Source organism: Amycolatopsis sp. CA-128772 (assembly GCF_002904295.1).
GTDB lineage: Bacteria > Actinomycetota > Actinomycetes > Mycobacteriales > Pseudonocardiaceae > Amycolatopsis.
Genome location: NZ_PPHG01000047.1, coordinates 1 through 43,952, shown reverse-complemented (window position 1 = coordinate 43,952; position 43,952 = coordinate 1). Strand labels below are relative to the sequence as shown.

The following is a 43,952-nucleotide window of genomic DNA, read 5'->3' as shown; positions in this document are numbered from 1 at the left end:
TCCGGACGTTCCGTGACCCGGCGAAAGGGACACCTCGTCCGTGATCCGGCGGATCGGGCCGGTTTCGTCGTCGTCGGGGTCGGGGCGGTCCACCTGCACATCCTGACAGCGGGTTTCCGCCCCCCGCGCGAGGGGCCGCCGACGGCCCGGTTCGTCCCGCCTTCGCCGTGTCGGCCGCTCCGGGCCGCCGATCCCGCCCGGCCGGACCCGGATCTCGCGTGATCAGAACCGCAACTTGCGTGATTGGAGCCGGAACTCGCGTGATTGGAGCCGGAACTCGTGTGATTGGAGCCGGAACTTGCGTGATTGGCGGGGCGACACCGGGTCAGCCGTAGGCCTGGCGGACGTGGACCCGGCGGTAGGCCGACGGCGGGGTGTCGAAGTGGTCGAGGAAGGCCTGGCGCAGCGTTTCCGTCGAGCCGAAGCCGCAGCGGCGGGCGATCGTGGCCAGCGGGAGGTCCGTTCCGGACAGCAGGCGCGCGGCCTGCTCGGTGCGGATCGTGCGGACGTAGCGGCCCGGGGTGGTGCCCAGGTGGGCGTCGAACAGGCGGGTCAGCTGGCGGGTGCTCAGGCCCGCCCGGGCCGCCAGGGCCGGGGTGCCGAGGTCGGCGTCGAGGTGTTCGGCGATGTACGCGGTGAGGTCGCGGACCTCGCGGTGCTCCGGCGGCGGCCCGGCCAGGAACAGGCTCACCTGGGCCTGGTTGCCCGGCCGCTGCAGGTAGGTGACCAGGGCGCGGGCCGCCTCGCGGGCCAGCGACGGCCCGTGGTCGGCCTCCACCAGGGACAGCGTCAGGTCCAGGCCGCTCGTCACGCCCGCCGCCGTGTACACGTTGCCGTGCCGGACGTACAGCGGCACCGGGTCCACCGTCACCGACGGGTAGTCCCGCGCCAGGCGGGCCGCGTACCGCCAGTGCGTGGTCGCCCGGCGGCCGTTGAGCAGCCCGGCCGCCGCGAGAACCTCCGCGCCCGTGCACACCGACGCGACCCGGCGGCTGGTCCGGGCGAGCCGCCGGACGTGGGCCAGGACGCGCTCGTCGGCCGCCGCGGCCGTGCTGCCCCAGCCGCCCGCGACGACCAGCGTGTCGAGGTCGCCGGCGACCTGGTCGAGCCGCAGGTGCGGCTGCAGCGTCAGGCCGGAGCCGGTGCGGATGCCGTGGCCGTCGACCGAGGCCAGCTGCAGCTCGTACGGCGGGCGCGCGCCGAGCCGGTTGGCGGCGTCGAACACATCGGCGGGGCAGGCGATGTCCAGCAGCTCCGCGTCGGCGTATCCGACGATCGCAACCCGTCTGGGTGAGCCTGGCATGATCGCACGCTAGCAGCCGGGACCGGCGCTCGGACGTGGTTCGCAGGAATCCGGACATCCGCGCCGCTCGCGTCCCGCGCAAGCGCCACCGTCGACGGCATGACCGATGACCGCAAGACCATCGCCTTCGTCGTGTACCCCGGCCTCACGCCGCTGGACCTCGTGGGCCCGCTGCAGGTGCTGAGCGTCCTCGGGCAGCTGGACCCGCGCTACCGGACCGTCGTCGTCGGCGCCTCGAAGGACACCGTCGGCACGGACACGCCGCTGCGGATCGCGCCCGGCCACACGTTCGACGAGGTGCCGTCCCCGTTCGCGGTGCTGGTGCCCGGCGGCACCGTGCCGACGCTGCGCGCGATGGCGGACGAGCGCCTCCTCGCCTGGCTGCGCGCCGCGGCCCGCAGTGCCGAGCTGATGACGTCGGTGTGCACCGGATCGCTCGTCCTGGGCGCGGCCGGGCTGCTGGACGGCCGGCAGGCGACGACGCACTGGATGTTCCGCGACCTGCTGCCCGGCCTCGGCGCGACACCGGTCGCGCGGCGGTGGGTGGAGGACGGCCCGGTGATCACCGCGGCGGGCGTCTCGGCGGGCATCGACCTCGCGCTGCACCTGGCCGAACGGCTGGCCGGCCGGCAGGTCGCGACGAACATCCAGTTCGCCATCGAATACGACCCCGAGCCGCCGCAGGGGGCCCTGGACTGGGCGAACCAGCCGTACGGCGACCTGAAACCGTTGCGCGAGCACACCTTGCGCAACGGGCTGGCCGAGCACCCGGACCTGCTGGCGAAACTGCTTGCGCACGCGTGAGGACGAACGTCGTCGGCCATCCGGGTGAGCGGGGTTCCGCCGGCGCGCCGGAAGGTTAGATTCAGCTCGCTCGATCAGGTGATCTCGCGGGTGGGGTGTTGTAGCCGTGCGGTTCCAGGTCCTCGGCCCGTTGACGGCCACCGTCGCGCTGCCGTCGGCGGCCCAGCCGCGGCGGCTGCTCGCCGTCCTGCTCGCCCGCGCCGGCCAGTACGTCGGCCGCGACACCCTGGTCGACGAGCTGTGGCCGGACGGCGCGCCGTCGAGCGCCGCGGCGGTCGTGCAGGTCACCGTGTCGAAGCTGCGCAAGACTCTGTCGCCCGGCCTCGGAGCCGCCGAGGCCGGGCAGCGGTTGCGGTCCGGGCCGCGCGGCTACGCGCTGGCCGTCGAGCCGGGGGAGCTCGACGCCGACGACTTCCTGACGCTGCTGTCCTCGGGCGCCGACGACCGCGCGCAGCGCCGCCGGGCGCTCGAACGGGCCCTCGCGTGCTGGCGGGGTGACGCGTTCGCCGACGTCGCGGGCGGTCCGCTGCTGGAGGCGCACAAGCTGTGGCTGGACGACCGGCGCTCGGCCGCGCTGCTGCAGCTGGTCGAGCTGGAGCTCGCCGACGGCGACGGCCGGGCCGTCGTCGAGCGGCTCGACCCGGTGGTCGCGGCCCGGCCCGCCGACGAAGTGTTCGCCGCCCGGCTCGCCGCCGCGCTCGGGGCCGTCGGCCGCCGCGAATCGGCCCTGGAGGTGCTGCGCCGGACCCGGCGGGCGCTGTGGGACGAAGCGGGCGTGTGGCCGGGCGCCGACCTCGTCGCCGTCTACCGCCGGATCGCCGGCACCGAGTGGACGACGCCGGGGCCGCCCGCCCAGCTCCCGCCCGCGGTGCCCGACTTCACCGGCCGCGCGGCCGAACTCGCCGACGTCGCCCGCGGGCTGCGGGGCCCGGCTCCGGTCGTGCTGCACGGCGCCGCCGGGGCCGGCAAGTCCGCGCTGGCGGTGCAGGCCGCCTGGCGGGCCCGCCGCCGGTTCCCCGACGGCCAGCTGACCGCGTCGCTGCGCGCCGGAGACGGCACCCCGGCCGAGCCGGCGGCCGTGCTGACCGGGTTCCTGCGCCGGCTGGGCGCGACCCCGGCGGAACTGGCCGACCGCGCCGGGCTGCCCGGCCTCTGGCGTGGCTACACCGCGGACCGGCGGCTGCTGGTGCTGCTCGAAGACGCCGCGTCCGAGGCCCAGGTGCGGGCCCTGCTGCCCAGCGGCCCCGGCTGCGCCACGCTCGTCACCGCCCGCCGGGAGCTGCCCGGGCTGTGCGGCGCCCGGGCGGTCCCGGTGCCCGGACTGTCCACGGAGGACGCCTGGGCGTTGCTCGCGGCGATCGCCGGAGAGCCGCGGCTGCAGGCGGAACCCGAAGCGGCGCACCGGCTTCTCGGGTCCTGCGCCGGGCTCCCGCTCGCCGTCCGGATCACCGGGGTGAAGCTCGCGGCGCGGCCGGGCCGGCCGGTCGCCGACCTCGCCGCGCGCCTGGCCGACGACCGCCGCCGGCTCGACGAGCTGACCGCCGGCGACCTCAGCGTCCGTGCCGCGGTCACGTCGGCGCTGCGCGGCGCCGAGGTGCCGCTGCTGAGGCTGCTCGCCGCGTTCGGCACCGCCGTCCCGGACTGGTGCGCGGCGGCGCTGCTCGACCGGCCCCTCGACGCCGCCCGCGACCGGCTCGACGACCTGGCCGCCGCCCACCTGCTGGAGCCCGCCGGGCCGCGGTGGGCGGTGCCCCCGTTCGTGCGGCTGGTGCTGGCCGAGGCGCCGGGAGAGGTCGATCCGGCCGCGCTGCGCCGCGCCTGCGAGGCCGCGCTCGCGCACGCCGAACACGCCCGCGGCCGTCCGGCGCCCGGCCTGCCCAAGCCGGATCCGGCGGTCGCCCAGCGGATCGCGGCCGACCCGGCGGGGGAGACCGCCCACCTGGCCGCCGCGGCCCGGCTGGCGGCCGCGCACGGCTGGCACGACCTCACCGAGCGGCTCGCCGACGCCTGCACCGCGCTGGCGGGCACCCCGTGGCTCGGCCACGCCGCCCGCGCCGTCTCGGTGCTGGGGCTGGCCGCGGCCCGCCGCCGCCGTGACCCGCGCGCCGAGGCCGAGAAGCTCTACAACCTCGGTGCGGTGCATTCGCAGCACGGCCACTGGCGCCGGGCGCAGAACTACTTCGTCATGGCCGAACACCGCTACCGCGCGCTGGACGACCCGCGGGGCACCGGCGCGGTGCTGGCCGCGCTCGCCGACGTCCACCTCGACGGCGGCGACCCGCGGGCCGCCGAGGCCGAGCTGCGGGAAGCCATCGGCCTGCTGCGCGCGTGCGGGGACCGCCGCGGCCAGGCGGCCGCGGCGGCCCAGCTGGGGTCGCTGGCCGAAGACGTCGGCGACGTGCGGCGCGCGGTCGAGAGCTTCGAAGTGAGCATGCTGCTCGCCCGGGACTGCGACGACGGCCGCGGGCACGACCAAGCCGCGAAGCGCTACGCCGACGTCCTGCGCCGGCACGGCGGCCACGACCGGGCGGCCGTCCTGCTCACCGGCGCGCTCGGCGGCGCCGTCCGCAACCGCGAGCGGCACTGGGAGGCGCACGTCCTGCGCAGCCTCGGCGACCTGCACACCGACGCCGGTGAACCCACCGAGGGCCAGCACTTCCTGGCGCGGTCGCTGACGCTGTTCGAGCAGATCGGGCACCGGCACGCGGCCGCCTACACCCACCGCAGCCTCGCCGAGGCCCGCCGCCGCGCGGGCGACCCGGCGGGCGCGCGGTGGCACCTGCTCGTCGCGCTGAACGTGTTCCGCGAGCTGCGCGACCGCCGCGGCGCCGGGTACGCCCTGCTCAGCCTCGGGCGGGCGGAGGCGGCCGACGGCGCCGGCGCCGAAGCGGAACGGCTGCTGCGCACCGCGGCCGGGCTGTTCCGGGAGCTCGGGTTCCCGCTGTGGGAGCTGCGGGCCCTGCGCGAACTCAACGCCGTCACCGGCGGTTCCCCGGACCGTGACCGGACTCGTGAAGTCTTGACGAAGATCAGGACCTGACGGCGTCCCCGCCCGGGCCGCGGCGTCCGGAGTTTGGCGAAGTTATGGGCCGCCGGATTTGGCTCACCGCCGTTCGGATCGGCGCAGGAGAGGAAGCAACGCATGCGGGGACAACGGATGCCGGCGCGGGTGGCACTGGGGCTGGCCGCGGCCGCCGCGACGGCGGTGTTCGCCACCATCGGCACCGCGTCGGCGACCGTCGAGGTCACCAAGCTCACCCAGGCGCAGGCCGCGTCGCAGCTGTCCGCGGCCGGGGTGACGCACTCCTCGAGCGGCGGCTGCACCAGCCGCACCAACTCGACGTGCACGTCCTACGAGCAGATCAACCAGAGCACGGTCAGCGGGGTCATCACGCTGAAGCGGGCCAGCGGCTGCGCGATCAACATCACCGGCGGCACCGAGACCGGGCACGCGTCCGGCACCTACAGCCACTGGAACGGCTACAAGGTGGACATCGCGCACAACAGCTGCATCGACGCCTACATCAAGAACAGCTTCGGCTACATCGGCCTGCGCGGCGACGGCTATCCGCAGTGGAAGGCGGGCTCCGGCAACCTCTACTGCGACGAGGGCAACCACTGGGACATCACCTACTACACCTGCGGTTGCTGACCGGCCGGGGCCTGCCGGCACCGAGGGCGGCGGCAGGCCCCGGTTACCGGCCGCGGGGCCTGCCGGCACCGGGGGCGGCGGGCGGGCCCCGGTTACCGGCCGCGACGGCCGGGTACCTCTCCGGGTGGAGGTGGGAACATGACATCCACCGGCACCCCCGCCACCCGGCACCGCACGGCGGTGGCCGGCGCGGCGGCCGGGTTCGTCCTGCTGGCCGGGCTCTACCTCGTGCTGGCCCCGTGGATCACCGGCTTCGGCGGCGCGGGCGTCCTCGCGCTGAGCAACACCCTCGTCGGCCTGGTCCTGGTCGCGCTGGCGATCGCCCGCACGGCGACCCGGCGGCTCGCGCTGATCGGCTGGGTGGTCCCGGTCCTCGGCGCGTGGGCCGCCGTTTCGCCGTGGCTGCTGCGGCACGCCGGGGAGACCGCGCCGTCCACGGGCGCCCTCGTCGGCAACGTCGTGGCCGGCCTGGTGGTCGTCGTGGCCGGCGTGGTGCTGGCCCGCCGGCTCAGTTCCTGATCAGCAGCCAGTCGCCCGGGCCGCCGCCTGGGTGGTACGGGCTGTCGGCCCGTTTCGCGACGACGCCGGGGAGGCCGTGCTGGCGGCTGGCCCCGGCGACGGCCTCGCCGCCGCCGAGGTAGTAGCGCGGCACCTGCCAGTGCCGGTCTTCGACGGCCAGGCCGTCGAGCAGTTCCCGGCGTTTCGTGTACGGCAGGTCCAGCGTCGCCCGGCCGTCGAGGTGCAGGACGTCGGAAGCGAAGTAGAAGACGGGACAGCTGGTCTTGAGCCGCTTGGCGGCCGCGCCGTCGGCCCGGCGGCGTTCTGCGAGGCCGTCCGGGTAGGGCTTGCCGTCCTTCACCACGACGACTTCGCCGTCCAGCAGCACTTCCGTCGACCCGAGCTGTTCGCCCAGCTTGTGCAGCTCGGGGTACCGGCCGGTGACGTCGGCGCCGGTTTCGTCGTGCGCGGTGACGCGGCCGCCGCAGACCAGCAGCATCGTGCGCAGGCCGCCCCAGGCGAATTCGTAGGCCCATTCGTCGTCGTCCGCCGGCAGCTCGCCGGGGACCGCCGTCATCGGCTCGAGGAACTCCGGCGCGTCTTCGTGGCCGGGCGCGGCCGGGTCGAGGCGCCGCAGGGTCCAGTCCCGGTCGTCCTCGTCGTGCCGGTTGGTGAACAGGTACTTGCCGCGCGCGCGTCCGCCGTGGAAGACGACCTCGACCTTGTGGTCGTTCCAGTGCAGGGTTTCGTACTTCCCGGTGTCCCACACGGTCATCCGGCCGCCGCCGTACTCGCCCGCCGGGATTTCGCCGGAGAAGGTGAGGTATTCCATGGGGTGGTCTTCGGTGTGCACCGCCAGCCGCGGCACGCCGGGGGAGAGCGGCAGCCCCTTCGGCACGGCCCACGACACGAGCACGCCGTCGCGTTCCAGCCGGAAGTCCCAGTGCAGCCGGGTGGCGTGGTGTTCCTGGATGACGAAAAGGTCGTTGTCCCCGGGGACGGGCGGACCGTCCGGCCAGGGTTCGGAGGTGCGGTCGCGGGTGCGCTTGCCGCGGTATTCCTCGAGTTTGTCGGCCATGGCCGCCCCAGTACCCCTTCCGCTCGAAGAGCTTCCAGGGTACCGGGGCAATTCCGGCCGGGCCGACCTGCCTCGCGTTCGGGTCCGGGCCGGTCCGCGGAGAAACCGCTGCGGAGCAACGACCTCCCGGTCCAGGTGAGCACTGCGGGAGGAGGACTGCTGCTCGGTAGACGATGGCGAGCTCCTCGTGGTTTGCCCGGGCCCGGCCGATGTCACCAGTGGCCGGCCGTTGCCGTCGACGAGGTGCTCCACCCACCGCAGGAGCAGCCGATCGCATGTCAGGCGGCTCGCTGAGCAGTTCGTGAAGTTCGACCCAGCCCCCTGCGGGGCGGATGACGGCCATCCGGCGATGATTGTCGGACAGGCATGGGTGGCGGGATCGTGCGGGAAACTCGGGCACCGGCCCCTTCCCCGCACGACCCCGAGCCGCCGGGGCAAGGAATCAGTCCGTTTCCGCCATCGCTTCGGCGAACTGCGCCGCGTACAACCGTGCGTACGCACCACCGCTGCGCAACAGCGTCTCGTGGTCGCCCTGCTCGACGATGTGGCCGTTTTCCATCACCAGGATCACGTCCGCGTCGCGGATGGTCGACAGGCGGTGGGCGATGACGAAGCTCGTGCGGCCGCTGCGCAACGAGTTCATCGCGCGCTGGATGAGCACCTCGGTGCGGGTGTCGACCGAGCTGGTCGCCTCGTCCAGGATGAGGATCACCGGCTTGGCCAGGAACGCCCGCGCCACCGTGATCAGCTGCTTCTCGCCCGCGCTGACCGTGCCGCCTTCGTCGTCCAGCACCGTGTCGTAGCCGTCCGGCAGCGTTCGCACGAACCGGTCCACGTACGTTGCCTGAGCGGCCTCGATGATCTCCTCGCGGCTCGGGTCGTCCGCGCCGTAGGCGATGTTCTCCGCGATCGTGCCGCCGAACAGCCACGCGTCCTGCAGCACCATGCCCGTCTGGTCGCGCAGGTCCTCGCGGTTCATCTTCGCGATGTCGACGCCGTCGAGCGTGATCCGCCCGCCGTCGAGCTCGTAGAACCGCATCAGGAGGTTGACCAGCGTCGTCTTCCCCGCGCCGGTCGGGCCGACGATCGCCACCGTCTGACCGGGTTCGACGGTCAGCGACAGGTCGTCGATCAGCGGCTTCTCCGGCAGGTAGCGGAAGGAGACGTCCTGGAACTCGACGCGCCCGCGGATTTCCGCGGGCCGCTCCGGCGAAACCGGCTCCGGGGCCTGCTCCTCGGCGTCGAGCAGCGCGAACACCCGCTCGGCCGAGGCGACGCCGGACTGCAGCAGGTTCGCCATGCTGGCGATCTGCGTGACCGGCTGGCTGAACTGGCGCGAGTACTGGATGAACGCCTGCACCTCACCGAGGGTCAGGCTCCCCGACGCGACGCGCAGCGCGCCGATCACCGCCACCAGCACGTAGCTGAGGTTGCCGATGAACATCATCGCCGGCTGGATCATCCCGGAGATGAACTGCGCCCGGAAGCTCGCCTGGTACAGCGTTTCGTTCTGCTTGTCGAAGATCGCCGCGGACTCGTCGCGGCGGCCGAACACCTTGACCAGCGAGTGGCCGGTGTACATCTCCTCGACGTGCGCGTTGAGCTTCCCGGTCGTCGACCACTGCTTGATGAAGTTCGGCTGCGCCCGCTTCCCGACCTTCGCCGCCACGACCGCCGACAGCGGCACGGTGAGCAGCGCGATCAGCGCCAGCAGCGGCGAGATCAGGAACATCATGATCAGCACGCCGACCACCGTCAGCAGCGACGAGACGATCTGCGACAGCGTCTGCTGCAGCGACTGCGCCAGGTTGTCGATGTCGTTGGTGACGCGGGAGAGCACCTCGCCGCGCGGCTGGCGGTCGAAGTACTTCAGCGGCAGCCGCGCGAACTTGTCCTCGACCTCCTGCCGGAGCCGGTACACCGCCTGCTGCACCAGCGTCGTCGTCAGCCGGGCCTGGATCAGCCCGAAGAACGACGAGATCACGAACAGCGCCAGCACGGTCAGCAGGATCTGGCCGACCTTGTCGAAGTCGATGCCGACGCCGGGCACCAGGTCGACCCGGCTGTAGATGTCGGCGAGCGTGCCGTCGCCGCGGGCCCGCAGGCCGGCGACGATCTGCTCCTTGGTGACCCCCGGCGGCACCTGCTTGCCGAGCACGCCGGCGAGGATGGCGTCGGTGGCCTGGCCGAGGATCTTCGGCCCGATCACGGTCAGCGCGACGCTGGCCGCGCCGAGCACGAGCACGCCGACCAGCGCGGCCTGCTGCGGCCTGAGCAGCCGCAGCAGCCGCTTGAGGGACCCCTTGAAGTCCAGGGCCTTCTCCGGGGGCGCGCCGCCGCCCATGAAACGCGCACCCGGACCGGCGGCCGCGGCCCCGGTGTTGCGGTGCCGCTGGGCGGTCGGCCGTTCCCCGGCGTCGGTGACGGCGGCTTTGGGCGATTCGGTGGTGCTCACGCCGCCTCCTGCTCGGTCAGCTGGGACAGCACGATCTCCCGGTAGGTTTCGTTGCCGTCCATCAGTTCGTGGTGGGTGCCGGTGCCGACGACGCGGCCCTCGTCGAGGACGATGATGCGGTCGGCGCCCCGGATCGTGCTGACCCGCTGCGCCACGATGACCACGGTCGCCTCCGCCGTCTCCGACACGAGCGCGCGGCGCAGGGCCGCGTCCGTCGCGTAGTCGAGCGCCGAGAACGAGTCGTCGAACAGGTAGATCTCCGGTTTGTGCACCAGCATCCGGGCGATCGCGAGCCGCTGCCGCTGCCCGCCCGAGACGTTCGTGCCGCCCTGGGCGATCGGCGAGTCGAGACCGTCCGCCATCGCTTCGACGAAGTCCTTGCCCTGCGCCACTTCCAGCGCGTGCCACAGCTCTTCGTCGGTCGCGTCCGGGTTGCCGTACCGCAGGTTGCTCGCCACCGTGCCGGCGAACAGGTACGGCTTCTGGGGCACCAGCCCGACCGCGCGGGCGAGCACCGCCGGGTCGAGGTCGCGCACGTCCACGCCGTCGACCTTCACCGTGCCGGCGGTGGCGTCCATCAGCCGCGGGATCAGGTTGAGCAGCGTGGTCTTGCCGGTCCCGGTCGAGCCGATCACGGCGGTGGTCTCACCCGGCCGCCCGATCAGCGAAATGTCGCACAGCACGGGTTTTTCCGCGCCGGGGTAGCGGAACTCCACCCCGGACAGCTCCAGGTGCCCGTGCACCGCGCCCGGGCGGATCGGCGTCACCGGCGGGCGCACGCTGGACTCGGTGTCGAGCACCTCGCTGATCCGCTCGGCGCTGACCTCCGCGCGCGGCACCATCATGAACATGAACGTGGCCATCATGACGGCCATCAGGATCTGCAGCAGGTAGGACAGGAACGCCGTCATGGCCCCGATCTGCATGCTGCCGGAGTCGATCCGCTGGCCGCCGAACCACAGCACGGCGACGCTGGAGGTGTTCATCACCAGCATCACGATCGGGAACATCAGCGCCATCAGCCGGCCGACCCGCAGGGACACGGTGAGCAGCTCGTCGTTGGCGACGTCGAAACGCTGCCGTTCGTGCTTGTCGCGCACGAACGCGCGGATGACCCGGATGCCCATGATCTGCTCGCGCAGGATCTGGTTGATCCGGTCGATCCGGACCTGCATCAGCCGGAACGCCGGGCGCATCTTGGCGATGATGAGCCCGACCGAGACCGCCAGCACGGGCACGATCACCAGCAGCAGCGAGGACAGCGGGACGTCGAGGTCGAGCGCCAGGATGATGCCGCCGACGCACATGATCGGCGCGGACACCATCAGCGTCAGCGTCATCAGGACCAGCATCTGAACCTGCTGGACGTCGTTGGTGGTGCGGGTGATCAGCGACGGCGTGCCGAACTGGCCGACCTCGCGGGCCGAGAAGTCCTGCACCCGGTGGAAGACGCCGGCGCGGATGTCGCGGCCGATCGCCATCGCGGTTCGGGCGCCGAAGTACACCGCGCCGACCGAGCCGGCGATCTGGGCCAGCGTGACCGCGAGCATCACCGCGCCGATCCGCAGGATGTAGGGCATATCGCCCTTGATCAGGCCGTTGTCGACGATGTCGGCGTTCAGCGTCGGCAGGTAAAGCATGGCGATCGTCTGCACCAGCTGGAGGGCGACGATCACCCACAGCGTGCCCCGGTACGGGCGCAGGTGGCTGCGCAGGAGCTTGACTAGCACAACGGTTCCCCCAGTGGAGTGGTGGTGTTCGGGTCGGGTTTTCCTTCGGTGCCGCCGGTCAGGGTCGGCATCCCGGCGGCCAGCTCGTCCAGCAACCGCTCCAGGGTCGGCAGGAGCGGTTCGCCTTCGGTGAACCAGTTGACGAAGGCGACGCGGACGGCACTTTCCACCGAGGAGGCCATCAGCCGGCACAGCAGGTGGTCCACACCGCCCACCCGGTTGGCGATCGTTTCGGCCAGGACCTGCTCGATCGTCGCGTGGGCTCTCAGGAACTCCCCACGCAGCGCGAGCTGGCCCATCAGCTCCCGGACACGGGCAACATACGCGCGATCCGGCTCGCCCTCACGCGAATATTGCTCGAGCACGGCGTGCTTGACCGAGGCCCAGAGCGGCTCGCCCGCCGGCCGGGCGAGCAGGGCTTCGCGCATCCCCTCGTGGCGGTCGGCGACCACCGCGCAGACCGCCTGCTCCTTGCTGGAGAAGTAGTTGTTGAATGTGCGGGGGGAGACGCCCACCTCGGTGGCGATGTCCTCCACCCGCACGTTCTCCAGCCCCCGCTCCAGCGTGAGCCGCAACGCGGCCTGCGCGAGGGCCCGGCGGGCCTCGCGCTTCTTCCGCTCCCGCAGGGTCAGCGTGGGTGGTTCGTCCGGCGGCATGTGCAGAGTGTAGCGAAAAACTTGCGTGCCCCGCAAAAAAGTGCGTGGCACGCAAGTTTGGGATGAAACGGACACGACCCGCTTTTCCGCGGCCAGAGCCCGCTTCAGCTGCGGGTTCGACGGCCGTGTGCGCAGTGTTGCGACCCGCAATTTGCAAAATTGAACCGAATGGCCTAATCCACTGCGCTCACCAGCAGCAACGCTCCGAATTCATGATCACGCAGGGCGATCGCACGGGGACCGGCTGTGGACATCCCACGAACCTTTCTGCTTGCATGTCCCGCATCGCCGCCGGGGGTCGGCGCCACCGTCATCCGCAGCACCGTCGTTCGTGCACCTGAGCAAGGAAGAAGTGGGACCACATGGCGAGCCGGGCCCGGGAAATCCTGGATCGATCACGCGTCCTGCTGGACCGCTCCCGCGTGGCCGCCGCGCAGTTCCTCACCGCGCCCCCGAAACACCCGGGGTACGCGCCCGCGGCCGGACCGGCGATCGCGGAGCTGACGCCGCCGCCGGAGCCGGTGGCGGCACCGGACGGCGGAGGCGTGCTGGCCGAGATCTGCGCCAGCGTCGCCCTGCGGGACCTGAACCTGGTCGACCAGCTGCTCGCGCGGCTGGAGGAGCTGGAGGCGGGGGAGGAGGACCACCACCGCCTCGCCGAGCTCTACCAGCTCGACCACCTCGCCACCCGGCTGCGGCGCAACGCCGAGAACCTGCGGGTGCTGGCCGGGCAGGACACCGCCGACGGCGCCGCCCGCGCGACCTCGCTGCTCGACCTGATGCGCGAGGCGATGTCCTCGATCAACCACTACGCCCGGATCACCATCGGCCGGGTGGTCAACCTCGGCGTCGTCGGCTTCGCCGCCGAAGACCTGGGGCGGGTGCTGGCGGAGCTGTTCGACAACGCCGCCAACCAGTCCTCGCCGAGTTCGCCGGTGCACGTCAGCGCGCACCTGACCGAACAGGGCAGCGTGCTCGTCCGGATCGAGGACGAGGGCATCGGCATTCCCGCGGACCGCGTCGGCGACCTGAACGCGCGGCTCGCGGCGGGCGGCGACCTCGACGACGCCTCGGCGCGGCACATGGGCCTCGCCGTGGTCGCCCGCCTCGCCGCCCGGCACGGCGTGACCGTGCGGCTCGACCGGCGCAGCCCGCACGGCACGGTGGCCACCGTGCTGCTGCCGACCGGCGTCGTGACCGAGCTCGCCGAACACGCGTGGTCGGGGACCCGGACCGTCTTCAGTTCGGGGGTTCGGGTGGCGGAGCCCCCGACGCGGGGCGGAGCCCCGGACGGCGCCGTGACCATCGAACCGGCCGCGGCCGCGCGTGGGCCGGCCGCCGCCGGGGGACTGCCGCGCCGCCGCGCGCAGGAAGAGCCGGAACCGGCGCCGCGCCGGCCCAGCCCGCGGCCGCGGCCGGTCGAACGGGCCGTCGGCGGGACCACGGCGAACGGCCTGCCGCGCCGGGTGCCCGGCAGCATCCGCGGCGCCGCCCCGGAACCCGCGCCACCGCCGCTCCCACCGGCCGGGGAGAACCCGGCCGACGGCCACGAGCGGCTGCTCGCCGACCTCGGCGCGTTCGCCGACGGCGAGCAGGCCGCGCTGGCGGAGAACCGCACCCGGCAGGACGAGACGCCCGGAGGAACCACCCGGTGAGCGCGCCCCACCCGGCCACGGCGAACTTCGCCTGGCTGCTCGACGATTTCGTCCGCAAGGTCCACGGCGTCAGCCACGCGCTGATCATGAGCGTGGACGGCTTCCCGCTCACCGCCTCGGATGCGGTCGGGGAGGCCGAGGCCGAACAGCTGGCCGCGATCGCCAGTGGCCTGCTCTCGCTGGCCGGCAACAGCGCGGCGCTGTTCGGGAAGGGGAGCTGCGAGCAGATCATCATCCGGCTCACCCACGGCTACTTCCTGTTCATGGGCATCGGGTCCGGAGCCGGGCTCGCGGTGCTGACCTCGGGCGAGGCGGACATGAAGGTGGTCGCGTACGAGATGACCCAGTTCATCACCAACGCCGGGCACGCGCTCACCCCCGAGGTGCGCGCGGAGCTGCGTCAGGTGCTGACCGCGCGCCGGCCGCGGACGTGATGCCCGTGCCGCACGAGGATGTGATGCCCGTGTCCACAGCGGACACCTCTTTGGACACCACGCTGCCGCGGCGGAGCCGCCGGATCCGCGCGTACGCGCTCACCGGCGGCCGCACCGGCACCCGCTTCCAGCTGCTGGTGGAGACGCTGGTGTCGGTGCCGGAGTACGACCCGGCGCTGAGCGACACGCTCATGCCGGAGTCGCGCTCGCTCTACGAACGCGCGCGGGCGCGGTGCTCGATCGCCGAGCTGTCGGTCGGGCTGGACCTGCCGCTGGGCGTGGTGCGGGTGCTGATCGGCGACCTCGCCGCCCAGGGGGCGGTGTTCGTGCACCCGACCGCGCACGCCTACCACCACGACACCAACGTGCTCGAGAGGATCCTTGATGGGCTCAAGCGGCTCCCCGCCTGAGGGCGATCTGCTGACGATCTCCGCGAAGATCGTCGTCGCCGGGGGCTTCGGTGTCGGCAAGACCACGTTCGTCGGGGCGGTCTCCGAGGTGCCGCCGATGAGCAACGAGGCGTGGATGACCGAGGCCGGGGAAGGCATCGACGAAATCCCGCCCGGCGGCAAGTCGACCACGACCGTCGCGATGGACTTCGGCCGGATCACCCTGCGCCCCGACCTGCTGCTGTACCTGTTCGGCACGCCGGGTCAGGCGCGGTTCTGGTTCCTGTGGGACGACCTGAGCCGTGGTGCGCTCGGCGCCGTCGTGCTGGTCGACACCAGCCGGATCGACGAGTCGTTCGCGGCGATCAACTACTTCGAGAACGACTCGGAGCTGCCGTTCGTGGTGGCGGTCAACCAGTTCGAGGGCATGCCGGTGCACGACCTCGACGAGGTGCGTGACGCGCTCGCGCTCGACCCGGGCGTCCCGCTGGTCACCTGCGACGCCCGCGACCGCGCCTCGACCATCGCCACCCTGACCGAGCTGGTCGGCCACACGCTGTCGCTGGCGGTGCTCTCCGGCCCGGCGGGCCGCGAGCTCGCCGCCAGTACCCCGCACGCCTGAACCCCCGGAAGGTGAAGAGCTCCATGCGCAAGGTCCTGGTCGTCGGTGCCGGGCAGTCCGGCCTGCAGCTGGCCCTCGGGCTGCAGGCGAAGGACTACGACGTCACGGTGATGTCCGCGCGGACCCCGGAGGAGATCCGGCACGGGCGGGTGATGTCGACGCAGTGCATGTTCCACGACGCGCTGCAGCACGAGCGGGAGCTCGGGATCAACCTGTGGGAGGCCGAGACGGTCGACGTCGAGGGCCTCGGCGTCTCGGTGGCCGCGCCCGACGGCGGCCGCGCGCTCGACTGGTTCGCCGAACTGGACCGCCCGGCGCAGTCGGTGGACCAGCGGGTGAAGATGGCCGGCTGGCTGGAGCTGTTCTCCGACCGCGGCGGCAAGCTCGTCATCCACGGCGTGATGACGTCCGAACTGGACGCGCTGTCCCGGCTCTACGACCTGGTGGTCATCTCGGCCGGCAAGGGGGAGCTGGTCCAGCTGTTCGACCGGGTGCCCGAGCGGTCGCCGTACACGAAGCCGATGCGCGCGCTGTCGCTGGTCTACGCGCACGGGGTGGGCCGGCGGCCCGAGCACCCGGACAAGGTGGGGGTGCGGTTCAACATCGTCCCCGGCGTCGGCGAGCTGTTCATGATCCCCGCGTACACGCTGAGCGGGAACTGCGACATCCTCTTCTTCGAAGGCGTGCCCGGCGGGCCGCTGGACTGCTTCGACGACCACCCGGGCCCGGACGAGCACTTCAAGCGCGTGCTCGACCTGATGCGGCGGTTCGTGCCGTGGGAGTACGACCGCTGCCGCGACGCGGAGCTGACCGACGCGAAGGCGACCCTCGCCGGCGGGTACCCGCCGGTGGTGCGCCACCCGGTCGGCACCCTGCCCGGCGGCGCCATCGTGCTGGGCATGGCCGACGTCGTCGTGGCGAACGACCCGATCACCGGGCAGGGCTCGAACAACGCGAGCCACTGCGCGGCGACCTACCTGGACGCGATCGTCGAGCACGGCGACCGGCCGTTCGACGCGGCCTGGATGGAAGCGACGTTCGAACGCTACTGGGAGTACGCCCGGCACGTCACCGAATGGACCAACGCCCTGCTCCTCCCGCCGCCCCCGCACGTGCTCCAGATCCTCGGGGTCGCGGGGCAGAATCCCGCGGTCGCGCGGCGGTTCGCGAACGGGTTCACCGATCCGACGGACTTCCAGCACTGGTTCCTGGACCCCGCACTCTGGGAGAAGTACCTGGCAGAGGTCTAGATCAGACTGTCGCCGCCGGCCGATCCGGGCTACCGTAACTACCGAGCGTGAAGTCGGCGGTGCGGTCTATCGGAGGTACGGGGCATGCGGGCGATGTGGAAGGGCTCGGTGTCGTTCGGGCTGGTCAGCATCCCGATCCAGATGTACGCGGCCACCGAGAACAAGAACGTCTCCCTCCGGCAGGTGCACGAGGCCGACGGCGGCCGCATCCAGTACAAGCGCTTCTGCACGATCGACGGCCAGGAAGTGCCGTACGCCGAGATCGCCAAGGGCTACGAGCTGCCCGACGGCGAGATGGTGGTGATCACCGACGCGGAGATGGCCGAGCTGCCGCTGACCACCCAGCGCACGATCGACGTGCTGGAGTTCGTGCCGCTGGAGTCGATCGACCCGATCCAGTACGACCGGACCTACTACCTCGAGCCGCAGAAGAACGCGGTGAAACCGTACGTCGTGCTGCGGGACGCGCTGCACAAGTCGAGCCAGGTGGCCATCGCGAAGGTGGCGGTCCGGCAGCGGGAGAGCATGGCGGTGCTGCGGGTGCACGCCGACGTGCTGGTGATGACGACCATGCTGTGGCCGGACGAGGTCCGCGAGCCCGACTTCCCGTTCCTGCGCGACGACCCGCCGCAGATCCGGCCGCAGGAGCTGACCATGGCCGGGTCCCTGATCGACTCCCTGGCCGAGCCGGTGTTCGAGCCGGAGAAGTACCACGACCACTACCGCGAAGCCCTCGAGGAGATGATCGAGGCGAAGGTCGCCGGGGACGAGACGACCAAGCCGGCCGCGGTCACCGCCAAGGCGGACGTCGTCGACCTGATGGCCGCCCTGCAGGCCAGTGTGGACGCCGCGAAGAAGTCCCGACAGTCCTCTTCGGAGGCTGCCGAGGCGCCCGCAGCGTCCGATGAGGACGAGAAGCCGGTGACGAAGAAGCCGGCCGCGCGCAAGAAGGCGCCGAAGCCCGCCTGAGCCTCCCGCCGGGATCCGCGAAGGCCTTCCCGGCCTCAGGATCCCGTCAAGCCGTCACACGATCGTGTATGCAGCTGTGTACAGCGGCTTGGCGATGTGCTAACACTAATGAGGTCCTTCGGCTCTCCCTCCCCCTCGGAGCCGGAGGACCCCTTTATGTGGGTGCCCGGCAGTGCACGTGACCGGACCGGCCGTCAGTTTGTTTTTCACCGGCACGGCGGCCGAACTTCACCGGCGGGAATTGTGCTCGTGGCCGTTTTATGGCCGTGAAAAGGCCGAACGGCCTGGCGTGGCCAGCATTGCTGCTGACCGCGCCAGGCCGTCGACGGGGTCTCGGGATCAGTACCAGTGCGCCCGGCCACCGATCCGGCGGCCGGTGCCGCCCAGGATGGCCAGTGCCACGCCGGCCACCGCGAGAATGATACCGATGGTGTACAGCACCGGGATGCCCACGATGAACCCGATGACAAGCAGAATCACACCGAGAATGATCACTTGACACACTCCTTCGCATGAGACCCGGCCCGGCTCCGTGCCGTCCGGGCGGATGCGCTCTCGACCGGAGGATGGCCAGTTTGCGGATAAACCAAACTACGGCGAATGGAGCAATCTTGGATCAGGCCCGGGTTCAGTACCGATAGTGGTCGAGCTTGTACGGACCTTCGACGTCCACGCCGATGTACTCTGCCTGCGCCTTCGTCAGCTGGGTGAGCTTCACGCCGAGCGCGTCGAGGTGCAGGCGGGCCACCTTCTCGTCGAGGTGCTTCGGCAGGCGGTGGACGTCGGTGGCGTACTCGCCGGGCTTGGCGAACAGCTCGATCTGCGCGATGGCCTGGTTGGTGAACGAGTTCGACATCACGAACGACGGGTGGCCGGTCGCGTTGCCCAGGTTCATCAGCCGGCCCTCGGACAGCACGATGATGGCGTGGCCGTCCGGGAACGTCCACTCGTGCACCTGCGGCTTGATCTCCGTCTTGACCACGCCCGGCAGCTTCGCCAGCCCGGCCATGTCGATCTCGTTGTCGAAGTGCCCGACGTTGGCGACGATCGCGTTGTGCTTCATCCGGCCCATCTGCTCCGCCGAGATGATGCCGAAGTTGCCGGTGGTGGTGATGAAGATGTCGGCCGTGGCGACCACGTCGTCGAGCTCGACGACGTCCAGCCCGTCCATCGCCGCCTGCAGCGCGCAGATCGGGTCGATCTCGGTGACCGCGACCCGGGCGCCCTGGCCGCGCAGGGCCTCGACCGCGCCCTTGCCGACGTCGCCGTAGCCGCAGACGACCACGCGCTTGCCGCCGATCATCACGTCGGTGGCCCGGTTCAAGCCGTCCACAAGGGAGTGCCGGATGCCGTACTTGTTGTCGAACTTGGACTTCGTCACCGAGTCGTTGACGTTCATCGCCGGGAAGAGCAGCTCGCCGTCCTTGGCCAGCTTGTAGAGCCGCTTGACGCCGTTGGTGGTCTCCTCGGTGACGCCGCGGATCTCCTTGGCCATCCGGGTGAACCGGTCGCCGTCGGCGGCGAGGCTCGCGCGGAGGGTGTCGAGGATGATCCGGTACTCCTCCGGGTCCTCTTCGGACGGCTGCGGGACGGCGCCGGCCGCTTCGAACTCGACGCCCTTGTGGACGAGCAGGGTGGCGTCGCCGCCGTCGTCGAGGATCATGTTCGGGGCTTGGCCGCCGGGGAAGGCGAAGAGCTGGTCGGTGCACCACCAGTACTCTTCGAGCGTCTCGCCCTTCCACGCGAACACCGGCGTGCCGGCCGGGGCGTCGACCGTGCCCTCCGGGCCGACGACGACCGCGGCGGCGGCCTCGTCCTGGGTGGAGAAGATGTTGCAGGACACCCAGCGCACCTGGGCGCCGAGCGCCACCAGGGTCTCGATGAGCACGGCGGTCTGCACGGTCATGTGCAGCGAGCCGGCGATGCGGGCGCCCTTGAGCGGCTGTGCGGCGGCGTACTCGCGGCGGATCGCCATCAGGCCGGGCATCTCGTGCTCGGCCAGCCGCAGCTGGGTCCGGCCGGCGTCGGCCAGCGCGAGGTCGGCCACGGCGAAGTCGAGGCCGTTTCGGGTCTGCAGTTTGTCACTCATGCTTCGGTGCACTCCGGGGTTCGTCGGCGGACCGCTCGGGAGGCAGCGCGGAAGTCCTTGCGGACAAAGAAAAAGGCACCTCCCTCGCGGGAGGCGCCCTTGGAGTCGTGATCACGGGCCGAGCGTGGCGGAAGGGAGTTCCGTCGCAGCGCCTCTCGGCCCGGAACCAGGATGGCAAAGCCGCGGCGAGGCTGTCAAGCGAGTGCGCGCGCCATGAGAACGTCGTCGACGTACCGCTGATCGATGCGGAATTCGCCGCGCAGCACGCCTTCCACGACGAACCCGCACAGCTCGTAAACCCGCCGGGCGCCGGTGTTGTGACCCAGCACGCGCAGCGTCACCTTGCGGCCACCGCGGCGGCGCGCTTCCTCGACGGCGGCCTCGACGAGCTGCCGCGCGATCCCGAGCCGCCGCCGGTCCGGATCGACGGCGAGCCCGTCGATCACCGCCACGTGCCGGTGGGCGGGGATGTCGAACCCGTCGCCGAGCTGGACGTACCCGGCGACGACACCGTCGTGCTCGGCGACGAGGACGTCCTCGGGGCGCGTGCCGCCGCCGAAGAACGGCGTCCCGGGCGGCGGCGGGGGAGCGGGCGAGACGGCCGGGGTCCAGGTGCGCTCGTCGAGCCGCGCGAGGGCGGCTTCGTCTTCGGGGCGGGCGGTCCTCGTGGTGATCACCGGCGCATTCTGGCCGAACACGGCGCCGGCGGCGACGGGATTACACCAGGTGCGCCCGCCGCCAGATGCCTTCGGAGCGGCCGCCGATCAACCCCGACTCGCGCAGGAACGGGACGATCTTCTCGGCCATCCAGCGGCGGGTTTCGTGGAAGTGCGGGTTCGCCAGAGCCGCGGCGCGGCCTTCGCGCGGGTCGATCCCGACGCTGCGGTAGATCCGCGCGTCGACCATGCTGTCGATCACGCCGAACGCGACCAGGGCCGTGCGCAGGCGGTGCCGCTGGAGTGCCGCCTTAGACAGCTTCGGCGTCTCTCGCAGCACCTCCTCCTTCGCGAACCGGACGTGCCGGGCTTCTTCGACCACGTGGATCCGGTTGACCGAGCGGATCAGCGGCTGGATGCCGTCGTCGTCCATCATCGAGCGCTGCAGCCGGTCGGTGGTCTCCTCCGCGACCAGCACGCTGGCGAACATCGACGGCCCGGCGGCGGTCGCGCCGAACACCTTCGCGGCGCGGTGCACCACCTTCGGGACGCCGTAGCGCGGGACGCCGAGCCGCTCGGCGGTGCGGGCGAACATCACCGAGTGCCGGGTCTCGTCGCCGATCTCGGTCATCGCGTACTGCGCGTGCTCGGTGCGCGCGTCCAGGTCGAAGACGTACCGGGCCAGCAGCTGCATGAGGACGATCTCGAACCACAGTCCGACGCTCATGATGCTGGCGATCTCGTGCTTGGACAGCTCGATCCGCTGCTCCGGCGTCAGCTTCGCCCACAGGTCGGTGCCGTAGAGGGAGACGCGCTCGAGCGGCATGTACGCCTTGCCCTCGGCGAGCGGCGCGGCCCAGTCGATGTCGACGTACGGGTCGTAGGAGTTCTTCGCGGAGCTCTTGAGCAGGCGAGCCGCGGTGACGTCCCGGTCCTGGGCCTCGACGCCCATGGCGGCCTCCGGAAAAGTAGGGGGTACGCGGTGTACTAGTTACTTCGGGGAGCGTACACCGCCCGGCCGGTCCTGAGTAGGCTTCCGCCGTGACCAAGGTCGACGGACGGGCCGCGCGCTGGGCGGGCCAGCAGGAGCGGCGGCGCGCCGAGTTCGTCGACGCCGCCCTGGCCGCGATCGCCGAGCACGGGCCGGACGTCTCGACCGAGCAGATCGCCGAACGCGCCGGCGTCGCCCGCACCCGCCTCTACCGGCACTTCGACGGCGCGGCGGACCTCCAGCGGGCGATCGCCCAGCGCGCGGCCGAGCTGGTCACGGCCGAACTCGCGCCGCTCTGGCACCCCGAGGGCTCCCCGAACGAGATGATCTCCACGGTGATCTCGACGCACCTGCGCTGGCTGACCGAGCACGCCCACCTGCACCGCTACCTCACCCGCACGCTCCCGGGCGGCCCCGAGGACCGCCCGGACGTCCGCGGCGCGATCGCCCGCCACCTCAGTTCCCTGTTCACGGGCTACCTGACGGCGTTCGGCCTGGACCCGACCCCGGCGGACACGATCGCGTTCGGCCTGGTCGGCTACGTCGAATCGGCCACGACCCGCTGGCTCGACCACCCGGGCGCGCTCGGCCTGCCCCAGCTGACGGGCCAGCTCACGGGCACGATCTGGGCGATGCTGGACCACACGCTGCGGGCCGGCGGGGTCACGGTGGACCCGGACCGGCCGCTCCCGCTCCCGGAGGGGCTCTAGTCCGCGCGCGGGAACTCGGCTCGCACGCCCAGCAGCCGGACCGCTCGGGTCAGCTCGAACATGCCCAGCACCTCCTGGGCCGCGCGGTCGATCCCGGCGGCGTCCGACGTCGGCTCCGGCAGGGTGATGCTGTGCGTGTGGGTCAGGAACGGGACGAACCGCACCTTCACCGCCACCCGCGCCGCCGGGCGGCCCTCCTCGAGGACGTCCTGGGCCACGCGCTTCGCCAGCGCCGAGACCTCCGCCGCCATCTCCGCCGGGTCGGACAGGTCGCGCTGGAACGTCGTCTCGCGGCTGCGGGAGCGGGCCACCCACGGGGTTGCGCTCACCTCGGCGTCACTGATGCCGCCGCCGAGCAGGCGCAGCCAGGGGCCGGTCTTCGGGCCGAAGCGGGCCGCCAGCTCCGCCGGGTCCGCGCCGGCCAGGTCGAGGACGGTTTCGATGCCCAGGGAAGCGAGTTTCTTCGCCGTCTTGCCGCCGATGCCCCACAGCGCGTCGGTCGGGCGGGCCGCCATCACCTCCCACCAGTTCTCCTGCGTCAGCCGGAAGATCCCGCCCGGCTTGCCGAACCCGGTGGCGAGCTTGGCCCGCAGCTTGTTGTCCCCGATCCCGACCGCGCACGACAGCCCCGTCTCGCGGGCCACCGCCTCCTTGATCGACGCCGCAAGCGCCTCGGGGTCGGCCGTCTCCGCTCCGACGAACGCCTCGTCCCAGCCCAGCACCTCGACCACCACCGGCAGCTCCCGCACCGCGGCCATCACCCGCGCCGACACCTCGAGGTAGGCGTCCGGGTCACTGGGCAGGAAGACGGCCTCCGGGCAGCGCTTCGCGGCGATCCGCAGCGGCATGCCGGATTGGACGCCGAACTCACGGGCCTCGTACGACGCCGTCGCGACGACGGCGCGTTCGGCCGGGTCGCCGTTGCCGCCGACCACGACCGGCCTGCCGCGCAGCTCCGGGTGGCGGGCGATCTCGACCGCGGCGATGAACTGGTCGAGGTCGACGTGCAGGACCCACTTCACCCCGCCCAGTCTGCCTCAGATCCGGTGCCGCGCCACGTGGGTCCAGACGGTGCCGGTGAGGGCGAGGATCCCGCACAGCGTCACCCCGGGGTCGGGCAACACGAGGCCCAGAACCAGCAGGGTGACGGCGGTGATGTCGAAGAGGACCAGGAGGGTGCCGCGGAGCGCGCGTGACTTCGGGCGGCGGCCGTCGCGCAGCGCGGCGGCCAGGCCGGGGTCGCTGAGCTCGAGGCTGCGCTCGATCTTTTCGAGCTCGGTGCGGTCGTGGTGACTGAGCATCGGGGTACTCCTTCGGCGCCGAACCCGCCGTGTCGCCGTAGCGAATACCCAATCGTCCTCCCCGCGAACCGCCGAACGTCTTCTGAATTCGTGCTTTTTGCTAAGCCGACCGGGTGATCCGCGCTCCGCGACCGGCCTCGGCCACGTTAAGTTGCTGCTTGAACGTGGCCGGTCACGGACCGGACGGCAGGTGGGGGCGGCCGAGCGGCCACGTCCTGCCTCCGCGCCCGTGGCCGGCCGAGCCTTCAAACAGCCGGAGGACCGCATGACTTTGCCCACCGAACCGATCGGCAGCATCCCGCGGCCCGGCTACCTCGTCGAGGGCTTGGGCGAGTTCGCGGCCGGCCGGATCGACGCCGCTGCGCTCGCCGAGCTGGAGAGCCGCGCGCTGGCCGACACGATCCGCCGCTTCGAGGAGACCGGGTCGCCGGTGCTGAGCGACGGGGAGCAGGGCAAGCCGAGCTTCGCGACCTACCCGCTGGCCGGCCTCGACGCCCTGGCGCCGGACGGCGTCGTCATCCCGTTCGCCGACGGGCACACCCGGCAGCTGCCGCGGCTCACCGCGGGCCCGTTCCGCTACGCGATCCACGCCGATGCGTACCTCACGCGGGCGAAAGCGCTTACCACCCGGCCGGTCAAGCAGGCGGTGATCGCCGCATCCGCGCTCTCGCTGATCTACCCGGCCGACGGCATCGAGGGGTACGCCCAGGAGCAGTTCGTCGCCGACCTGGTGAACGAGGCCGAAGCGGACATCCGCGCCAGCCTCGAAGCGGGGGCGGACAGCGTCCAGATCGACTTCACCGAGGGCCGGCTGTCGCTGAAGCTGGACCCGTCGGGCGGGTTGCTGCGGCAGTTCGTCGACCTCAACAACGCGGTGCTCGACCGGTTCACCGCCGAGGAGCGCGCGAAGATCGGCGTCCACACCTGCCCGGGCGGCGACCAGGACTCCGTGCACAGCCTCGACGTCGACTACGCGGGCCTGCTGCCGGCGTTGTTCGACCTGCGGGCCGGCCGGTTCTTCGTCCAGCTGGCCGGCGAAGCCGACCCGGAACGCGCGCTGCGGGTGATCGCCGAGCACCTGAAGGCGGACCAGCGGGTCTTCGTCGGCGTCACGGACCCGATCGACCCGCGGGTGGAGACGGCGGAGGAGGTCCGCGACCGGGTCCTCACCGCGGCGAAGTACGTGCCGGCCGAGCGCCTCGGCACCTGCGACGACTGCGGGTTCTCCCCGTTCGCCGACGACACGTCGACCTCGCGCGACATCGCGTTCGCCAAGATCACGGCGCGGGTCGAGGGCACCCGCCTGGCTTCCGAAGCGCTGGGCTGAGCCGGACGGCGTGAGCCCGGCCCCGGGCTCACGCCGTTTCGGCGGCGACCTTCACCCCGAGCGCGACGAGCACACTGCCCAGCACGGCGTCGAGGCCCCGCCGGACGCGCCCGGCGCTGAAGAACCGCTTCAGCGCCCCGACGACGACGGCGAGGCTGACGAACCAGACGACGGTGCCGGCGGTGGCGATGGCGGCGAGTTCGAGGGTCTGCAGGGTGGAGCCGTCGGCGGGGAGGAACTGGGGCAGCAGGGCGAGGAAGTAGACGGCGACCTTGGGGTTCAGCAGGTTGGTGACCAGGCCCTGCCGGAAGGCGGCGCCGGCTTCGAGCCGTTCGGCCGGGGTCGCCTCCTTGAGGTCGGCGTAGCCGCCGCGGCGCACGGCCAGCCATGCCTTGATCCCGAGGACTACCAGGTAGGCGGCTCCGGCGAGCTTGACAACGGTGAAGGCGACGGCGGAGGCAGTGAGCACGGCGGCGACGCCCAGAGCGATCGCGACAACCCAGGCGAAGACACCGAGCGCAATACCGACACCGGCGGCCATCCCGGCGCGGCGCCCCCCGGCAAGGGCGGAGCGGGTGACGACGACGAAGTCCGGCCCGGGCGACATCGCGCCGAGGATGACGACCAGCAGGAACGATGCGGCGGTGGCCCCGGGGATCATGAGGTGAGGATAGGACCCGGGCGCCAGGGGTTTTCGTCGCTCGGGGCGCCGCCGGCGGCGGCGGGGCGCCGCCGGCGGCGGCGGGGCGAGGGCGGTGGCGGGGTGAGGGCACCGCCGCCGGTGGCGGGGTGAGGGCGGCGAGGGCGGTGGCGGGGCGAGGGTGGCGGGGCCGGTCCGGGGCAGCGGCGTGGTGGCCGTGCTCACCCTCGATGTTCGAATTTGAACTTCGTGTACGCTCGACCATGTGGGTGAGACCAGGGGCGACGGCATGACGGCCGAGGTGCGGACGCGGGTGCGGATTCCGCTGCGGCTCGACGGCGGTATTGCCGTCGATGCCGAGGCCGTGACCTTCCGGGGGCTGGCCGACGGTGGTGAACACCTGGCGTTCGTCCTCGGGACGCCCGGTGACGTGCCGCTGGTGCGGCCGCACTCCGAATGCCTCACCGGGGATGTCTTCGGGTCGGCGCGATGTGACTGCGGGCCGCAGCTTGCCGAGGCTGTTGTGCGGATCTCCGAGACCGGTGGCTACCTGCTGTACCTGCGGCAGGAAGGGCGGGGGATCGGGCTCTACAACAAGCTCGACGCCTACGCCCTGCAGGACGGCGGGCTCGACACCTACGCCGCGAACGCCGCGCTCGGGCTGCCCGAAGATGCCCGTGACTACACCGTTGCCGCGCAGATGCTCGGTGCGCTCGGTGTCGGCCGGGTCGATCTGCTTTCGAACAACCCCGACAAGGCCGCGCAGCTGCGCACCGCCGGCATCGTCGTGCGCGACCGGGTGCCGACCGGGGTGTTCGCCACCGAGACCAATGTCCGGTACCTGCGGGCGAAAGCCGAGCAGACCGGGCACACGCTCCTGCTGCCCGGTCTGGCCAGCTAGGCCAGGCGCTGGGCCGCCGCGGCGGCCGGGCCCGTGGTCAGCTTCTCCAGCAGGCCGATGAGGGTGCCCTGCTCGGCCGGGGTCAGCGACGCCGCCCACGCCTGTTCGCGCGTGTTGTGCTCCTGGTACGCCTCCGCCACCGCCGTGTGGCCTCCCGGCGTCAGGGCCAGCTGCACCGCGCGGCGGTCGTGGGGGACCTGGGTGCGGGTCACCAGGCCGTCCCGCTCCAGGGTCTTGACCAGCGCCGACACCGCCGCGCGGCTCATCCCGGCCAGGCGGGCCACGTGGCGCGACTCCAGCGGCCCCGCCAGCCACAGCACGAACAGCACCCGGAACCCGCCCCAGCTCCAGCCGCGGGGACGGTGGACCGTCGACTCCCAGTCGTAGACCAGCGCGCCCGCCAGGCGGTGCAGCGTCAGGCCGAGACGCATCGCCACCGGGTCGGTCGCGGGCAGCTCGGCCTGCGTCTTCCCGATCGCGTAGTCGACGAACGAGAGGTAGTCGAGGTCGGCCGGTCGGTCCGTCATGCGGCCAGGTTAGGCGAAAGAGGGTTCCCCGCGGGCGCCGGCGGGGCTAGCCTGACCCGAGGTAGTCAATCCTTTGACGATCAACGATCGAGGAGCGCTCGCCGTGACGAAGAAAGCCTTCGCCTCTTCGGCCGACCTGGCGGAGAAAGCGCAGACCCTGGAAGTCCTCGCGGAGGGCGTCTACGCCCTGACCGCCGAAGGTGACCCCAACATCGGCGCCATCGAAGGCGAGGACTTCCTGGTCTGCTTCGAAGCGCTGGCCACCCCCGTCGCGGCCGCCGAATGGCTCGCCAAGCTGCGCGAACACACCGACAAACCGGTGCGTTACCTGGTGCTGAGCCACTACCACGCCGTCCGCGTGCTGGGCGCCTCCGCGTTCGACGCCGACGTGATCGTCGCGCACGAGAACACCCGGGCCCTGGTCGCCGAACGCGGCAAGGAGGACTGGGAGAGCGAGTTCGGCCGGATGCCGCGGCTGGCGAAGGGCGCCGAATCGGTGCCCGGGCTGACCTGGCCGACGCTGACCTTCTCCGACCGGCTCACCATCGACCTCGGCGGCGACCGCGGCGACCTCGTCCTGCAGTACTGCGGCCGCGGCCACACCGAAGGCGACCTCGTCGCCTGGCTGCCGCGCCGGCGGATCCTCTACGCCGGTGACCTCGTGGAAGCCGAAGCCGCGCTGTACACCGGGGACGCGTTCCACCGCGACTGGGCCTCGTCCACCTTGGACCGGGTGGCGGCGTTCGGCGCCGAAACCCTGATCGGCGGGCGGGGCGGAGTCAGCCGCGGCCGGGACGCCGTGGACGCCGCCATCGCCCAGACCCGGCACTTCCTCACCACGATGCTGCGCGAGGTCGGCGCGGTCCGCGACGCCGGCGGCACGCTCAAGGAAGCCTTCGAGCGCACCCACGCGGCCCTGAACGACCAGTACGGGCACTGGCCGATCTTCGAGCACTGCCTGCCCTTCGACGTTTCGCGCGTCTGGGACGAACTGGGCGGCGTCGAACGGCCGGTGGTGTGGACGGCCGAGCGGGACCGCGAAGTCTGGGACCAGCTCCAAGGCTAGGGCGATGACAGTCGCCGTCCTCGGCAGCGGCCCGGTCGGCCAGACGGCCGCGCTGCTGCTCGCGCGCTGGGGCGTGCCGGTCGTGCTCGTCGACGAGCACGAGGCGCGCGATCCCGTCGGGTCCAAGGCCATCTGCCAGCAACGGGATACTTTGGACGTCTGGGCGTCCCTCGGCGCGGGGTGCCTCGCCGAGGAGGGTCTCACCTGGACGACCGCGCGGACGTTCCACCGCGACCGGGAGCTGTTCTCGCTGACGCTGCCGGACGCGGGGTCCGCGCTGCCGCCGTTCGTCAACCTCTCGCAGGCCCGGGTCGAGGAGGTCCTGGACGAGCTCATCGCGCGGCAGCCGCTGATCGACGTCCGCCGCGGCCACCGCGTCACCGGTTTGACGCAGGCGGGCGGCGTCGAAATCCACTGCGAGACGAAGGACGGGCCGCGCCGGATCGAGGCCGCCTACGCGATCGCCTGCGCGGGTTCGCGCGGTGACACCGTGCGGCGGGCGCTCGGCCAGCGCCTGGACGGCGTGTCGTTCCGGGATCTGTTCCTGATCTGCGACATCCGCGCCGACCTGCCCGGCTGGGCGGCCGAGCGGCGGTTCTACTTCGACCCGCCCTGGAACCCCGGCCGCCAGGTGCTCATCCACCCGTGCCCGGGCTCGGAGTTCCGCATCGACTGGCAGGTCCCCGAGGACTACGACCTCACGGCCGAGGAGTCGGGCGGGGCGCTCGACCAGCGGATCCGGGCGATCATCGGCGACCGGCCGTACGAGGTGCGCTGGCGTTCGGTGTACCGCTTCCACACCCGGCTGGTGCCGCGGATGCGCGTCGGCCGGGTGCTGCTCGCCGGGGACTGCGCGCACCTCGTCGCGCCGTTCGGCGCGCGCGGCCTCAACTCCGGGGTCGCCGACGCGGAGAACGCGGCCTGGAAGCTGGCCGCCGTCCTGCGCGGCGACGCGGGGGAGGAGCTGCTGGAGAGCTACCACACCGAGCGGCACGCGGCGGCGGTCGAGAACGCGGCCGTCACCACGGCCACGATGGACTTCCTGGTGCCCCGGGACGAAGCGCAGCGCCGCCGCCGGCTCGACGTCCTCACGCGGGCGGCGCAGGACCCGGCCGTCTGCGCGCAGGTCGACTCGGGCCGGCTGGCGGAACCGTTCTGGTACGCGGACTCCCCGCTGACCACGCCCGATCCGGACCGGCCCAGCGCGGGACGGCCGCCGCGGGGAACGCTGCCGCCGCCGGGACCGGGCGTGCTGCTGCCCGACCTCACCGTCCCGGGTGGACGGTTGCGCGACCTGGCCCGGCAGGGGTTCCTCGTCCTGACGACCCCGGGGGTGCGGGCGCCGGGGCTGCGGTCGGTGGAGATCCCGGTGGGCGGGGTGCTGGGTGCGCGTCCGGGCGAAGCCTGGCTCGTCCGCCCGGACGCGCACGTCGCCGCCGTGCTACGGGTAGGAGACGAGCGGGCTCACCTGGTGCCCGGTGTTCGCGGCGTCACCCGTGTCGTTGATGACGTGGGCGATCGTGCCCACGCCGCCGAGTGACACCGACACGAGGTTGTGGAACCGGACCCCGCTGGTGTTCGGGACTTCGAACGAGTGACTGGCCACAATGGACGGATTCGTGTTGAAGAAGCAGTAGCTGCCCAGGCCCCAGCCTTCGTGGCTGGTCACCGAGTCGGCCACCTTGTACGCCGCCCAGCCCTGCCGGCCGCCGCCGCTGGACCAGGACGCCTGGTCCGGCGGGTCGTAGGGCATTTCGTTCTGGAAGAAGTACGTCCGCCCGCCGTTGCCGTTCCAGAGCACCTCGTACTGCTGGTAGTGCTCGACGAACAGGCCGTACATGGTCACGTTCGCGCCGTTGACGACCAGGCCGTTGGCCGCGGTGTTCACGTTCCAGCCGACGCCGCTGCCGTGGTCGCCGCGCCACAGCCACATGTGGTCGCCGATGACGTTGTTCGAGTTGACGACCAGCGTCTGGGTGGCCTTGCCGACGGCCGCGCCGCCGATCCGGAAGAACACGTCGTGCAGCGACGTCGGGTCGGCCGCATGACCGGCGTTCGACCCCGGCTGGCCGATCTGGACGAGCACCGGCGAGTTCACCGCGCCCGCGTCGACCAGCAGCCCGGCGATCTTCACGCCGTCCACATCGGACGTCGTGATGGCCGCGTTCCCGTTGGTGGGCATCAGTGTCGCCAGGCCCAGGCCGAGCACCACGGTGTCCGGGCGCGTGACGTTCAGCGCCTGGTCGAGGTGGTAGACACCCGGCGTCACCAGGAGGTTCTTCCCGGCGGCCAGTGCGGCGTTGAGCGTCGCGGCCGAGTCGGACGGGTGCGCGACGTAGAACTCGCTGAGCGAGATCGACTGCCCGGCCGGAGCGCCGTGGCCCCAGCTCGTCCCCGACGCGTTCTGCCGCAGGGCCGGGACGAACACGTTGTAGCTGCCCGAGCCGTCGACGTAGAGGAACGGCTTCTCGCGGATCACCGGGGCCTGGCCGACGACCGTTTCCGGCGGGTTCGGGAAGGACGCCGGCGGGGTGCCGGTCGAGCCGACGAACACCATGTTCCAGACCCCGCCCTGCCAGCCGCCGAGCTCGCTGTTGCGGGTCAGGAACTGTTGTTGGGAACCGGAAACGGCGACGCCGTCGATCTTGCTGTCGGCGATCAGGCCGCCGCTGGCCCAGCCGTCGCCGCCGTTCCACAGCTGGATCTGGCTGCCGCGCAGGTGCATCCGGCGGTAGGGCGCGGCCTGCGCGACGGCCCAGCGCTCGACCTGGCCGGCCGGCAGGGTCACCGACAGGTTTTCGGCGGAGCGCCAGAAGTTCTGCGTCGCGTTGCCCTTGTTGTTCGGGTTGTCGCCCTGCTGCAGCCAGTCCGCCTCGACGCGGACGTGGCCGTTGAGGTTGACGTCGTCGGGGGAGAGGCCGAGCCCGGCGACCTGCTCGTAGAAGCCGAGGTTGACGTCGGCGTTGTACGTGCCCGGCTTGAACAGCACGGCGTAGCGCTCGTTGCCGAACTGGTTGGTGTGCTGCTGGTTCGCGAGCTGCGTCAGCCGGTTCTGGATGGTCGCGGCCGGGGTCGAGGGGTCGAACACCGACACGTTCGGCCCGAGGTCCGGGTTGCGCGGGTCGGTCGGCGGGATCGTGCTGCCGCCGGAGCCGTGCACGGCCACCTCCCACAGGGAGTAGCCGTACTGCGTGGCCCGCTGGGTGCCGGTGACCCGCAGGTAGCGCGCGGTGCCGGACAGCGCCACGGTCTGCGTGCCGCCGGTGCCGGTGGTCGTCGAGTACGCCGTGGTCCAGCTGTTCGCGTCACCGGACAGCTGGACGGTGAACGCGCGGGCATACGCGGCTTCCCAGCTGAGCACCACGTCGCAGAGCTGCTGGGCGGACCCGAGGTCGACCTGCAGCCACTGCGGGTCGGTGAACGCGCTGGACCAGCGCGTGCCGGAGTTGCCGTCGACCGCGGCGGACGCGGGGGTCCCGCCGTTCTCGGTCGAGGACGCGGTCGCGGGGTGGCCCTGCGCGAGGTTCGCCGAGCCGCACGCGGCGGCTTGCGCCGGTGCGGCGCCGACCACGGCCGCGGTGGTGACCGCGGTGACGAAGGTGGTGGCGATGACGAGGAGGCGGTGAACGGGGGAGAACGTCAGTGATCTCATCGGCCTGCCTGCTGATCGGGGGAGGACGGAACGGGTCGGGCGAGCCCCACAGCTCGCGCCGGCGTCGGGTGGTGCGGCGGGTTCGCGTCCGGACACCCGCCCGGCACCGTGAGCCGGAGGAGCGGTACCGGGGTGGGTGTGACGGCGCGAACCGGTCAGCCCGAACAGGTGTGTGTTGCGGCGGAGCCGTTCCGGGTGGCGGTCACGGAACCGGTTCCGTCGGTGAGCTCGCAGTTAACAGCGCGGAGATCGGCGAAGTCAAGGATCCGGCGCGGATTCCTTCGCCGGGCCCACCGTCCGGCGCAGTGCCGTTGACATTTTACGGCTCTTTATTTATATCTTGAACTAAGAGCGTGCCGACGGCCGGGACCCACACCCGCGCCGAAGACCACGTGAGCCGTTCCGCGCCGGGGCAAGGCCGCCCCGGCGCCGGTTCGCCGTGGAGGTGCCCATGCAACGCCGCATGCCGAGGACCCGGGTTCTCGCCGTCCTCGCCCTGACCCTGGCCGCCCTGCTCACCGCGCCGGTGGCGCAGGCCGCGCCCGTCCTGCTCTCCCAAGGCCGTCCGGTGACGGCGTCCTCCTCCGAGTCCGCCGCGTTCCCGGCGTCCGCCGCCGTCGACGGCGACCCCGGCACCCGCTGGTCCAGCGGCTTCAGCGACCCCCAGTACCTCCAGGTCGACCTCGGCTCGGCCCAGCAGCTGACCCAGGTCGTGCTGAGCTGGGAAGCCGCCTACGCCAAGGCGTTCACGCTCCAGGCGTCCACCGACGGTGCCACCTGGACGTCGCTCTACTCGACCACCACCGCGACCGGCGGTACCCAGACCCTGAACGTCACCGGCAGCGGCCGGTACGTCCGGCTGACCGGCACCCAGCGGGCCACGCAGTACGGCTACTCGCTGTGGGAGTTCCAGGTCTACGGCGGGGGCGGCACGACCCAGCCCGGTGACGTCCTGCTGTCCTACGGCAAGCCCGGTACGGCGTCCTCGTACCAGGACGACGGCAACTGCCCGGGCTGCCTGCCGGCCAAGGCGTTCGACCACGACCCCGCCACGCGCTGGGCGACGAGCGCGACCACCGGCTGGGTCGACCCCGGCTGGATCGCCGTCGACCTCGGCGCGGCAGCGACCATCCACCAGGTCGTCCTGCAGTGGGATCCGGCCTACGCGGTGGCGTACCAGATCCAGGTGTCGAACGACAACGCGAACTGGACGACGCTCTACTCGACCACGACGGGCAAGGGCTTCAAGGAGACGCTGACCGTCAACGGTTCCGGCCGGTACGTCCGGATGTACGGCACCGCGCGTTCCAACGGCTACGGCTACTCGCTGTGGGGCTTCGACGTCTACGGCACCGGCGGCAACCCGACGCAGCCGCCGCCCGCGCCGCCGGCCCCGCACTTCCCGGGCACGCTGGTCTGGAGCGACGAGTTCAACGGCGCCGCGGGCGCCAACCCGGACGCGAGCAAGTGGACCGCCGAGACCGGCCCGGGCGTCAACAACGAGCTCGAGTACTACACGAACAACAACAACGCGAAGCAGGACGGCCGCGGCAACCTGGTCATCCAGGTTCGCCGCGAAGCCACCCCGGGCAGCGCGTGCCCGGTCGATCCGATCAGCGGCAGCGGCACCTGCCAGTACACCTCCGGCCGGATCAACACCGCCGGCAAGTTCAGCTTCACCTACGGGCACGTCGAGGCGAACATCAAGGTGTCCGGCACGCAGGGCCTGTGGCCCGCGTTCTGGCTGCTGGGCGCCAACTTCTTCAGCGGCACGCCGTGGCCGAACTGCGGCGAGATCGACATCATGGAGCACGTCGGGAAGGCGCCGAACCTCGCCTACTCGACGATCCACGCACCGGCGTACAACGGCGCCGGCGGCATCGGCGCGCCGTTCGACTTCGGTCAGGACGTCTCGGCCGGGTTCCACAAGTTCGGCCTGGACTGGGACGCCTCGCACATGACGTTCTATGTCGACGGCAACGCGTTCGAGACGATCAACCGCGACACCGTCGAGAGCACGCGCGGGCCGTGGGTTTACGACCACCCGTTCTTCCTGATCCTCAACAACGCCATCGGTGGCGACTGGCCCGGGCCGCCGGGGGCCGGGACCGTGCTCCCGCAGGACATGGTGATCGACTACGTTCGGGTCTACCAGTGAGACAGCGGCTCGAGCTCGTCCTGGGCGCGACGGTGACGGCGGGGCTGCTCACGGCCTCGCTGTTCACCGCCCAGGCGGCGCCGACCCTGCTCTCGCAGGGGCACGCCGTGACCGCGTCCTCCACCGAAAACGCCGCCTTCCCGGCCTCGGCGGCGGTCGACGGCGACCCCGGCACCCGCTGGTCGAGCCTGGCCACCGACCCGCAGACGCTGCAGGTCGACCTCGGCGCGTCGCACACCCTCGACCAGGTCGTGCTCCAGTGGGAGTCGGCCTACGCAAAGGCGTTCACGCTCCAGGCCTCGGCCGACGGGTCCCAGTGGTCCACTGTGTACTCGACCACCACGGGCACCGGCGGCAAGCAGACGCTGCCGGTGTCCGGCAGCGGCCGGTACGTCCGCCTGACCACCACCCAGCGCGCGACCCAGTGGGGCGTGTCGCTGTGGGAGTTCCAGGTGTTCGGCGACGGCTCGGTGCAGGCGTGCGGCAGCGCGAACGCGGCGCTGCGGCAGCCGGCGTCGGCCTCGAGCGTCCAGTCCGACGCGTTCCCGGCGTCGGCGGCCTTCGACGGCGACGCCGGGACGCGGTGGTCGAGCCTGGCCGCCGACCCGCAGTGGATCCAGGTCGACCTCGGCAGCTCGCGGCCGGTCTGCGGCGTCGACCTGACGTGGGAGGCGGCGTACGCGAGCGCGTACACGATCCAGCTGTCCACCAACGGCTCGACCTGGACGACGGCGGCGACCGTGACCGGCGCGGGCGGCACCGAGCACCCGGCCGTGTCCGGGACGGCGCGGTACGTCCGGCTGAACGCGACGGCCCGGGCGACGCAGTGGGGCGTCTCGCTGTGGGAGTTCGCGGTGCACACCAGCGACAGCGCACCGCCGACGACCACGCCGACCAACCCGGGTGGCTGCCCGTGGGTGGGGTCCACCGCGCCGGTCGCCGACCGGGTGAACCAGCTCATGGCGGTGATGACCCCGCAGCAGAAGGTGAAGGTGCTGCACGGCAACGGCGCGACCGGGCCGTACATCGGCAACACCGACGCCGTGCCCGAGCTGTGCATCCCGGCGCTCGGCCTGCAGGACGGCCCGGCCGGGGTCGGCGACGGCCTCGACGGCGTCACCCAGTTCCCGGCGCCGGTGACGGCCGCCGCGACCTGGGACACCGCACTGCTGAACCGGTACGGCACCGCGATGGGCGCGGAGTTCGCCGGCAAGGGCGTCGACATCGCCCTCGGCCCGACGATCAACCTCGTCCGCGACCCGCGCTGGGGCCGCAACTTCGAAACCTACGCCGAAGACCCGTACCTGGCCGGGGCGGCCGGAACCGCGACGATCCAGGGCATCCAGAGCCAGGGCGTGATGGCGCAGGCCAAGCACGCGGCGGCGTACAACGTCGAGGCCGGGGCGTCGCGCGGAACGCCGTCGGACAACGTCATCATCGACGACCGGACCCTGCACGAGCTGTACCTGCCGGCCTTCCAGCAGGTGGCGAGCCAGGGCCAGGTCGCGTCCATGATGTGCGCCTACAACCAGATCAACGGCGTCCCGGCCTGCCAGAACGCCGGCGTGCTCACGAGCGCGATCAAGCAGGACGCCGGCTGGGGCGGGTTCGTCGGCTCGGACTGGGGCTCGGCCACCGGCGGCGCGCGGCAGCTGGCCAACGGCGGGCTGGACATGGAGATGCCCGGCGGCGCGTTCTTCGGCCAGGGCCTGCTCGACGCCGTTTCGCGGGGCGAGGTCACGCAGGCGCGCGTCGACGACATGGTCCGGCGGGTGCTGACGCAGATGTTCCGGTTCGGCCTGTTCGACCGGGCGCGGCGGGGGACACCCCAGTCCGTCGTGACGAACGCGGCGAACGTGGCCACCGCCCGGGACGTCGCCGCGGCCGGGTCGGTGCTGCTGAAGAACACCGGCGTGCTGCCGCTGAGCTCGTCGGTCAAGTCGATCGCCCTGTCCGGCGGGGACGCCATCGACCCGCAGAACATCGGCGGCGGCAGCGCCAAGGTCAACCCGTCGCCGGCGTCGGTGAACCCGATCAACGGCATCAAGGCCCGCGCCGGGTCCGGGGTCAGCGTGTCCTATGTGGACGGCGCCGGGGAGCACGTGCAGACGCCGAACATCCCGGCCGCGGTCACGGCGGCGAAGGCGGCGGACGTGGCCATCGTGTTCGCCAGCTACGGCGAGTCCGAAACCCAGGACCTCGACACGATCGACCTGCAGCACCAGCAGAACGAGCTGATCGACGCGGTCGCCTCGGCCAACCCGCGCACGGTCGTCGTGCTCAACACCGGTTCGGCGGTGACCATGCCGTGGCTGGGCAAGGTCGCGGCCGTGCTCGAGGGCTGGTACCCGGGCCAGGAGAACGGCAACGCGATCGCGTCGCTGCTCTACGGCGACGTCAACCCGTCGGGCAAGCTGCCGGTCAGCTTCCCGAAGCAGCTCGCCGACCTGCCGACGGCGAACGTCCAGCAGTTCCCGGGCGCCAACGACCGCATCGAGTACTCGGAGGGACTCAACGTCGGGTACCGCTGGTACGACAGCCGCAATTTAGAGCCGCTGTTCCCGTTCGGCTTCGGGCTGTCGTACACGACGTTCGGGTTCTCGAACCCGGTCGTGACGCCGCAGGGGACGAACGGCACCGCGACCGTGACGGCCACGGTGACCAACACCGGGACCCGGGCGGGCGCGGACGTCGTCCAGCTGTACGTCGGCCAGCCGGCGGGTAACGGTGAGCCGCCGAAACAGCTGAAGGGGTTCAAGAAGGTGCAGCTGAACCCCGGGCAGAGCGCCCAGGTGTCGTTCCCGCTCACCCCGCGGGACCTGGCGCACTGGACGGGCTCGTGGACGACCAACGCGGGCCAGTACCGCGTCTACGTCGGTGATTCCTCGCGCAACGTCCCGCTGTCGGCGACGCTGACGGTCTCCTGAGTCGACTCGCGCACCACCAGCGAGGTCGGGACGATCACCGGGCCTTCCGGTGACGGCGAGCCGGCGAGCCGGTCGAGCAGCTGCCCGGCCGCCGTCTCGCCCATCTGCCGCAGCGGCTGGCGGACGGTGGTGAGCGGCGGCTGGGTGTGCGCGGCCAGGGGGATGTCGTCGAACCCGACCACGGCGACGTCCCCCGGCACCGAGCGGCCGGCCTTGCGGAGGCCGGCCAGCACGCCCGCCGCGGTGAGGTCGTTGTGCGCGAAGACCGCGTCGAACTCCGGGCCGGAGTGCAGCAGCTGGAGGATCGCCGCCTCGCCGCTCTCGCTCGTGAAGTCGCCCTCGATGATCAACCGCGAGTCGAGCGTCAGGCCGGCGTCGCGGACGGCGTCGTTGAAGCCGTTGAGGCGATCGGCGGTGCAGCCGAAGTCGCGTGGCCCGGTGACGGTGGCCAGGCGTGTCCGGCCCGTCTCCAGCAGGTGCCGGGCCGCGGACGCGCCGCCCTGGCGGTTGTCGGTGCCCACCGACGGGAACGCCGGACGGCGGCCGCGGTCGTCGATCACCACCACCGGCAGCCCGGAGTCGTGCAGCACGCGCAGGTGCCGCACCGCGTCCGGCGGCTCCACCAGCAGCAGGCCGTCGAACGCCTTCGCCGACACCTGGCGCGAGAACTCCTCCAGGGAGTCGGGCCCGCGGTTGGCGGTGGACAGCAGCAGGCCGTAGCCCTTCGACTCCACGACGTCGGCGACGCCTTGCAGCACCTCGCCCATCCACGGCCAGGTCAGCCCGGGCACCAGCATGCCGACCGTGCGCGTCACCCCGCGGGCCAGCCCGACCGCGCCGGCGCTGGGGATGTACCCGGTCGCGGCGATCACCTCGCGCACCCGGATCGCGGTCGCGGCGTCCACGTCGGCCTTGTTGTTGAGCACCCGCGACACCGTCGTCTTGCTCACCCGCGCGCGGCGGGCGACCTCGGCGATCGTGACGCGCATCCGTCCTCCCGAGCGGGGGGTGGCAAGCCCTGTGGTGCCAAGGTACCCGCCCGGAGGCCCGGCGCGACCGGTGCGAGATCGATCAAGTCCGGACGGACAACCGCGTGAGGCCCGCGTCGCCGCCGCGCCAGTCCGTGCGGACGGCGACGTACCGCGCCGGTCCGGTGCGGGTGGCCGTATAGGAGACGCCGTCGAGGCTGGTTTCGACGGTCGCCGCCGGCACGCGGCCGCGGGTCCAGGTCAGCTCGACCGCCGAAACCGCTGTCACGGCTCCGAGATCGACCACCATCCGGCCGCCGGACCCGGGCCACCACGCCGTCGCCGGGTCGTCGTCGACGGCCGCGTCCGGGCTCGACATCCCCGGGGGCAGGGGCTCGGCGGGGAACGTGGTCCGCCCGAGCGCCCGGTCGGTCAGCGGGTACGGGCGGAGTTCGCCGAAGACGACCGGCACGGTCCGGCGCGGCGGCAACAGCACCGGCCGGGCGCGCCCGCCGTCCGGGGTCACCGTGACCGGCACCGGCAGCAGCCCGGCCGGCGCGGTGAGGTCGACCCGGCTCGCGTCGCGGACGACCGCTTTCACCCCGGCGGGGCCGGTCAGCGTGAACCGCGGGGGCTCGATGCGGCCCTCCGCCGCGGCCAGCGCGTAGGAGAATTCGGTGCCGGTCCGGGTGACGACCTGCTCGCCGCGGTAGAGCCGGCGGGTGCCGCCCGGGAGGGTCACCGTGCCGTGCACCGCGGCGTCGCCGAGGTTCAGCAGCACGAGGAAGCCGTCGGTGACGGTGGCTTCGACCGCGGCCGCACCGGTGGGGACCCGGCCGGAAGCCTGCGGCGGACCGGGCCGCAGCTCGGCGACGAACGGGGCGGGCGGGCCGTCGGAGAGCGTGACGCGGTCGGCGGTGACGGTGAGCGGGTTCGGGCCCGCGACGGTGATCCCGGCGCGGCCGTCGATGTCGAGCCGGCCCTTCGTGCTGCTGAGGGCGGGTACCGGATAGGTCGCGGCCGGCGTCCAGGTCACGCCGTCGGGCGAGGTCTCGACGCGGTACTTCCGGCCGGCCGCCGCCTCCCAGCTCAGCCGCACGCGGTCGACGCGCCGCGGCGTCCCGAGGTCGACGGCGAGCCAGCTGTCCGCGCGCGACCGGTCCGATGTGGACACCGCCCAGCGCGTGGCCGGGTCGCCGTCGACGGCGTACTTCGCCTCCTTGCCTGCGGACACCGACGACGCCGTCGCCGTCCCGGTTCTCGCCAGGTCGGGGCCGTCGCCGTCGCGGACTTCGATTGCCCAGAGCGAGTAGCCGTACGTCGGGTCGGGCTGCACGCCGAGCATGCGGACGTGCCGCGCGGTGACCGGCGCGAAGGTCAGGTCGTCGGTCCGGGCGCCGGTGGGCGCGGCCGGCGCCTTGATCGTCACGCTGCCTTCGGCGGCGGTGTACGTGCGGTCGCCGTCGAGGCCGGGCATGCCGGGCATGGTCAGGTTGTAGATGTCGAGGACGCCTTCGCCCGCGGTCAGGCCGGTGCTGACGTAGACCGCGGCTCCGGTGGGCAGGGTCGCGAACCCGGCGTACCCGGTGTCGAAACGCAGGACGCCGAACGTGCCGTCGAAGCCGTCGCGGACCTTCGTGTAGGTGGTGGCGTGGCGTTCCCGGACGACGGCGTTCGTCGAGGGCAGCAGCATCGGGTTCGCGCCGCCGAGCACGAACAGCCAGTCGTCGTGGTGCGGCTGCCAGGCGAACTTCACGAAGCCGGGCTTGCTGACCGTCCCGGCCCACGCGGTGGGGGAGCGGTGCGCGAGCAGGCCCGGCCCGGCGCCGAAGTCGGCGATCCCGGCCGCGTGCGCGTCGAACTCGCGGTCGCTCACCGGGACGACCGGGCCGCCGTGGCTCGCGCGCCACTCGTGCAGCAGGTAGCTGATGGCGAGCTCGGCGCGGGCCTCCGGCTCGTACTTCGGTTCGCCGGAGAACTTCGTGATCCGGTCGGCGGGGGCGTACGCCTGGTACGGCTCGAGCCGCGCGGCCAGCTGCGCCTCGGCGTGGGCGGCGTGGCGGTCGCCGAGCACCTGGGCGCGGAAGGCCAGCGGGATGACGTCGCGGCCGTAGAGGTGCTCGCGGTCGGCGACCATCGGCATCAGCGGCTCGCCGGCGTCGCTGGTCATCAGCAGCATCGTGCGCCAGAGCAGTTCGCCGTTCGGCTGCGCGGTGAGCACCTCCGGCAGCGGCGTGCCCGCGGCGAGGAAGTGCATCGCATTGCGGCCGGACGTCCGCCAGAGCTCCTCCTGGTAGTGCGGGCCGAACGAACCGTGGTTCTCGACGAGGAAGGTGTCGTAGAGGTTGGCCGCGGTGTTGGCGCTGACCGGACGGCCGTCGACGAGCCGCGGGTTGGCCAGGTCGGCGGCCGGCAACCCGCCTTCGTTGCGGCTCCACGTCCCGAACGCGGCCCGCCAGCCGTCCGCCCGCGGGTCGGCCGGCGCCCACGCGAGCGCGGGGGCGAGCGACTGGGCGTAGACCCCCATCTCTTCCAGCTTGGTGTCGCCGACGTGGCCGCCGCGCAGGCCGTTGGGTGTCCAGCTGCCCGAGTCGGGGTCGTCGCCGGTGCCGAGGGAGACGGTGTAGGCGGCCTGGCCGGCGGTGATGCGCTCGACGTTCTGCCGGGTCGCGTCGTCGAGGTCCGTCCACAGCAGACGGGCGGCGAGCACGAAGTACGACTGGAACGTCGTGTCGAAGAACAGCTTGCGGCCCCACTCGGTGCCGCCGGCGAGCCGGTTCGACGCGGCGAACCGGCGGATCGTGGCGAGCGTGTGGTCGCGCAGCGTCTCCCGGGTGACGCCGGCGACCGTGGCGTCGTAGCCGTCGCGGGTCAGCAGCACGGCGTTGCCGAGCACCACGGCGAAGGTGAAGTCGCGCAGCGGGTAGGTGCCGGTGGCCGGGTCGAACTGCTGCTCGGCCCAGCGCGTGTGCCGCAGCAGCACGCGCAGGTAGGTCGCCGCGACCGGATCGGGCGGCCCGGCGGCTGCCGCCGCGGTGCCGTCCGCGGCCCGCGCGAGCCCCGGGAGCAGGCCCGAGGCCAGCGCGGCCGCCGCTCCGCCCGCGCCCAGCAACCGCAGTGCCCGCCGCCGGTCCAGCTCGCCCATGCCCCGGTCTCCGTTTCGCTGACAACCTTGTCAGCGCGGATTCTGGGACGCCGCCGCAGCCCCGGGCAACCCCGGCGGCCGATCCCGTCCGGTTTCGGACAAGCTGTTTGTATAACGCCCTATACCCGCCGGTCGTAGTGCGCGATCACGACGCCCTTGGTCGTGGTGACGCAGCTGCCGAGGACGAACTCGGTGAGCGGCGCGTCGCCGAACAGGCGCGCACCGGTCCCGAGGGTCAGCGGGTGGATCAGCAGCGTGTACCGGTCGACCAGCCCGGCGGCGTGCAGCGCCCGCACCAGCGACGCGCTGCCGATGACCGACAGGTCCTCGCCGGGCCCGGCCTTCAGCTCGGCCACGGTGTCCGCCGCGTCGCCGCGCAGCAGGACCGAGTTCTGCCACGCGCCGGCGTCGTCGAGCGTGGTCGAAGCGACGTACTTGGTGGCCGCGTTCAGGTGCGTGGTGAACGGGTTCCCGTCGTCGCGGCGGCTCCACGCGGTGGTGAAGTCCTGCCAGGTGCGGCGGCCGAACAGCATGTCGCCGGGCCGGCTCATGCCCCGGCCCATCTCGCGGGCCATGACGTCGTCCTGGTAGCGGGTGCCCCACCCGCCGTGGGCGAAGCCGCCGCGGGTGTCCTCGTCCGGCCGGCCGAGGCCCTGCACGACGCCGTCGAGGGTGACGCTCATGGTGACGTTGATCGAACGCATCGAGAGGGTGTCCTTCCGCTTCCGCAGTGTGTCACCGCCCATACGAACGGCGGCGGCCCGGATCGACACCCCGGCGGCGTGGTGGGATGCCGGGGTGATCACCGACCCGTGGGTGCTGCTCCTGCTCGTGCTGGCCGGCGTCGGGGCCGGCCTGACCGGGGCGACCGCCGGGCTCGCGTCGCTGGTGTCCTACCCCGCGCTGCTCGCCGCGGGCCTGCCCCCGGTGACCGCGAACATCACCAACACCGTGGCCATGCTGGGCACCACCGCGGGCGCCGCCGCCGGCGCGCGGCCGGAGCTGGCCGGGCAGCGGCGCCGGCTCGTCCCGCTCTGCGCCATCACCACCGTCGGCGGCGCGGTCGGCGGGCTCGTGCTGCTGCTGACGCCGTCCGGCGCGTTCACCGTCATCGTGCCGTGGCTGATCGGCGGTGCGTCGCTGGTGCTGATGGCGGGCCCGCGCCTGCGGCGGCTCGCCGAAGGCGCCGAACACCACGGCCTGAGCCCGGCGACCGCCGTGATCGCCTTCCTCATCGGCAGCTACGGCGGTTACTTCGGTGCCGCCGCGGGCGTGCTCATGCTCGCGCTGCTCGTCACGGTCTGGAACCAGCCGCTCGCCCGGACCAACGCGGCGAAGAACCTGGTCACCGGGTCGGCCAACTTCCTCGCGGCGATCGTCTTCTCGGTCACCGGCAAGGTGGTCTGGCCCGCCGCGCTCGCCGTCTGCCTCGGCTCGCTCGGCGGCTCGTGGCTGGGATCGGTCCTCGTGCGCCGGCTGCCGGCGACGCCGTTGCGCATCGCGATCGGTATCGGCGGACTGGGTCTGGCGGTCGTCCTCGGCCTGCGGGCATGATCGGCGGGGTATCGGCGAGCAGGAGACCAGATGAGCATTGTCGGGACCAGGGTGGTCCGCCAGGAGGATCAGAACCTGATCACCGCGGGCGGCACCTACGTGGACGATCTGCGGGCGGACGCCCTTTCCGGTGCCGCGCACGCGGTTTTCGTACGAAGTCCGATCGCGCACGCGCGGATCGGCGGTATCGACGTGACCGAGGCGAAGGCGGCACCGGGGGTGCTCGGCGTGTTCACCGCCGCCGACCTCGGCCTCGACCCGCACGCGGCCGGACCGGTGAAGGAACCGTGGCTCGCCGACGGCGTGGTGCGCTACGTCGGCGAACCCGTCGCGCTGGTCCTCACCGAAGAGCGCTACCAGCTCGCGGACGCCGCCGAGCTGGTCGACGTCGACTACGAGCCGCTGGACGCGGTCGCGAGCATCGACGCCGCACTGGCCGGCGAGACGCTGCTGTACCCGGACACCGGCAGCAACATCGTGCAGGTCAACGGCGCGGAGAAGTTCGACGACGCGATTTTCGCGGACTGCGATGTCGTGGTCACGCAGACGATCGCCAACCAGCGCGTCGCCCCGGCGCCGCTCGAAGGGCGCGGCGCGTCCGTCGCCTGGGGCGAGGACGGCAGGCTGACCGCCTGGCTGTCCACGCAGAACGCCCAGATCGCCCGGACGCAGCTGGCGGCGAGCCTCGGCGTCGGCGAGGAGTCGGTGCGGGTGATCGCGCCGGACGTCGGCGGCGGGTTCGGCGCGAAGATCGGCGCGGACCCCGAAGCGACCGTGCTCGGCTGGGCCGCCAGGGAACTCGGCCGGCCGGTGCGCTGGGTCGAGTCGCGCAGCGAGAACCTGACGGCGATGACGCACGGCCGCGCGCAGCTGAACACCGTCACCATCGGCGGCCGGCGCGACGGCACGGTCCTCGCCTACCGCCTCGACGTCGTCCAGGACGCGGGCGCCTACCCGCGGACCCTGTTCCTGCCGACGCTGACCGAGCTGATGGCCGTCGGCGTCTACCGGTTCCCGCAGGTGCAGACGCGCAGCCGCGCGGTGGTCACGAACACCACGCCGGTCGCGGCCTACCGCGGCGCGGGCCGCCCGGAGGCGACCGCCGCCGTCGAGCGGGCGATGGACCTGTTCGCCGCCGAGCTCGGGCTGGACCCGGCCGACGTCCGGCGGGTCAACTTCATCCGGCCCGAGGAGTTCCCGTACCGGACGCCGACCGGCGCCTTCTACGACACGGGGGAGTACGCGGCCGCGCTGGACAAGGTCCTGGCCGCCGCCGGCTACCCGGAACTGCGGGCGCAGCAGCAGCGGCGGCGCGAGGCGGGGGACCCGGTCGAGCTCGGTCTCGGCATCGCCGCCTACGTCGAGATCACCGGCGGCGACGGCGGTGGCGAGAGCGGCCGGGTCGACATCCATCCGGACGGCTCGGTCGTCGCGTGGACCGGCAGTTCGCCGCACGGGCAGGGCCTCGGCACGTCCCTGGCCATGCTGCTGTCCGACCGGCTCGGCGTGCCGCTGGAGAAGATCACCGTCCGCCACGGCGACACCGACGAGGTGCCGAAGGCGATCGGCACGTTCGGCTCGCGGTCGCTGCAGCTGGGCGGCTCGGCGATCCGGCAGGCGGCCGACGCGGTGATCGCCCAGGCCCGCGAGCTGGCGGCGGACCTGCTGGAAGCCGCGTCCGACGATCTGGAACTGGACGTCGAGCGCGGGGTCTGGCAGGTGCGCGGCGCGCCGTCGAGCACCGTGCTGAGCTGGGCGCAGGTGGCTGAAGCCGCCTCGGACGGCAAGCTGACCGCCGACGTCTGGTTCGGCGACGGCCAGCCGACGTTCCCGTTCGGCGCGCAC

At 72.4% G+C, this 43,952-nt stretch carries 36 protein-coding genes and 1 riboswitch; of the genes, 19 read left to right on the top strand and 17 right to left on the bottom strand.

What is annotated here, in order from left to right; translation table 11 throughout:
- Window positions 1-325 precede the first annotated feature (325 nt).
- Window positions 326-1,303, bottom strand: a complete 978-nt coding sequence (locus tag C2L59_RS17815; protein ID WP_103350639.1) for a GlxA family transcriptional regulator — start codon at window positions 1,301-1,303, stop codon at window positions 326-328.
- Between the two features lie 99 nt (window positions 1,304-1,402).
- On the opposite strand from C2L59_RS17815, the gene C2L59_RS17810 reads away from it, so the two are divergent.
- From C2L59_RS17810 to C2L59_RS17795, 4 genes are all read left to right on the top strand, one after another.
- A complete protein-coding gene (locus tag C2L59_RS17810) occupies window positions 1,403-2,107 on the top strand; it encodes a DJ-1/PfpI family protein (RefSeq protein WP_103350638.1) in 705 nt (234 codons plus the stop codon).
- Between the two features lie 106 nt (window positions 2,108-2,213).
- Entirely contained in the window at window positions 2,214-5,147 is a 2,934-nt protein-coding gene (locus C2L59_RS17805) for a BTAD domain-containing putative transcriptional regulator (protein WP_103350637.1), read from the top strand.
- Window positions 5,148-5,249: 102 nt separating this feature from the next.
- On the top strand, window positions 5,250-5,759 hold the full coding sequence (locus tag C2L59_RS17800; protein ID WP_103350636.1) for a hypothetical protein: 510 nt from the start codon (window positions 5,250-5,252) through the stop codon (window positions 5,757-5,759).
- A 138-nt stretch (window positions 5,760-5,897) separates the two neighbouring features.
- A complete protein-coding gene (locus C2L59_RS17795) occupies window positions 5,898-6,278 on the top strand; it encodes an SPW repeat protein (protein WP_103350635.1) in 381 nt (126 codons plus the stop codon).
- Here the strand turns inward: C2L59_RS17795 and C2L59_RS17790 are convergent.
- The 4 genes from C2L59_RS17790 to C2L59_RS17775 all read right to left on the bottom strand — a co-directional run bounded on the left by C2L59_RS17790 (window position 6,268) and on the right by C2L59_RS17775 (window position 12,176).
- The gene (locus tag C2L59_RS17790) at window positions 6,268-7,335 is read right to left on the bottom strand and encodes a DNA polymerase ligase N-terminal domain-containing protein (protein WP_103350634.1); all 1,068 of its coding nucleotides are present in this window, start codon (window positions 7,333-7,335) and stop codon (window positions 6,268-6,270) included. The genes C2L59_RS17795 and C2L59_RS17790 overlap by 11 nt on opposite strands.
- A 442-nt stretch (window positions 7,336-7,777) precedes the next feature.
- Window positions 7,778-9,790: an ABC transporter ATP-binding protein gene (locus C2L59_RS17785; RefSeq protein ID WP_103350633.1), complete on the bottom strand. Its 2,013-nt coding sequence runs from the start codon at window positions 9,788-9,790 to the stop codon at window positions 7,778-7,780.
- Window positions 9,787-11,520 carry an ABC transporter ATP-binding protein gene (locus C2L59_RS17780; protein ID WP_103350632.1) on the bottom strand — a complete coding sequence of 578 codons (1,734 nt, stop codon included), beginning with the start codon at window positions 11,518-11,520 and terminating at the stop codon, window positions 9,787-9,789. Before C2L59_RS17780 ends, C2L59_RS17785 begins: the two co-directional genes overlap by 4 nt.
- Window positions 11,514-12,176 carry a TetR/AcrR family transcriptional regulator gene (locus tag C2L59_RS17775; RefSeq protein WP_103350631.1) on the bottom strand — a complete coding sequence of 221 codons (663 nt, stop codon included), beginning with the start codon at window positions 12,174-12,176 and terminating at the stop codon, window positions 11,514-11,516. Before C2L59_RS17775 ends, C2L59_RS17780 begins: the two co-directional genes overlap by 7 nt.
- A 362-nt stretch (window positions 12,177-12,538) precedes the next feature.
- Here C2L59_RS17775 and C2L59_RS17770 point away from each other — a divergent pair, with 362 nt between their 5' ends.
- From C2L59_RS17770 to C2L59_RS17745, 6 genes are all read left to right on the top strand, one after another.
- Window positions 12,539-13,831, top strand: a complete 1,293-nt coding sequence (locus C2L59_RS17770; RefSeq protein WP_103350630.1) for a sensor histidine kinase KdpD — start codon at window positions 12,539-12,541, stop codon at window positions 13,829-13,831.
- Window positions 13,828-14,265 carry a roadblock/LC7 domain-containing protein gene (locus C2L59_RS17765; RefSeq protein ID WP_103350629.1) on the top strand — a complete coding sequence of 146 codons (438 nt, stop codon included), beginning with the start codon at window positions 13,828-13,830 and terminating at the stop codon, window positions 14,263-14,265. Before C2L59_RS17770 ends, C2L59_RS17765 begins: the two co-directional genes overlap by 4 nt.
- Window positions 14,266-14,288: 23 nt before the next feature.
- Window positions 14,289-14,675, top strand: a complete 387-nt coding sequence (locus C2L59_RS17760; RefSeq protein ID WP_103350643.1) for a DUF742 domain-containing protein — start codon at window positions 14,289-14,291, stop codon at window positions 14,673-14,675.
- Window positions 14,650-15,276: an ATP/GTP-binding protein gene (locus C2L59_RS17755; protein WP_103350628.1), complete on the top strand. Its 627-nt coding sequence runs from the start codon at window positions 14,650-14,652 to the stop codon at window positions 15,274-15,276. Before C2L59_RS17760 ends, C2L59_RS17755 begins: the two co-directional genes overlap by 26 nt.
- 23 nt (window positions 15,277-15,299) lie before the next feature.
- Window positions 15,300-16,526: a styrene monooxygenase/indole monooxygenase family protein gene (locus tag C2L59_RS17750; RefSeq protein WP_103350627.1), complete on the top strand. Its 1,227-nt coding sequence runs from the start codon at window positions 15,300-15,302 to the stop codon at window positions 16,524-16,526.
- Between the two features lie 84 nt (window positions 16,527-16,610).
- Window positions 16,611-17,495: a Ku protein gene (locus tag C2L59_RS17745; RefSeq protein ID WP_103350626.1), complete on the top strand. Its 885-nt coding sequence runs from the start codon at window positions 16,611-16,613 to the stop codon at window positions 17,493-17,495.
- Between the two features lie 339 nt (window positions 17,496-17,834).
- Here C2L59_RS17745 and C2L59_RS17740 read toward each other — a convergent pair whose 3' ends face one another.
- The 4 genes from C2L59_RS17740 to C2L59_RS17725 all read right to left on the bottom strand — a co-directional run bounded on the left by C2L59_RS17740 (window position 17,835) and on the right by C2L59_RS17725 (window position 21,192).
- The gene (locus tag C2L59_RS17740; protein WP_004559113.1) at window positions 17,835-17,990 is read right to left on the bottom strand and encodes a hypothetical protein; all 156 of its coding nucleotides are present in this window, start codon (window positions 17,988-17,990) and stop codon (window positions 17,835-17,837) included.
- A 133-nt stretch (window positions 17,991-18,123) separates the two neighbouring features.
- Complete coding sequence (gene ahcY, locus C2L59_RS17735; RefSeq protein ID WP_103350625.1) at window positions 18,124-19,584, bottom strand: adenosylhomocysteinase; 1,461 nt, start codon at window positions 19,582-19,584, stop codon at window positions 18,124-18,126.
- 84 nt (window positions 19,585-19,668) lie between these two features.
- Window positions 19,669-19,747: riboswitch (S-adenosyl-L-homocysteine riboswitch) on the bottom strand.
- A gap of 31 nt (window positions 19,748-19,778) precedes the next feature.
- Window positions 19,779-20,261, bottom strand: coding sequence for a GNAT family N-acetyltransferase (locus C2L59_RS17730; RefSeq protein WP_103350642.1), 483 nt, complete (start codon window positions 20,259-20,261; stop codon window positions 19,779-19,781).
- 40 nt (window positions 20,262-20,301) lie between these two features.
- On the bottom strand, window positions 20,302-21,192 hold the full coding sequence (locus C2L59_RS17725) for a diiron oxygenase (protein WP_103350624.1): 891 nt from the start codon (window positions 21,190-21,192) through the stop codon (window positions 20,302-20,304).
- 89 nt (window positions 21,193-21,281) lie between these two features.
- Between C2L59_RS17725 and C2L59_RS17720 the strand changes: the two genes are divergently transcribed.
- Window positions 21,282-21,941, top strand: a complete 660-nt coding sequence (locus C2L59_RS17720) for a TetR/AcrR family transcriptional regulator (protein WP_103350623.1) — start codon at window positions 21,282-21,284, stop codon at window positions 21,939-21,941.
- Here the strand turns inward: C2L59_RS17720 and C2L59_RS17715 are convergent.
- On the bottom strand, window positions 21,938-22,963 hold the full coding sequence (locus C2L59_RS17715; protein WP_103350622.1) for a DNA polymerase IV: 1,026 nt from the start codon (window positions 22,961-22,963) through the stop codon (window positions 21,938-21,940). The genes C2L59_RS17720 and C2L59_RS17715 overlap by 4 nt on opposite strands.
- Window positions 22,964-22,978: 15 nt before the next feature.
- Window positions 22,979-23,242: a DUF3040 domain-containing protein gene (locus C2L59_RS17710; RefSeq protein WP_103350621.1), complete on the bottom strand. Its 264-nt coding sequence runs from the start codon at window positions 23,240-23,242 to the stop codon at window positions 22,979-22,981.
- A 265-nt stretch (window positions 23,243-23,507) separates the two neighbouring features.
- Between C2L59_RS17710 and C2L59_RS17705 the strand changes: the two genes are divergently transcribed.
- Window positions 23,508-24,569: a cobalamin-independent methionine synthase II family protein gene (locus tag C2L59_RS17705; RefSeq protein WP_103350620.1), complete on the top strand. Its 1,062-nt coding sequence runs from the start codon at window positions 23,508-23,510 to the stop codon at window positions 24,567-24,569.
- A 28-nt stretch (window positions 24,570-24,597) separates the two neighbouring features.
- Here the strand turns inward: C2L59_RS17705 and C2L59_RS17700 are convergent, their stop codons facing one another.
- The gene (locus C2L59_RS17700; RefSeq protein WP_103350619.1) at window positions 24,598-25,230 is read right to left on the bottom strand and encodes a LysE family translocator; all 633 of its coding nucleotides are present in this window, start codon (window positions 25,228-25,230) and stop codon (window positions 24,598-24,600) included.
- 268 nt (window positions 25,231-25,498) lie between these two features.
- Here C2L59_RS17700 and ribA point away from each other — a divergent pair, with 268 nt between their 5' ends.
- Window positions 25,499-26,110 carry a GTP cyclohydrolase II gene (gene ribA, locus C2L59_RS17695; RefSeq protein WP_103350618.1) on the top strand — a complete coding sequence of 204 codons (612 nt, stop codon included), beginning with the start codon at window positions 25,499-25,501 and terminating at the stop codon, window positions 26,108-26,110.
- On the opposite strand, the gene C2L59_RS17690 is transcribed toward ribA, so the two are convergent.
- Window positions 26,107-26,637 carry a MarR family winged helix-turn-helix transcriptional regulator gene (locus tag C2L59_RS17690; RefSeq protein ID WP_103350617.1) on the bottom strand — a complete coding sequence of 177 codons (531 nt, stop codon included), beginning with the start codon at window positions 26,635-26,637 and terminating at the stop codon, window positions 26,107-26,109. The two genes, ribA and C2L59_RS17690, sit on opposite strands and share 4 nt — an antisense overlap.
- A gap of 103 nt (window positions 26,638-26,740) precedes the next feature.
- Between C2L59_RS17690 and C2L59_RS17685 the strand changes: the two genes are divergently transcribed.
- Together C2L59_RS17685 and C2L59_RS17680 are read left to right on the top strand one after the other, a co-directional pair.
- Window positions 26,741-27,703 carry an MBL fold metallo-hydrolase gene (locus C2L59_RS17685; RefSeq protein ID WP_103350616.1) on the top strand — a complete coding sequence of 321 codons (963 nt, stop codon included), beginning with the start codon at window positions 26,741-26,743 and terminating at the stop codon, window positions 27,701-27,703.
- A 4-nt stretch (window positions 27,704-27,707) separates the two neighbouring features.
- Window positions 27,708-29,243, top strand: a complete 1,536-nt coding sequence (locus tag C2L59_RS17680; RefSeq protein ID WP_103350615.1) for an FAD-dependent monooxygenase — start codon at window positions 27,708-27,710, stop codon at window positions 29,241-29,243.
- Here C2L59_RS17680 and C2L59_RS17675 read toward each other — a convergent pair.
- On the bottom strand, window positions 29,145-31,355 hold the full coding sequence (locus tag C2L59_RS17675; RefSeq protein WP_103350614.1) for a discoidin domain-containing protein: 2,211 nt from the start codon (window positions 31,353-31,355) through the stop codon (window positions 29,145-29,147). The genes C2L59_RS17680 and C2L59_RS17675 overlap by 99 nt on opposite strands.
- 463 nt (window positions 31,356-31,818) lie before the next feature.
- On the opposite strand from C2L59_RS17675, the gene C2L59_RS17670 reads away from it, so the two are divergent.
- Both C2L59_RS17670 and C2L59_RS17665 read left to right on the top strand, forming a co-directional pair.
- Window positions 31,819-33,513, top strand: a complete 1,695-nt coding sequence (locus C2L59_RS17670) for a discoidin domain-containing protein (RefSeq protein WP_233223537.1) — start codon at window positions 31,819-31,821, stop codon at window positions 33,511-33,513.
- Window positions 33,510-36,440 (top strand): glycoside hydrolase family 3 C-terminal domain-containing protein, encoded by a 2,931-nt coding sequence (locus tag C2L59_RS17665; RefSeq protein WP_103350612.1) that lies wholly within the window; start codon window positions 33,510-33,512, stop codon window positions 36,438-36,440. Before C2L59_RS17670 ends, C2L59_RS17665 begins: the two co-directional genes overlap by 4 nt.
- Here C2L59_RS17665 and C2L59_RS17660 read toward each other — a convergent pair.
- From C2L59_RS17660 to C2L59_RS17650, 3 genes are all read right to left on the bottom strand, one after another.
- Complete coding sequence (locus C2L59_RS17660; RefSeq protein WP_103350611.1) at window positions 36,383-37,429, bottom strand: LacI family DNA-binding transcriptional regulator; 1,047 nt, start codon at window positions 37,427-37,429, stop codon at window positions 36,383-36,385. The genes C2L59_RS17665 and C2L59_RS17660 overlap by 58 nt on opposite strands.
- A gap of 82 nt (window positions 37,430-37,511) precedes the next feature.
- The gene (locus C2L59_RS17655) at window positions 37,512-40,553 is read right to left on the bottom strand and encodes a discoidin domain-containing protein (protein WP_103350610.1); all 3,042 of its coding nucleotides are present in this window, start codon (window positions 40,551-40,553) and stop codon (window positions 37,512-37,514) included.
- A 119-nt stretch (window positions 40,554-40,672) separates the two neighbouring features.
- Window positions 40,673-41,257 (bottom strand): dihydrofolate reductase family protein, encoded by a 585-nt coding sequence (locus tag C2L59_RS17650; RefSeq protein ID WP_103350641.1) that lies wholly within the window; start codon window positions 41,255-41,257, stop codon window positions 40,673-40,675.
- A 94-nt stretch (window positions 41,258-41,351) separates the two neighbouring features.
- Here C2L59_RS17650 and C2L59_RS17645 point away from each other — a divergent pair, with 94 nt between their 5' ends.
- Together C2L59_RS17645 and C2L59_RS17640 are read left to right on the top strand one after the other, a co-directional pair.
- Window positions 41,352-42,107 carry a sulfite exporter TauE/SafE family protein gene (locus C2L59_RS17645; protein ID WP_103350609.1) on the top strand — a complete coding sequence of 252 codons (756 nt, stop codon included), beginning with the start codon at window positions 41,352-41,354 and terminating at the stop codon, window positions 42,105-42,107.
- A 30-nt stretch (window positions 42,108-42,137) separates the two neighbouring features.
- On the top strand, window positions 42,138-43,952 hold a 1,815-nt coding region (locus C2L59_RS17640), incomplete at its 3' end, for a xanthine dehydrogenase family protein molybdopterin-binding subunit (RefSeq protein WP_103350640.1).

Bases quoted from the DNA above. Each gene is read 5' to 3' on its own strand.
- C2L59_RS17815 (WP_103350639.1), bottom strand. From the start codon at position 1,303: ATGCCAGGCTCACCCAGACGGGTTGCGATCGTCGGATACGCCGACGCG.
- C2L59_RS17810 (WP_103350638.1), top strand. From the start codon at position 1,403: ATGACCGATGACCGCAAGACCATCGCCTTCGTCGTGTACCCCGGCCTC.
- C2L59_RS17800 (WP_103350636.1), top strand. From the start codon at position 5,250: ATGCGGGGACAACGGATGCCGGCGCGGGTGGCACTGGGGCTGGCCGCG.
- C2L59_RS17795 (WP_103350635.1), top strand. From the start codon at position 5,898: ATGACATCCACCGGCACCCCCGCCACCCGGCACCGCACGGCGGTGGCC.
- C2L59_RS17790 (WP_103350634.1), bottom strand. From the start codon at position 7,335: ATGGCCGACAAACTCGAGGAATACCGCGGCAAGCGCACCCGCGACCGC.
- C2L59_RS17775 (WP_103350631.1), bottom strand. From the start codon at position 12,176: ATGCCGCCGGACGAACCACCCACGCTGACCCTGCGGGAGCGGAAGAAG.
- C2L59_RS17770 (WP_103350630.1), top strand. From the start codon at position 12,539: ATGGCGAGCCGGGCCCGGGAAATCCTGGATCGATCACGCGTCCTGCTG.
- C2L59_RS17760 (WP_103350643.1), top strand. From the start codon at position 14,289: ATGCCCGTGTCCACAGCGGACACCTCTTTGGACACCACGCTGCCGCGG.
- C2L59_RS17755 (WP_103350628.1), top strand. From the start codon at position 14,650: ATGGGCTCAAGCGGCTCCCCGCCTGAGGGCGATCTGCTGACGATCTCC.
- C2L59_RS17750 (WP_103350627.1), top strand. From the start codon at position 15,300: ATGCGCAAGGTCCTGGTCGTCGGTGCCGGGCAGTCCGGCCTGCAGCTG.
- C2L59_RS17745 (WP_103350626.1), top strand. From the start codon at position 16,611: ATGCGGGCGATGTGGAAGGGCTCGGTGTCGTTCGGGCTGGTCAGCATC.
- ahcY (WP_103350625.1), bottom strand. From the start codon at position 19,584: ATGAGTGACAAACTGCAGACCCGAAACGGCCTCGACTTCGCCGTGGCC.
- C2L59_RS17725 (WP_103350624.1), bottom strand. From the start codon at position 21,192: ATGGGCGTCGAGGCCCAGGACCGGGACGTCACCGCGGCTCGCCTGCTC.
- C2L59_RS17710 (WP_103350621.1), bottom strand. From the start codon at position 23,242: ATGCTCAGTCACCACGACCGCACCGAGCTCGAAAAGATCGAGCGCAGC.
- C2L59_RS17705 (WP_103350620.1), top strand. From the start codon at position 23,508: ATGACTTTGCCCACCGAACCGATCGGCAGCATCCCGCGGCCCGGCTAC.
- C2L59_RS17700 (WP_103350619.1), bottom strand. From the start codon at position 25,230: ATGATCCCCGGGGCCACCGCCGCATCGTTCCTGCTGGTCGTCATCCTC.
- ribA (WP_103350618.1), top strand. From the start codon at position 25,499: ATGACGGCCGAGGTGCGGACGCGGGTGCGGATTCCGCTGCGGCTCGAC.
- C2L59_RS17690 (WP_103350617.1), bottom strand. From the start codon at position 26,637: ATGACGGACCGACCGGCCGACCTCGACTACCTCTCGTTCGTCGACTAC.
- C2L59_RS17680 (WP_103350615.1), top strand. From the start codon at position 27,708: ATGACAGTCGCCGTCCTCGGCAGCGGCCCGGTCGGCCAGACGGCCGCG.
- C2L59_RS17675 (WP_103350614.1), bottom strand. From the start codon at position 31,355: ATGAGATCACTGACGTTCTCCCCCGTTCACCGCCTCCTCGTCATCGCC.
- C2L59_RS17670 (WP_233223537.1), top strand. From the start codon at position 31,819: ATGCCGAGGACCCGGGTTCTCGCCGTCCTCGCCCTGACCCTGGCCGCC.
- C2L59_RS17660 (WP_103350611.1), bottom strand. From the start codon at position 37,429: ATGCGCGTCACGATCGCCGAGGTCGCCCGCCGCGCGCGGGTGAGCAAG.
- C2L59_RS17655 (WP_103350610.1), bottom strand. From the start codon at position 40,553: ATGGGCGAGCTGGACCGGCGGCGGGCACTGCGGTTGCTGGGCGCGGGC.
- C2L59_RS17650 (WP_103350641.1), bottom strand. From the start codon at position 41,257: ATGCGTTCGATCAACGTCACCATGAGCGTCACCCTCGACGGCGTCGTG.